Genomic DNA, 57,671 nt, shown 5'->3' on the forward strand with positions numbered 1-57,671 from the left:
GACAGGACGACCCTATGTTCGAGCTCCCTCCGTATGGACTCCTCTGAATATAACAAGGGCTTGTATTCGCCCCGTTGCCAATCGTGATTGAGGTCACGATAATGACTTGAGATCGGAACACCCGACTGACCTGGATTGTTAATAAAGAGACTGTCATCCCATGACCCAACGTCCATGATTATCCGCACTGACGGTCCTTCTGAAACAGAGAATTGGCCGCTTCGGTAACTCGAAAAATTGAGCGTTGAGCTACTTCCGCCGAGGGCTATGGCGCCCAACGACCATTGTTCAGACGTCAGTGCCTGCAGAGGGTGGCGCAAATCAAGCTTATGTATACTGCCCCATGCCCATGAGGCAGAATCGTCGCCAAATCGACATATGCATTCACTCCAGGCAGAAGTTAGGGATTCCATTATGGAATGCTTCAACTTTTCACTAGGCTCTGCCTGTTCGAGCCAAGAGGCTATGGCCGAAGGCTGTAAAGGCACGAGCAGTGCCAACACTTCATCGTCAGCGCTTTCTAAGCGAGCTACTGTCGGGCCAAGGTGTTTGCTAAGCCAAATCTCAAAGAACGCGGCGGCTGGCGAACTCGCATCCAAATGCCGGTCCCAGTTAGAAAATAAGTGCAACGCAGGCATGTTTGCAACCGAACCGAGAAGAGTGTCTAGTTTCGCAAGAATACGAACTGCTATCGGCGAATACACCGAACATTGCAGCGACATGCAGTCCCGCAACGAGATCTTCTCTGATCGTGAGAGAGTTGTATGAAGGGTATCATGTCTGCTGCTGTCAGACCACTCGTAGCCAAAAGCAGGATGCGATCTACTCCATTCCTCCGGAACATTCATTGCGTTGGCAGTGGCGACAAAACCTTTGGCGGGGTTCATCTCGAACGGCCCATCGTCCGGTGACAAATACCCTTCCCATTCGAACCGACCGTCTCCTGGAACCGGAAGCAGGCCGTCCCAATTTCTTCGGACCGGAGCCGCACCTGACGGTTTCCACGCAATTACATTCGACGTGTCCGCATAGATGTGATTAACTGAAGGACAACCCCAGTTTGCTAGACTGGAGGTGTATTCTGAAAATGTCTTAGAGCGCATTACGGCCAAGCTGGCCATGTAAGGTGCCATGCCGGGATCCATCCATACGGTTCTCAGTGCGAAGGCGCGGTCTTTTTCAGCATTTTGGTTTAAAATGGGTCCATGGCGTGTGAACTGAAGCTTTACCTCCTGGTCGGTGTGGGCGCGAACTGGAATTTTCTCGTGTATAGTCTTCACCTGCTCCCAGGCCCCTTTATATAAGTATTTATTTCCCTCACTCTTGGTTTCGTAAACATAAATATCTTCTTGGTCAGCGCCGAAAATAGTCAGACCAAAGGCGGCTGTCCCGTTGTGACCCATGGAGATTCCTGGGATCATAGGCTCTCCAGCGCCAATTACATCGAGCCCGGGCATACTCAGGTGTACAAGATACCTGATGGACGGAAGGACGTGCTTGCGATGCGGGTCTAGAGCAAGGATTGGTCGCTCCGTTGTGGTTTTTGTTGCGGATATGGCCCAGTTGTTTGAGCCCTCTTGGAACACCGTCTGCATGATCTCATCACTCGGTGTTACGCGGGTCCAACGGTCAGCTTCCTGAAGACTTGCTGCAAGTCTTTCCCTCGAGAATGAGACGGGACAGATTGCCAAGCGAAAATCCTGCAGTACTCGATCTGTCATAAAGGCGAGGTCAAGGCCCTCCGCTGGTCGTGGCGCTATCGGAGGTGACAATTCTTGTCTCAACCTGTCGAGGCGGGTACCTCGTTCCACACCTGCCAATGCCATCACCCTGCAGCGCAGAAGCTCCGAAATCGCATTTCGGGTTAGTGAGTGCGTTCGCACGCGAACGACGTCTTCGGGTTTCCAATAGTCGGGAGTGTGACCGAGGAGGCCAAACTCGGGTGGCAAGGCAATCAAACCGTCATGGCAACTGTCTACGTAGGAATTGATCCCCTCGGCAAACGCTGAGCATATCTCTTCGGAATCCGGGCCGTACGCCTGCCATTCTGCACTCATGGCTCCGCGAAATAAAAAGAGACGCGCCGCCCGATCCTGCTCCAAATATCCGGGGCCAAAGTCTCGTGACAGGAGACCGAGACCTCGTTTGCGCGCAATATCAATTTGCCAGAGGCGGTCTCGAGCTGCATTCCAACCCTGCGCGAAAAATAGGTCGTGCAAGTTCTGAGCCTTGATATGAGGAACCCCCCATTTATCAATGTCGATCGTGACCTCACTCTTAAGCTTGTCGGAGCTGTGGCGGTCGAAGGTTATGTTCTTTAACATGTGTTGATCCGTTTGGTTCACCCAAAGATGGTCGGGAATCTGCCAGAGGACGACGTCTGCAGATTGTGGTCGGTTGCGGGCAGAGGGTTGAGGCCGCACTCTTGCAACCTGATCATGTGTGGCGAGCCAATCCTCAGCGCGCCTGGACGCGAACTGGCACGGTGGGCTGCGCACAAGCTCAGCGGGATCCTACTCTCGCGCTTCCGGGAACGAGGCGCTTGCCGAGAACGCTCTGATGTATGTCAGCCAATACGTACGAATACAATATCCGCACATGTTGTCTCGCTGGCCTGAGGCAACGCATTCGATACACAGTAACTCGGTCGAACGGCCTCGTTGAAGGATGGCTCCCTCAATGCGACAAGATCTGGCTGAGAAACAATTTCGTTCTTTCGTGCTGCGGGTTTCTGAAGAAGTCGTGCGGTGTACCCTCTTCGACGATCTCACCTCGATCCATGAAGATTACTCGATCGGCCACGGCGCGCGCAAAGCCCATCTCGTGGGTGACGCATACCATGGTCATGCCGTCGCGTGCGAGTCCGGTCACAGTCTCGAGCACTTCAGCGACCATCTCTGGATCGAGCGAGGAGGTCGGCTCATCGAAGAGCATGACTGCAGGCTCCATACAGAGGGACCGGGCAATTGCGACGCGCTGCTGCTGTCCCCCGGAGAGCTGAGCCGGATATTTGTTCGCCTGTTCGGGAATGCGCACGCGCTCTAGGAATTTAAGCGCGATCTTTCTAGCCTCACCCTCTGGAACGCCCTTTATCCACATCGGCGCCGCCATACAGTTCATCAGCACGGTCATGTGCGGGAAAAGATTAAAGTGCTGAAAAACCATGCCGACGCTTTTGCGAACTTCAGCTACGTTGCGCATTTTGTTATGTAACCTAATCCCAGTGACGGTAATCTCGCCATCCTGGTGCGCTTCGAGCCGATTGACGCAACGGATCAGCGTCGACTTTCCCGAGCCTGAGGGCCCACAGATGACGATACGTTCGCCCTTGCGGACGGTTAGGTTGATGTCAGTTAGTGCTCTGAAGGCACCATACCATTTGGATACATTCTTAGCTTCGATGACTTCGTCGCTCAATATTGCATCTCTCTTGTTCATTGGCGCATCTGTAAGTGCCTTGAAAATGGCCGAACCAACTTAGACGTCTTTTTTAGCTTGACCAATGAATTCACGATCATCGCTTCTTACTTCTGGCAAAATGGTCCTCGATCCGGGATTGGACCAGTTCCAGGCAGGCGGATAAAATCCAATAAATCATTGCCGCTGTTACTAGCATCTCCATAGTATGGAAGGTTGGCTGGCCGAGTGAGTGAGCTAGATACGTCAGCTCCCAAACGCCAAGAACCGAAACGAGAGAGCTGTCTTTGAGCATTGAGATGAACGTGTTTCCCATCGGGGGAATGATAACCGGAAGCGCTTGCGGCAGAATGATTCTGCGCATTGTGAGCGCAAAGCCGAAACCTAATGACCGGGATGCCTCCCACTGGCCGCGATCGATGCTGGCTATGCCCGAACGGAAGATCTCCGTCATGTAGGCACCACTGCATAGCGAAAGCGCCAACACGCCTGCAGGCACGGCATTAATAACGTAACCTACCTGGGGCAAGCCCATGTAGATCAGATAAACCTGCATGAGAAGCGGCAGACCCCGGAAGCATGAAGTGTAGAAGCTGACTATCGCGTAAGCCATGCCGTTGCTTGACAGTTTCGCAATCGCGCCGATTATTGCGATAGCCGACGCAAATAGCAGTGACATCGCTGATACGTAAACTGTAGTAACTACCCCCTGCGTAATTAGAAATGGCAGGTTTGCCCAAATAAATGGCATGCTTAAGTCAAATGCCGCGAAGAGCGAAAGGAACAGTAGCACCAACTCAAACCATACGATCCCGATTTGGATTTTGAGCGGGACAAAACCAATCAGCACGAGGTTGAGGCAGAACATTGCGGCAATTACAAAAGCGATCGCAATGCGACTGTAAAACTTCACTTGTGCGTGATCGCCAATCACGGGCCGTAGGAGTTCGCCCATCGTGGTGCCCGCTACGTTGAAGATAAGAAAAACCGCGAGCACAATTGCAAATATGCAGCCGATAAACCATGGCTTGTGGACGAGCACCTCAGATTCAACTGTATCGTGGTAAAGCATAAGCATTTTCTTCCTAAGAAGAGGCGCCCCCGGGAAGGGGACGCCCACGATTGTGTCATGTTATTTATCGACGCTGAAATCCCCCCCGAACCACTTGACCGAGAGTTTAGCAAGAGTGCCGTCATCCTTCATCTTCTTGACCGCGGCAGCGACCTTGTCGATAAACTCCTTATCGCCACGCTCGATTGTGACAGCGCCCGGGGCGTAGAATAAGGGATCGCCAATAACCTTCAATGGATAGCCAGATTTGATTGCCGCAGCCGCCGTCGTTCCTTCAGTAATGACGCCATCGAGACGAACACCATCGCCGAGGCGCAGGTCGTCAAGCGTAAGAGAGTTAGCACTTGGATAAGCCTTCACTTGGCCCGCTGTAAATTGATATTGTATTGGCTTAGCGCCGATCCATGCCGGTGTGAGCTTGTGATTGGCATACAAATCGCCAAGAGTTCCCGCTCGGACGCCGACGATCTTGCCCTCCAGGTCGGAAGGCTTCGTCGCTTTGCTATCCTTGTGAACGACAGCGACTTCGCCTTCGTAGAAGTACATGGCCGGGAAGGCGAATTTTTTGGCGCGATCGTTGGTCGGCGTCATTTGACCCATGGCCATGTCCCAACGCCCCCCCCACTGGCCTGCCTGAATGATATCCCAGCCCGGGGTCACGAATTTGATCTTCACGCCCAAGTAGTCCGCAATGCCCTTCGCGACCTCTACATCATCACCGTCGAGTTCATGTTGGTCGTTCAAGTGAGACAAGGCTCCCCAGTCGGACCCGACCGCTACCGTCAATGTCTGTGCCGCGAGCACACGATCAAGGACTTCGCCGGCGCAAGCCTTGGCTGACAAAGACATCGACGCAACCGCCATGGAGACTGCAACTACGACCGTCGTTACATGATTGTTCATCTATAGTTCCCTTTTTTCTCGTTCTTATTTTCTTGAAAGCTACCTTCGTCGCCACCGAGAGGAGTGTCTTAGCGGTGCGCCATTGCTCCCTGCTGATTGGACCCATCCCGGTCCGTCATTTAACGAACGACACCTTATCGCTCTGCATTGTTGGCATTCAGCGAAATCGAGTTCGATGATGCAGGTTTCCTGCGAACTACCCTTGGCTTTCGCCGGATCGCTCTGGCGATTTCACAAAGCACGGATACCCTGGCCTCAGAGAGGTCGGCGAACTCGCCAACTCGCTGGACTCCGAAGGCTGCAGATTGCATCGCCACAAGACGTCTTGTTTGGAAGGATCTAAACTGGACTGGCGCGTTGAATTACACCTTGCAGGGCTGACTCTGGTCACGTGGGAACTGCGGTCCAAGCCCCTCTCTCTCCCTAATCTCGACCTCCCTAATCTCGACCTCCCTAATCTCGACGACCTCTTCGCCGGCCGTGTGCGCACCCGCTACTCAACCGTCGGGGCGCTCGAGGAAGAATGCTTCTCTGCCGACATCGTGGTCGGGGCCGTGCTGATCGCCGGTGCTGCCGCGCCAAAGCTCGTCACCCGCGAAATGATGTCCGGCATGAAGAAGGGCTCGGAGCTGGTCGACGTCGCTATTGACCAGGGCGGTTGCTTCGAGACGTCGCATGCGACGACTCAAGCCGAGCCCACCTACGAAGGCGACGGCGTTATCCACTATCGCGTCGCCAACATGCAGAGTCGCCCATGCCATTTCGCGATTTCTTGCCTTGCGAGTTCGCACGTATCCCTCTGGGTCAACATCGTTGATAGACCAGAGAATTTTTGACTCATCGTAGCTCGGACAGCGGAGACGCGTTACAATTGTCAACCCGTTCGGACCCGGTTTAATCGAGATGTACTCGGCATACTGCGCATGATGGCTCATGCCTCTTGTAGCTGGAAGCGTTCGGCAAGTTAGGTCCTACTTGCCACGCGAGAGCGGGGCCGCAAGTATGCGCCGGCCGCAATACAACGCTGATTTGCTGCGTTGTCGAGGACATTTCGCATAGAATGCGCGCCTGCCGCTGCTATGATCATAACATGTTGTGATTTAGTCCAGTCCGAACTCCCGAGGTTGGGTCGCAACTCTCGATAGCCAGCTGGCGCCGGGGGCGCCTAGGCATGAAATTGGATCCCATGTATGACAGAATTCAAACAACGGCAAACCGTCGGTAACGCGTCGGAGAGCGTACTCGAATTCGACGGACAGCAATACCTGGACGGCCGTGCATCGGATCCTCGCGAATTTGGCTGGATGCGCGGTGCGCCGCCGCCGCCAGACAAGCGTGTAACATTCGAGAATGAAACTGTTTGGACCTTTCCTCAGCTTCGCTGGTCGCTATCGCATATGCGTGAGCTGCGGCCCACAGTCCAAGTGTGGCGAGGGCGGGGCGGACCGTCGCAGCTTGAGTGCAGCAACAGGTCTACCGAAATCGATGGGCTCACGTTCGTCGACATGGACGACCGCACCAACCGGTTCGAGGAGGCGCTATTCGACACCTACACCGACGGCATTTTGGTCCTGCATCGGGGGCGGATCATATACGAACGATACTTCGGCGCACTCGCGCCGCACGTACAACATTCGTGTCAGTCAATCACCAAATCGTATGCGGGCACCCTAGCCGCGGCGTTGGTGCATGAGGGCATTCTCGACGACAGGAAGACAATATCGCAGTTTGTGCCGGAATTACGAGGTACAGGGTGGGAAGATGCAACGCTCCGCCAAGTCATGGACATGCAAACTAACGTTGCTTTTACTGAAGATTACACAAGTGTAGACAAGTCATATAGATGCGAATACCTGCGTACCATACGAAAGGAAGGGGCGCACGGCAAATTTGTCTACAAAGGCGTCGATACCAATGTTATGGCTTGGGTTATGTCGCGCGCAACGGGCCGGTCGTTCGCACAACTGTTGGAGGAGCGCTTATGGTTGCCACTGGGCTGCGAAGAAGACGCCTATGTCGAGATCGACCCGACAAACGGTATGCCGAGGGCGCATAGCGGACTCAATGTGACGTTGCGCGACTTGGCGCGTTTCGGCGAGCTGATGCGATGTGAAGGCTCGTGTAATGGCAAGCAACTGGTTCCCGCGAGTGTTGTCTACGACCTTCAAGATCTCGACCACCCCGCCAAGCCGGACCTCCCATTCGGCTATACATACCGAAGCCAATGGTGGGTATCACACGACGAGCTTGATGCTATTGAAGGTCGGGGCCTTTACGGCCAGAACCTGTACATAGCGCCAAAGGCGGAGATGGTGATTGCGCGCTTCGGGTCGCACCCCGCTTGCGACCACATTGATCGGATTAGAAGGCCGCAGATGCAGGCATTGGGGAGGATGCTCCGCGCGTAACTTGATGCACTAGACGGTCACCGCGCTTGTTTAGGAATTTCCTGCAAATTCGCGGTTGAAGAACTGGGGCGCCTACGCCGAATTCCTGCGTTCGGCTAGGGGGCAATTGGCGCAAAAGGCCTGTAGACGCTGCTACGCTTATGAAGTAAATACCAGAAGCCTCGCTTCCCATATGCATAATGCAGACCGATCTGGCTCGCTTTTGCTGAGGAAACAATGATCACCGAACATTGCATATTGATTGGGGCCGTCGCGACTTTGTATTGCGAGAATGGAACCGGTGGACCTATTGTATTCTTGCATGGTGCCGCTTTCGGGCTTATCCGTCAGCTTGACCTGAAACAAAACCCAACCCAAACATCAACGAGACCCAGGATCAGACCGAAAAATGGCCGCCTTCAAATCGGAATGCTGGCCGGAATGAAATCGGAATGACTGGCCGGCTTCAAATCGGAATCGGTGGCCGGCTTCATCGGAATACGCAGGCAATGGTATCGGCATCAGTGGCAGCGCTCTTGCGCTGCTTCTGGACGGTGAGATCGGCGGTTACCTGGGAAAGCCGGGCGACCAGCGCCTTGAGCCGCTGCTGGGCCGCGCTCGGCGGCAGCGTCGGCTGCAGCCGTTTGACCTCGCTATAGCGGGCGATGACGGCGGCGTCGATCCTGTCGGTCTTCTCCAGGAAGCCCATCGCCTCGGCGAATCAGCGTACGCTCCTCGCATTGGCCATGCCGCAGGCTACTCCCAACTCCCACGACAGCAGGAAGGGAAGCCGTTCGTAGCCGCCACTGGCCTCCATGACGACGAGCTCGACACCATTGACCTAACACCAGGCAGCAAGCTCGGCTATGCCTGCCGCATCGTTGCGAAAGCGGCCCGCCGCTCCGCTCGGCACGACATGGGTATCGAGCCAGTCTTTCGAAACATCCACTCCACAGATAGTCTTGTTCACGGTAACCTGCCTTGTGCGTGCGATTGGAGCCAAGCGACTATTCGGTCGTACGTGACGAAGGCGAAGATCCCAGGCTCACCCACGGTTGTGGCCGGAGGGGTGTCGGGCGACTTCGCCTTGCTTCGAACCGGATGGCCATCCGGTTCGAGGCTCAGTCGCTTCCATCGCACAAAGTCCTCTGCGTGCAGATACAAGGGGTTAACCTCGAAGAGTCAGTGTCGGAGAAAATAACGTGCTGATTCATCGGACTTTAGGGCCGAGCTTGTTGGTCGCTCGATAAAAAGCATGATTTTAGGCGGAAGCTGTCCTGCATGCAATTTCAGCACTTGTTTACCCAATTCCTTGTCTGCTTCCGTGAGACGATGGTTCAGGCGAAGGTAGTCGGTCCAGGTCGGCGTGCGGAATGTCTCTATCCATTGCATAGGCTCCTGAAGGTTGCGCTGGAGAGTCCAATGACGAGCGCCGACGCGACTGTGCACATGCCGGCGCGCCCGCATGAGTTCCAGGAATGCTTCGCGATTTTCCTCGGGCACTAGGTACTCGACTTTGACCACGATGGGACCGCTTCTTGGCTTGAGATTGAGGGCGACTGCCGGTGCGTCGAAGTCCTCCAAAGCATCTGGATCGGATTCGCGGCGCTCGCGAAGGGGAAACAGGAGGCCCGTGGCGGCGACCAGCAGAAGGGCTCCAGCGGAGCCCTCCAGTGCCAAGGTCAGTGAATGGTTCTGGGCCACCGTGCCCCACACCCAACTGCCCGCTGCGATGCCGCCATCGATCAATGCATAGTAAATCGAGATGGTGCGCCCCACGACCCAGCGCGGGCTTGCCAGTTGCACGGTCACGCCGACCCCGGACCAGGCGGTGACCCAGCCCGCGCCACCCATGGCGAGTGCAATTGCCGCCACTGCAATCGAAGAAGTCAGCGCAAGCGAAAGGGAGCATGCCGCGCAGGCGACGCATGCGAGCGTCATCAGCCGCTCTTGTGACAAGCTCCGTCTGAACACGCTGTTCGAGATGCCGGCGAAGACGGCGCCTGTCCCGAATCCGGCCATGAGCGTGCCATAGGCGAGCGGTCCGCCTCCCAGCTGGTCGCGGACAACCAGCGGCAGCAGCGCGAGAATGGCGATGCTCGCCAGACCAAAGAGGGTTCCGCGAGTGATCGCCGTCTTAATCTCCGACGACATCGCCGTGAAGCGTAGCCCGTCATAGATCGCCGTCCTCATCGACTCACGTGGGAGAGGTGATGAGCGAACCATCCACTTGCAGCGCCATATGGTTACCAAAGGGACCAGATAGGTAAGACTGGTTACGGCGAAAGCCGTCATCAGCCCAAAAGAGGCAACTACTATGCCACCGAGCGCCGGGCCTACGGTCCGAACAGTGTTGAAGCCAACGGAGAGGAGCGTGACGGCGGCGGGAACGTCGCGTCGGTTCACCATATCGCCAACCGAGGCCTGCCAGGCTGGATCGTGGAGAGCGCCGCCGCATGCGATCAAGAAGCTGAAGCCGAGGATCATCCACGGATCGACAAAGCCCAGCACCACAAAAGCCGTCAGCATCGCAGATGCCAATACCATAAGGCACCGGCCGGCGAACATGACCCGGCGCCGGCTGAAATTATCAGCCAAGGCCCCGGCGAAGACGGATAAGATGAACGCTGGCAGGTTTGAAGAAGCCTGAACCAGCGCGACCATCAGATCGGAAGTCGAAATCGTAGCCATCAGCCAGCTGATGGCAACAGTCTGCATCAACCAGCCGAGCGAGCTGACCTGCGTGGCGAACCAGATTGAACGAAAGCTCGGATTTCTGAGGGGCGCAAATGCTCCTGGCGAATTTGGATCGGCGACTTGGTCCGCAAGACTGCTCATCAATCTAACTCTTGCCTATGAGCCAGTTTTACATTGCTCCGACAGCCAGCAGCCGCCCAACCCGTTGAAGGTCCGAATCGGCCAATGTGCGCAAATAGTTACAACGCCCGGCAGGAGATTGAACTCGCTGCCGGGCCGATGCGCCTTGGGAGGAGGCGTAGTTGGAACCTTTGTGAAGACTTGGAACCAGCCGCATCAGGCCAGCCTACACTTACAATATGAGGATCAGACCACTCCAGGATTTTAGTGCATTGAATGGGTACTCTTCCAGCAATCCTCGCCAACAAATGCAGGAGATCGGCGTCGAGCTCCTAAATCTGCATAATATCGGTGATTCGCGGGCGAGCAGTGCAGTGGGCACATTCTCCAAGCTAAACGCTGAACGGGCTTTTTGCTTCTCAAATCGCCATAACAGGGAGAGATGGGCAAATACTACTTCAATATGCTCCCAAGGACGCTGAGTTGACTGCAGCCTCAGCAGAGCTCTCCGCGTGCCTTTTTGCGGCTCCCCGCGGTGCTCGCGCCCGCCGCGCCTGCAAAGGCTTTCCTCAACAGTCGTTCAGTTCGAGCAGCCTTTGCCAACTCTGACTCAAAAGCTGCCCGACTGGATTGACGGCCTCAGCTTCTTCGGCGGGTCACTGAGGCGATCCGTCTGCTACAACCTGGTGTGGCCAAGGCGCTGTGGTTCGCGCCGACGCTGAACGCGACCGTTGCGACAATGACCGAGCAGTACGACACTGCCATATTGATCGCTGGGAAGCGCGCGAAGGGTAAATTCAACTTGCCCACCACCGCGATCAAATGTGCGCCGGGTAATGGCGCCGCTAACAGGATCGACCACCGGAACCGGTTACCGGCAGAGTCGGTCTGCATCCGGGAATTGCAGGGCCATCCTGTGTATAGGCTTAAATTGCGCTATTCTTCTCTACTGTGACAGGCGGGAGCCGCCGTCGACGGGGATCACTGCGCCCGAGACGTAGAACGCGTCGTCCGAAGCAGGAAGGCGATCACCGCCGCCTGCTCCTCCGGCGAGGAGACGCGCTCGAGCGGATTGGCGCGACCATCAGGCGTTGGTAGCTGCGTACGTGCAGCGCTCGAGTCATGTCGGTGGGGACCACGCCGGGCGCCACCGCATTCACGGTTATACCCTACAGGCCCTGCTCGCCGGCCTGCTGGAGCGTGAGATACGCGATCCCGGCCTTGGCCACCGAATAGCCTACCGTTCCGGGATAGCCCGTAAGCCCGAGGATCGAGCTGACATTAATGATCCGCCCGCCCGGCTGGCGCATCCGCGGCCGCAACTCGCGGGTCAGGCTGATGACTGCACGCAAGTTGATATCGATCAGCGGGAACAAAAGGCATCGTCAGTATCGGCGAGCGACTTCGAACCGCCAATGCCGGCATTGTTCACGAGGACGTCGAGCGTCTCGATCCTTGCGGCATCCAAGGCGGCCAGAACCCGCCCTGCGGCGTCGGGCATGGCCAGATCGCAGACGAGCGCCGTCTGGCCAAGGCCCGCAGCTGTGTCGTGCACTTTATCCAGAACATCCACTAGCAACACCCACGCCTCTTCCGAGCCAAGCCACGCCGCTGTTGCGGCACCGATCCCGCGCGCCGCGCCGGTGACGACGACAGTGTTTCTGACCGGAGCTTAGGCAAGGCTGCCTCCGTCGACCGTAAGCGCGGCGCCGATGGTGAAGCCCGCCGCATCGTCCAGCAGATAGCCGACAGCTGTCGCCACCTCGGACGGCAACCCCATTCGGCCCATCGGATGCGCAGCGATGATCTTCGTCCGGCGCTCGACCTGTGCCGCTTCTCCCCGGGCGAAGGCGACGCCGGCCTCGGCCAACGGCTGGCGATGGTTCCGGGGCAGACACAGTTTGCGCGGATATTTCTGCCGCGTGGTTCAGCGCCAGCGTGCGAGTCATCATCACAACCGCCGCCTTGGTCACCGAATAGATCGGCACGTCCTTCGAGGCCTGCAGACCAGCAGTCGAGCTGAAGAGCACCACCGATCCGCGGCCAAGCTCGCGCATCTGCGGGATGCAGCTTGCAGATTCGCCAAATGGCCCCGACGTTGAAGCTGAACATGGCTTCGTACCCTTCACGTCTATCAGCCGCTTCATCGCACCGTAATGCCAGCGGCCGCGACCAAGCCCTCAACCGGCCGGCCAAAGCTCTCGCGGGCGAGGTCGACCAGCCCTTCCAGCATCGCCGGATCGGTCACGTCGCAGACAACTCAACGGGCACCAGGACAGGCGGCCAGAGTTTGGTCCAGAGCCTCTTGCGACAGGTCAGCCAACACCAAATCCGCTCCACCCGCCGCCAGCAGTTTGGCACTGGCCGGGCCAAGCGCGCCACCCGCCGGTAATCAGCACCGTTTTTCCGGCAAAGGTCGTGTCAATCAAGATTGTAGTCCTCCTCCAAGATAAGAACTCCCACTGTACCCGCTCTGAAAGCGAATACCGGACAGCGGATGATCCGCGTCATTCCAAATCCATTGGTGACCGCCGCAACGGTCGAGGCGCAGGACGGCTTGCGCCGCCCCAAGAACACCGCACTCTACCGGCGTTCCTGTCTGAGAGTTTTCAGAGACATGAGGACGCACGCTCGGCGACCTGATGATGTGTGGCGAACCAAACGTCACCCTTTGCTTTGGCGCGTCGAATTAATTCTTCTACGATCCAGATCCGTGAGCGATATCCAATGACGTGTGGATGCAGAGTCAGCTGAAATAAATCGGCATCTTGATAGGCCCCTTCGAACTCCCGAATAAATACAGAAAGCACGTCGTCGACTGATAAATCTGGCCGTGAAGACCCATCGGGACTCATCCAAAGATAAGTGGCATCGTCTCGAATCCATTCGACCGGTATTTCAATCACTCCCGTGGGTTCCTCGTCTTCCAGCAGCTCATAGCAACTATCATCGGCCATAAGGGATGAGTCGTATGTCAATCCGGTTTCACGTATGATCCGTAGAGTTGCGTCGGAAAAATCCCAGGAAGGCGTTCGAATTCCCGTCGGGCGTTTGGAAGTGATTTTTTCAAGAGTGTCGGCACTCCTCATCATTAAAGAGCGCTCGCTCTCTGCGCTCAGTTCCGAGTTTAGCTCGTGTATCCAGCCGTGCATGCCAATTTCATGGCCTTCATCGACAACTGCGCGTTGCTCGTCTGGATACAACTGAGCGATCACAGCGGGAACGAAAAAACTCGCCGGAACGTCGTACTTTCTCAAGAGTTCCAAAGCCCGAGGCATCCCTCGTCGGCTCCCGTACTGACCCCAGGATAATCTGCTTAGCGATCGCCCTCCCCTGCGCAATTCGTTCGACTCATGATCGACGTCGAACGAGATGGCGAAGGCACAGCGTTTACCGCCGGGCCACATTGGTCTTAGTGCCTTGCCCGCTCTGACTTTGTTGATGCGCCGCCGCCAATGGCTTTCAGGCCATTCCCAGGGATTGAGTGCGGTCGAATTGGCCACCAGTTCCTCCTGAGCAGTGTCTGCATTGAATTCCGCCGAAAACTCAATGAGCGGAACGCGGCACCAGCTCAGCTGGCAGCCCCGCAAGCCGATCAGGCCGTCGCTTGAGTTTGCGCCTTGATTACGACAAGATGGCCCAACTCATTCAGATTTTCTCACTCTCGCGAACAAGCTCATCCATAACCGAGCGCACGGCGCTTTCTGCGATTGCAACAATCTCCTCCGCCTCAGCTTTGGTTGTAACCAGCGGCGGAGCAAAGCCCAAAATGTCCCCGTGCGGCATGGCCCGAGCGATAAGACCACGGTCACGGGCGGCCTTCGAGATTCGCGCACCTACCTTGAGCGCCGGATCGAAACGCTTCCGATTGTCGCGATCGGCAACGAACTCGATTGCGCCCATAAGACCGACGCCCCGCACTTCGCCGACGATCGGCAACTGCGCGAACCTCTCCTGCAACTGCGCCTGGAAAAACGCGCCGACGTCACGCGCATTGCCGGGGAGGTCTTCTTTCTCGACAATATCGAGGACCGCGTTGGCCGCGGCGGCGCCGATCGGATGACCAGAGTAGGTGTAGCCGTGCGAGAATGCCCCGACCTTGTCGGCTCCATCCTCCAGGACTTTATACACCTTCTCACCGACGATTGCCGCTGAAAGCGGGAAGTAGGCCGACGTCAAACCTTTAGCGATCGTGATGAGGTCTGGCTCGATGCCATAGTGCTGTGAGCCGAACATGGAACCGGTGCGGCCGAACCCTGTGATCACTTCATCGGCAATCAGCAGCACATCATGTTTTTTGAGGACCGTCTGTACCGCTTCCCAATAGCCTTCCGGCGGAGGCGTGATACCACCTGTGCCGAGGACGGGCTCGCCAATGAAGGCGCCGACGTTGTCCGGGCCGAGCCGCTCGATCAACTGATCAAGCTCGGCGGCGCGGCGAGCGGAGAATTCGCGCTCGGTTTCGCCCGGGGTTGCGCCCCAGTAATGATGTGGAACACCCGTGTGAACAATCTGCGGAAGTGGCAGGTCCATGTGGTCGTGATAAAAGCTCATGCCCGTCATCGAGCCCGACACGACGCTGCAGCCGTGATAGCCGCGTTCACGGGAGATGATCTTCTTTTTGGTCGGCTTGCCACGCAGGTTGTTGTAGTACCAAACAAGCTTGGCCTGGGTCTCGTTCGCATCCGAGCCGGACATGCCATAGAACACCTTGCTCATCTTGCCCGGCGCCATCTTCACAAGGCGATCGGAGAGGATCGCAAGCTCGTCGGTCGTGTGCGCCGCATAGGAGTGGTAATACGCCAAGCGATAGGCCTGACGCGAGATCGCATCGGCGACTTCCGTGCGGCCATACCCGACATTGACGCAGTATAGGCCGGCAAAGCCATCGATAAATTGGTTGCCATGCGCGTCCTGGATGCGGATCCCCTTCCCTGTCACCACGATCGTTGGGTCGCCGAGCTTGCCAGTGGCGAAATCTTTAAGCTGAGTGAAAGGATGCAAGACCGAGTTGCGGTCCTTTTCGGTGATCTCTTTGATGTTGATGGTCATTGAATGCTTCCTTTCAGGCCGCGATGTTGCCGATGCAGAGGTATTTGGGTTCGAGATATTCGATAAGACCGTGCCTTGAGCCCTCGCGACCAAGGCCGGATTGTTTCCAGCCGCCGAACGGAATGCCCGGCCCCGTAAATTTTGGAGTATTCACGGCAACCATGCCATATTCGAGCCGGTCGGAGAGCCGCATGGCTCGGTTGAGATCTTGGGTATAGACGTAGGCCGCAAGTCCCATCTCGGAATTGTTGGCTCGCGCGACCACCTCCCGTTCGTCGTCGAAGGGCAGGATTGCAGCGACAGGTCCAAACGTTTCGTCCTTCGCAATCACCATGTCATCGGTCACATTAGCAAGCACGGCCGGCGTGACGAAGTTCCCGCCAAGCGAATTGTGCTGTGCGCCTGCTACCATTCGAGCCCCGGCTGCTAGAGCCTCAGAAACCTGGTGCCTGCATTTGTCAGCACCAGACGTCTTTGTCATCGGACCGATGTCGACACCTGGCTCCAATCCGTGCCCGACCTTTAGTTTACTGGTGGCCTCGGCAAATTTTTCCGTAAAATGCTCGTAAATCTCTCGCTGCACATAAATCCGGTTTGCCGCGAGACAGTCCTGACCGGATGTCGCGAACTTGGCTGCCATGCAACCGGCGACCGCAGCGTTGATCGGCGCATCGCCGAAAAGGATGAAAGGAGCATTGCCGCCAAGTTCGAGCGAGACTTTCTTCACTGTCTTCGCGGATTGCTCGAGAAGGATTCTGCCGACCTCGGTGGAGCCCGTAAAAGAGAACGCACGCACGTGGGTATGCAACAACAGCCGTTTGGCAAGTGGCGGAGCTTCGCCCGTGATCACCTGAAACACGCCGGGCGGAATGCCAGCATCCCCGGCAAGGCGGGCAAGCGCGAGGGCCGACAGTGGCGTTTCGGGTGCCGGCTTTACAATCATTGTGCAGCCAGCGGCCAGTGCAGCTCCAGCCTTTCTGGTGATCATTGCCGCTGGGAAGTTCCATGGCGTAATGGCGACAGTCACCCCGATCGGCTGCAAATGCACGGCCAGCCTGCTTGCGGGGAGATGGCTGGGAATCGTTTCGCCGTAAGCCCGCTCCCCTTCCCCTGCAAACCAATCTAAAAAGCCGGCAGCGTATGAAACTTCGCCGCGGGCTTCAGCAATCGGTTTTCCTTGCTCGGCCGTTATGATGACAGCCAGGTCTTCGGCGCTCTCCCGCATGCCTGCCGCCCATTTCCGCAGATATGCACCACGCTGTAACGGAAGCATGTCGCGCCACTTGAGGAACGCTGCTCTTGCGCAATGGACCGCGTCGTCAACGTCGGCGTCTGCGCAAGCCGCAACTTGAGCGATCTCGTCACCGCTGGCAGGATCAAACACGGCAAGAGTATCTGATTTGGAGAGCCAGGCGCCGTTCAGATACGCATCACCACGCAAAAGGTCTGGCCGTTTGAGCCTGCGTAATGCCGTGATTGACGTACCCCTCATCTAAGACTCCAATGGTATGCTGATGCCTTTAGGTTATTGCTGCCACAGCGCCGATCGGCAGCGCAGTTGATGCCCCTTTAGCTGCATTCCTGCAAACAGCAGCCAATTCGCGTAGAATTGGACACGGCTCACAACTTCACTTGCCAGGAGGCTTAGCGACCGCGAGCGAAGGTCGCGCTGGTCGCCGGCGGCGCGGAAAGTAGTTGGTTCCAGCGCCGATCTCCCGATCCCGAGTTCCCGATCTGGCCTCGTGGCATTAAGTTCTCGACCGACACCGATCAGGCGCACTGACGCAGGCGCAACCGCCTCGAATCTTAGACGGAACTCGCCGCAAGGCTACTTTCGTCCGGCACTGTGCAGGGTGACCGCGACCGCTTCAGACACGATGGCATCGCGGACGACTTCATTCGGAAGGAGGTCTTGGGGTCCCGAAATTGAGGTCCCCGCGATAACCCAGACATTCACTTGGTGAAGTGGTGAAGTCGCACGAAACAGCAGAAAAGGATGAAGCGAGCCCCGGGCAAAAGGCGAGCTTCGCTGCCGAGCCATCTATCGGGAACAACGTGTGCTGATGTCGCGACGTGTTGCACGGACGGGGCGGACCATACTCGCGTTCCCACCGGCGCGCAGGGTTGGCAAGAGCCCGCTTCAGGCGCGCGTAAACTCGTCCTCAATGCTCCTCAAAAGCTAAGTCCTCTTGCGTCATCCGCGCATTTGTAGAATGGGGCAACGTTCACGCCGCGCTCGCGTCACAGGTGGCTCATTTCGGCCTACGGATCTTAATCTCCGCTGATGCAGAGAACTCATGTGCTAGGCGAGATTCTCCTGTCCCAGAGGTTGGGCATGCCGCACCTCTCAGACAGCGCCGTCCTTAAGCTAGATCCGTTCATCCGCTCGCCGCAGAAACAAATTTCAACCGGCTTCGAACGGACCCAGTGAGATCGCAAAACGATTTGGGTCACATCCAAATCACCTAGTCCACGACGATCAAGCGGCGATCAACATCTGCCAATCGCTCACCGCCCCTTTCGGTTACAATAAATGATTCAGAGATGGCGGCGCCGAACCCTTCGAGCCTAACCCCCGACTGAAAATGGAAGCACATTCCTGGTTGTAGGATGGTCTTGTCGCCCGCGCGAATACTAACCGTGCGTTCGCCCCATTCCGGCGGGAAGTTGAGTCCGATTGAATAGCCGGAGCGGCCTATCTTGATATACCCGTTCCGCTTGAGGATATCTTGCCACACCGCATTAAGCTCCTCAACGACGGTACCAGGCTTTGCCATCTCGAGCACAGCATCCCCGCCTTCCACTATAACCTCAGCAAGACGCGAGACCTCTGCGGGTGGCTTTCCGATGTGGACGGTGCGGCACAGCGGCGCACAGTAGCGGCGTCGGGTGGCGCCGAACTCCATGAGAACCAGGCCAGAGGTCGGCAAGGGCTCCTCGGTCCAACTGAGGTGCGGAGCGTTCGTTTGTTCGCTAGTCTGGATAAGAGGAGGACCGCTAGAGTCGCCATATTTACCGTCCACCCCTCGTGTCTGGGCCCGGTACACCTCCGCGACGACCTCATGTTGCGGCACTCCAGGCCTTAGGTTAGCGATTGCCGTCTGCATCGTATGCGTTGCAAGGTGGCCCGCTTCTCTCATGTAGACTAGTTCAAGGTCAGATTTTATAAGCCGTGCCCAATTGACTAATTCGCGGCTATCAGAGAATTTTGCATTCGGAAGGCCTTTGACGAGATGTTGATGTGCTCGGGCAGTATAGAAGTGGGCGTTAAGCTCGACACCGATTCGATCAGATCCCCAGCCGCGCGAATTGATAAGCTCGCAAAGATCGTCAAATGGATGTAATTCTGGATGTTGAAGTCTATGATCGGAAAATGAGCTTATATTTTCTCTAGGCAGATCCGTCGTTATATAAGCGGAATTTACATCGACGAAACGTCCGAACCAGAGGGGCATGTCCGACTGGAGATGCACTAAGACCACCTGAGGCACGTAGAACGAATAGCCGTCAAAGCCGGTAAGCCAATACATATTCGCGGGATCCTGGCAGATCAGCAAGTCCAGCCCCGCTCGCTCCATCCGCTGCTTCACGTCATGAACACGACGCCGAAACTCCTCGGGCGGAAATGGCTTCTCATATTTCATCTCGTCGAGTCCTTCAAAACAGGCATTCCTCGAACGGATCAGGCATTCGTCCTGTCCGCATACTTTCTCTTCGTATCACGTCACAAGAGGCTGTTTTCCCCGAGGATTTCTTCTTGTCGCGGAAAATCTGCATTTCCTAGGCACTTGCCGTACGTTATCCGCATATGAGCGCCAAATTTTCGGTGGCTCTGCGTCTCCGGTGGAAGATCATGCCCTCCCTATGGTGAAGACGCACTCTGCCTGTCGCAACAGAATTTCAAGCACGGGCGGCAAGATCTACGTGGGAAGCGCCGACGAGACCAGCGAAGATCGGGACGTTGCGGCCGCCACGCTCATGCAGCATCCGGGGCGTCCGCGGCCCAATGGACGGGGTTTGAGCACCCCCATCAGGCCGGCCACTCCTAATATGTGAGCATGATTCTCTGGTACAAATCAGCAGCCTTGGTCAGTTGATCGATTTCAACGAACTCGTTGTTCGTATGGGCTTGGGCAGTACGCCCGGGTCCGATAATCACACACGGGATCCCAGCCAATGACAGCTGATTTGCATCCGAGCCGCCGGTGGCTCCCTTCTGCTCTCCGGTCCCCGCGACGTGGGCACAAGCCGCTCCTGCGACTGCTGCAATTTTGCTCGACCCGGAACTGATTGGAGGCGGGTCTTCCAATGCGGGAAGCAATGACCGAACATTGATCTTGTCTTCGCCCTGGCGAAGGCCTTCCAGTATGCTTTCTACCTCCGCCAACGCGTCCTGCGGCCGCTCCCCGGGTATGAGACGCCGATCGACCCAGATACGGCATACCGGCGGTACAGTGGTAAGTTCCAAACCTCCTTCGATGAGGCTCACGGTCAGCTGTGATGACCCTACCAATGGGTGCTGCGCCCGAGACACAAGGGATCGATGGTGCTCATCAAGTGCCAATACCACCTTGGCCATGCCCGTGATCGCGTTCACTCCGAGATGAGGCTTCGACGTATGAGCCGGTACACCCTGAACCTCGATTTGCCAGCGGACAGAACCCATGTGAGCTACAACGAGCTCTAATTCGGTGGGTTCACCGACTACCGCACCCTCATAAGCGACACCGGAATCGGCTATAGCGCGGGCGCCAAGTTTGCGGTACTCTTCGTCAATGCTGGCTGCCACAACAACCGTGGCCCGGGGCTGCCGTTCACCAAGTGAGCTAAGCGCAATCAACATAGCTGCAAGTGAGCCTTTTGTGTCGCAGCTACCTCGCCCATATATTCGCCCGTCCCGTTGCTCACCCGAGAATGGATCTGATTCCCACCTATCGATAGGAACGGTATCCATATGAGCAATGAATAGAATACGCCTATCGGGTTCTTTCCCAGGTACCCAGGTCAGGAAATTCGAGCGACCATCGGCCACCTCCTGTATCCCGTAAGCCAGCTTCCGCTCCTTGCAAAAACCCTCGAGGAACTTGGCTACACCTTGCTCTCCACTACCTTTTGGCGACAGCGATGGATTGATGCTCTCGATCTTTATAAGATCTTGGAGAAGTCCGATAGTCTCGGCGCTCTGGGTCGACATGTACTCTCCTGTGTGCATGAACTAGCCGTGTCGCTCTTACTTCGACCAGCTCTTGGCCAGATTGATTACGCGATCGACTTCATCGGCGGTGTTGTAAAGATGCAGGGAAAACCGGAGCATGCCTCTGCGTATTGAGACGATTACCCCGTTCTTCGTGAAATGCTCGTGAAGCGACCGAATGCGGGCGTCGACTGGGCGCCCTTCAACAAGATCGCTGGAATCGCCAACGGCTACGATACTTCCAGTGTGAGCGCCTGGTGGCCCGCCGCAGACCGGAAGCCCGATATCTAAGAGACCAGTGGCCATACGTTTTGCGAGTGAGGTAACGCTCTGGTCGATCGCCTCGGTTCCGATATCAAGTAGCTGGCCCATTGATGCATATGCAGCCAACATGCCAGGGAAGTTGTAATGCCCGATATCAAAGCGGGGCGCGCCAGAGCGCAACTTTACAAAACTAGGTACCGGAGCTGATTCTGGCGCGTTTCCGAAATCTACGCTGAAGCGCGCAAGATAGGCCGGGCTCAGCCGATCGGCCCATTCTTTACGGCAATATAAAAAACCCGATCCATAAAGACCCATCAAACCCTTCACAGTGGACACTGCTACACCGTCTACGCCAAGTCGATTGACGTCGGTGTGGAGTATCCCAACAGATTGCGTCGCGTCCGCCAAAAGAAATGCACCGTAGTGCCTACAGGCTTCGGATATCTGCTCCATGACGGTCCGAAACCCCGGAACCATCGTCACCGTCGCCAAGGCAACAACGCGGGTATGAGAATCAATCGCCTTTACGAATGCATCAGGGGGAATTGAGCCGTTATCCGGCTCTACGACTCGCAACTCGACATTGTAGCGGTCTCTGATCTGAATCCATGGCAAGATATTATTTGCGTGTTCCAATTTTGGGCATAGAACGACGTTGTCTCCATCTCTCCAATCGATCGCATTAGCGATGATGTTGATGCCTTCCGATGCATTCTTGGTAATTGCAATTTCATCGTGATCTGAATTGATAAATTGTGCGAACCTAGCGCGAGTACGCTCGACGTGTTCGAGCATTCTTTCTTCGTCGTTTAGGCCATGCAGCCGATTGTTCAAATGAGGCTCGATTGAAGCCAATGTTGTGCTTGATATGAGGCCCTGGTTCGCGACATCCATGTAGATGGCGTTTGCTGTGGCTGGAAACTCCTTTCGGAGGATGTCCAAGGGAAGCATATGGCTTTCTCTCCTGGGAGTGCGGACGGCGGTTGAGCTACCTTGTTCAGGCGATCGTTCCGGCAAGGGTAAGAATGCCGCCAGACTGGTCTGCGCTGACCTGCCCATTTTACACGGTGCTCGTGCCGACTTTGGTCTAACATTCGGTCTCCCACGCCGCATTCCTGCGCCAAACCGCGATTCACGCAGAGATCGCGAGCCATTCTCGCGGATCACTGAAGCGTCTCGACGGAATGCAGCTGCAACAACTGCCTCACGAGAGATCAATTTGGGTAATTCTCAGACCGCGGATAGGGCTTCTTACCAGTGCTTGGAGCGACGTTAGCCTGACTGAGCCGACGACCTTCTCCTCCAGCCCCACACCCATGCGGATCATAGTTCACTCGCGGCCGACGCGCGAGGGCCGTAAGGCATCCGAAAGCCGGGGCCGGTTCATAGCCTGACTCTCATGGTCTCCGATTTATGCTGCAACGCCGACACCCTTGGTGATGTCGCTCCCTAACACGCTTGCCTCGAACTGATGCGAGCGTGCTGCAACTCATGTTTTCTGCGCCTGAGCAACGAGATCGGTAGGATCTTTTCGACCGGGGATCGCCCCCACCCGATCGAATCTGCCGTTCTTGCGCTGGCCCGCAACTGCTCACCAGCAACGCCCATCGATTCAGCGGCACCCCTCAGATAGTTATACTATGCCGGTATTGTGCGCAGATGGCGAAAGAAACGCCGATTTTCTGCGACTTGGACCGACTTTAGCGCCGAGAGGGCGTTTGGCACTTGCTACATTTTGGACGTACGGACTGGCGGCCTTGGCATTGGCCGATATCATCATGAGCAGAGATTGTGAATGGATCTGGATCGAATTGACCGGAAGATTCTCAACGTCGTGCAGCGCAACAATCGCCTTACGACAGAGGAATTGGGCGAACTTGCCGGACTATCGGCTACCGCTTGTCAGCGGAGATTAAAGCGACTTCGAGACGCTGGCGTCATCGAAGCGGACGTTGCCATAGTTTCACCGGAAGCCGTCGGTCGGCCCCTGCTCCTGCTGGTATCCATCACTCTCGAGCGCGATCGCGCCGATATCATCGATCGTTTCAAGCAGGCAATTCGGCGGACGCCTGAGATCATGAACGCTTACTACGTTACGGGTGAAGCGGATTTTATTATTACGGTCTCTGCTCAGGACATGGCCGAGTACGAGGCGTTTACCCGTCGTTTTTTTTACGAACATCTTGAAGTAAAGGGGTTCAAGACAATCGTTGTAATGGATCGGATCAAGGCGTCGTTTGCTCTGCCAATTGCTGAAGAGTAGCCTTCAAAAGAGCCCGCCCAGGCAACCACCACGCGCCTTCCGCGGGTCGCAGTTGTCCCGCACTTCTGAATGTCGGCTGTCCTATTTTGAATGGTCCCGCATATATACCAGGGCACCTCCTCTCAGCCTGCAGGTGTTATGCGCCAATGACCAAAAAACGATGATATTCTGCGGGACCAAGGCGCCCTTCGCGCAACCAAGCTCTTTGGCACTTGCTACATTCTGGGCGGAGCGGAATTCAGGATTGTCGGTCCCCGGCTAATTGGAGCGGCTTCAGTCGGCGGAATAGCTGGGGTGCCTACGTCGCACAGAGGATGCTGTGCTCCCGGCAGCGCGGAAACGGGTCTCCCGGCTCTCGCAAGGACAAAGCGTGAAATTCGCCTGCAACCGGCAAGAAAGGAAAGTCCCCGTGGCAATTCTCAATAGCGTCGCAGAGTTTCTCCCCGAGATAGTGGCTTGGCGCCGGGACATCCATGCACATCCCGAACTGGGCTTCGACATCCCCCGTACTTCGGCATTTGTCGCCGAGCGCCTGCGCGAATTCGGCTGCGACGCCGTCGCGACCGGCATCGGCAAAACCGGCGTCGTTGGCGTCATCAAGGGCAACGGCGTCGTGAGCGACGGTAACCCAAAGGTTATCGGATTGCGCGCTGACATGGATGCGCTGCCGATCAACGAAGCGACCGATCTGCCCTATGCGTCCAAGAACAAGGGCTTGATGCATGCGTGTGGGCATGACGGCCACACCGCGATGCTGTTGGGTGCCGCGCGCTATCTTGCCGATACTCGGAATTTCGCTGGAACGGCGGTCATGATCTTCCAACCTGCCGAGGAGATCGGTACCGGCGCCGTTGCCATGCTAGATGACGGTTTGATGGAGCGGTTCGGCATCGAGCACATCTACGGAATGCACAATCGTCCGGGCTTGCCGGTAGGTGTCTTCGGAATCCGGCAAGGTCCAGTGATGGCGGCAACTGATAGCATAGAAATTAGCATTGAAGGGCGAGGGGGGCACCCTGGAAGGCCTCATGAATGCATCGATCCGATTCTGGTCGGCGCTCAGCTTGTGACGGCCCTGCAGCATATCCTGGCTCAGAACATTGACCCTGTCGACTCGGCAGGAATTTCGTTCCACCAGTTCCAGTCCGGGCAGAGACTAGTCCCCGTCGTTCCGCAAACAGCGGAGTTGGTGGGCACCATGCGGACGCTAAAGCCGGAGGTGCGCAAGTTCGTGAAGGAGCGGGTGGGCGAAGTGGTCGCCGGCATCGCCCAGATAACCGGCGCGAAGATAGATATTAAATTTCAGAGCTTCGACGCAATTCTCTTCAATGAGGTCCAGCAGACCGACCTTGCGAGAAGCGCGGCCAAGGGCGTGGCCGGTGAAAACAATGTGCTCGAGACGCCACCGGTAATGGGGGGGGAAGATTTCTCCTTCCTGGCGCAGGCGCGGCCGGGTGCTTTCGTCTGGTGCGGGAACGGTGACAGCGCCGGCCTGCATCACCCTGCCTACAATTTCAACGACGAGGCGATTCCTTATGGAACATCGTACTGGATCAAGCTCGTAGAGAACACGTTGGGATCCCGTCCGACGTCTTGATGATCGGTCTGACAAGGGCCGCAGAACGAATGAATAACTGCCGTCTTATGCCAGGCTTGAATGTAGCGGACCTCGTAAAATGAAAACTCGTTCATCCGTGCCAACATCTCTTGAGGGTCTGTCGGCGTGCGAATGCCTGGAACTCTACCGAAGGCGGCAGCTCTCGCCTGTTGAAGTCGTCGATGACTGTCTCAGCCGCATCGACGCCAACAACCCGGCGCTGAACGCATTTTGCCTCGTCGACCACGAAGGGGCCAGGTCTGCTGCCCGGGCCTCGGAGGGTCGATGGATGAAGGGGGAACCAGCCGGAGTACTAGATGGCATTCCGGCCACCATCAAAGACCTCACCTTGACACGAGGCTGGCCGACAAGACGTGGCTCATTGTCCGGCAGCACCGAGGGACCCTGGACTGAAGACGCCCCTGTTCCAGCCCGTATCCGTGAGACCGGTGGCGTTATCCTGGGCAAGACAACCACTCCAGAATTTGGCTGGAAAGGGGTAACAGACAGCCCGGTCTACGGGATCACCCGCAATCCCTGGAATCCTGACCTGACACCAGGCGGGTCGTCGGGAGGGGCGGCAGTTGCGGCTGCGCTCAACCTTGGCTTTCTTCATCAGGGTAGCGACGGCGGGGGATCAATCCGGATACCGGCGAGCTTCACGGGGACCTTCGGCTTCAAGCCAACCTTCGGCATCGTTCCGCAATGGCCAGCTAGCGCCATGACAACGCTGTCTCATTTGGGGCCGGTGACCCGCACCGTTGCGGATGCGATCCTGATGATGAATGTGATTGCACGAAAGGACGCTCGCGATGGCTATGCGGGTCCGGCGTACCTAGGTCTCGACCCCGATCCAGCAAAGACCACCATCAGGGGCCTGCGGATCGGCTACAGTCGGAACCTCGGCTATGTCAAGGTGGCGCGAGATATCCAAAACGTTACCGATAATGCGATCGACCAGCTTCGAGCTCTTGGGGCCGAGGTGGCCGAAGTCAATCCGGGATTTGCGGATCCGGTGGAGGTGTTTTCTACATTCTGGTTCGCTGGCGCCGCCCGTATTGTGTCACGAATGAACAAACAGCAAAGACAATTACTAGATCCTGGCTTTCTGGAAGGTGCCGAACGCGGGCTGAAGATCACCCTTACCGAATTTCAGGAAGCTGAGGCGATGCGGTTCGAGCTCTCCGCTCTGATGGCGAAGTTCCACGAAAATTACGATCTCTTGGTCACACCGACGATGCCTATCGCGCCGTTCCCCGTCGGGCGAAATGTGCCGGATGATAGTTACAAGGGGTGGGTGGACTGGACGCCCTTCACCTACCCTTTCAACTTGACCCAGCAACCAGCAGCATCGATTCCATCGGGCCTGGATGATCAAGGGCTGCCCGTCGGGCTACAACTGGTCGGCGCGCGCTATTCCGACACCTCCGTCCTAGCCGCGGCATATACGATCGAAAGTCGCCTGGGGCTTCCTTCTTTCGCGAGGAGCAGATTCCACGCTGCCACCCCTTAAAACTTGAGACTGCCGCGCTCAAGCACCTGACGGCCTCCAAGCGGTCAAGCCACGGACGCGAATGTCATTCGATAAAGGGGCGCGGCGTCATAGATGGGCAGTCCTGTCCTACGACGGATTGCTGACGTCACCATCGGGGACAATGTACATTCAAATAGGAGTGCGTCAATCTTGGGATGTGCGGCGCGAAGTCGCGACACAGACTGCAACCCGGGGACTCCATTTCGGTAACACTAGCCGGCCGCGTATTACCTTCGATGCCGCCGATGGCTACTCTTGCCCCTGCGGATGAATCCATGCCCAGCAGCTCTTCGCCGCAGTGTCTTGAGTCTGCGGCCAGACGGCGAGCTTTGCGCCGGCCGGAAGCTGCCGGAGGAGCGTGGGCGCCAGTAGCAGGCTCGACATGGCCACGGGAAGTTTGACAGACGTGGCCAGTGCAGCCTGGCACCAGATACTGAAGCCGCAGTCCCTGGTTATCGCGACGGCTCCGCGCTCAACCAACCGCCTGGCAGCTGCAATGTAGGCCGGCTCGAGAGAGGCATCGCCAGGACTGACCCTCTCCGCCAAAGCCCCGGCCGCGGTCTCTATTATAATTGGGAAGTCGAAGTTGCCGGGTTGAAGACCGACCCCGATGCGGTGGCGGAAATTCACCAGGGCGCAAGTCCGATCTCCAGCCTGTGATTTTTGCAACACTGGCCATCCAATGAGGATCCAACTGCCGTCTGATCGTGACAATTCAGCTGCGTCAAATGCCTTTGCCGCCAAGATGGCGCGTATCGTCAGGTTGTGCTGACCAAGCTGGGACGCTCTACGAGCGCAGGAATCCTGCATTCGCCTGACGCTTCCGGCTCGGTTGCAAGGCTCGGGAATAGTAATGACGAAACAGTGGATCAGCACGCCGTAAGCCCAGTGCAAAAAATGCGGGCTTCGTGCCGAACCTTTTTTTGGAACGGCGGGCGCGGATCTCATCATTGAGATTACCGGAAAGCCTGTCCGGACTTTTCCGAAGCCGCACTGTTATCCTGTTCGAGAGCGACGCATCGATGGTTCCTTTCCCCGCCTCATCGACAAGCTCACCCGTGTCCACTTGGCTCATCCACGACGACTTCGGCAACCATGCTCTCTCCGATCAGCAGCGCTTCCACCTCTTCGAAAATCGTCGAGGAGCGCTATCAGAGAAAATCCACCCTGATCACCGCCCAGGTCCCCGTGGCAAGCTGGCACGACCTTATTAACGACAGCACGGTCGCCGACGCTATACACGACCGCTCGTGCACAATGCACACCGCATCGCCCTTCAGGGCGAGAGCATCCGAAGAAAAAAGCCTCGGCCCTCTTGACCGACTCCGAGAACACCGAAATCAATCAGCCCTACAGCAACCAGGCTGCCGAGGACCAACCTCGACGAACTGTCGGACTTTTGTGAAAACGCTGTCCGGGAATTAGCGGAATCGCTGTCCAGCTTTTGAAGCGCGCAATAACACTATGGCCGTCATCGAAATGAGCAAGGCGAAGTGCTGATTGCCGCGTTTGTTCCGGGATTAAGCGCCAGCCTCTCAAGAAGATTTATGCCGACTCGCCATCATTGTTGAAACTGCTGCAGCGCTCGCACGTTGAAGCCGGCCAGGCCGGGCATACGATTATGCGGATCGCCTTCGCCCAACTTCAATTCTGGACGCCAGGGCTCGATGTAAGGGACCGGCGAGCGTCAAAAGACTGCGGATGGGTCGCCGCTCGTCCCCTGGGATACGATCTCTGTCGGATTTTGTCGCGCCTGCGACATAGTGGTTGTGCGGGCCAGTTTAGTACCTGATATGACCGTAAGTTTGATATCAAACTCAAAGCACTGGCCGACGTGCATTTTGCGAGGTTGGCACGGTTTTTGAAGCGATCATTTCGCGTCGGAGCGCTCTCATCCGCCGGTTATCATCTGTTTTGGCATAAACCCTGCATAAGGCTTTATTGATGGTACCGCAACCCAACTCGCCGTCTTTCGAGCTACTTGGGCAAAAAGAGCACCGCCAGCGGAAAGGGTCGGGAACCGGAGAGGGAACCGGGTGGTGGACCTATGTTTGTGGAGGGGGTTGTGAAAAGGGTCAGCCATGGTGCTTCGAGCCTCTTGTACTCGTGCAGGTCGTCAATGTTGATATAGCGGTTGGCCTCCATCCAGTTTTCATTGGTTTCGTGACAGCAGACAAACGTCAAAGGAGATAGCTCATGCGAGTAGCCATCGTAACGAACAGTGATTTCAACGGTGTGATTAACCGGTTCGGTCAGCCTTGTCCGCAGCCGCCGCAGCCTTGGCCGCATAGCGGCACGTTGGAAGATGTGGTGGCGGCACTTCAAGAGGGCGGCCACGAGACGGTAGTGTGTGAAGGCGATAAAGGACTGCTCGCCAGTCTCGAGCGGTTCATGCCACCTGATCCGCAAGGTCGCCCCTCGGGAATGGTCTTCAACTTGGCGGAGGGAATTCAGGGCGAAAAGCGTTACACTCATGTTCCTGCCATGCTTGAGATGGCCGGTGTTCCATACACTGGATGTAGCCCCTTCGGGATTGGGCTGACGGGAGACAAAGTCATTACCAAAATGCTCATCCGCGATCAGGGCGTGCCGACTCCGAACTTTCGCGTGATGCGTCGCGGCACCGAGAACACCGGCGACCTGAGATTCCCAGTGGTAGTGAAGCCGCGGGAGGAGGACTGCAGCTTCGGATTGCAGATCATACATGAACACTCTAAGTTGCGGCAGGCCGTCGAAGTGATCGTCACGCAGCATGCTCAGGATGCGCTAGTGGAGGAATACATCGAGGGGCGGGAAATCTGCGTTGCGTTGCTCGGAAACGGGGAGCCCGAAGTTTTGCCTCTAGTGGAGCAGGACTTCGGTGACCGCGAAACGCGTGTTATGAATTGGGATGCGAAGTACGTGGCGGCCGCAGCGGTGCCCAAGATTTGCCCGGCGAAAATCGAGAGCGGGCTTGAGACGATGTTACGGGATATTTCGGTTGCGACCTTCCGTGCCTGCCACTGCCGGGACTATGCCCGCGTCGATTTCCGGATCGATCGCTCAGGCCAACCGTTTGTCCTAGAGATGAACTCGGTGCCGGCCCTTGGTATACACTCCAGTTATGGCACAGCTGCAACGGCCGGCGGACACAGCTTCGTAAGCTTGATCAATCGCATCCTCAATGTCGCCCACACCCGCTATTTCGGAATCGGCGTCTCATAGTGGATTGATCGGATCAAAAGAGTCCGATTTCGGGATTCCGTTTTGCGGTTTGGCGTGCGAGTTAGATGCATGCGCAATAGCATCCCCCTTCACCGTTTTGGCCAGCGACCGTCAGCGCCTGCAAGCGCTCGTCGCGGCGCCAGGAAGCCCGCAAGCACGTTCGGGGGCCGCATCGTCGCGCTGTGCTTCGAACCACGAAGCCAAAGCATACTTGGACCACCGGCTAGGTCGAGCGAATGAACCGCACCATCAAGGACGCGACGGGCAAGCGTTTCCACTACGACGATCATGACCAACTGCGTCGGCATCTTGCCGACTTTGTTGCGGCCTACAAATTTCGGCCGCAGGCTGAAGGCCCTCAAAGGTCTCACCCTACGAGTTCATCTGCAAGGCATGGGCTTCCCAGCCCGAGCGCTTCACTCTCAATCCGCTCCACCAAATGCCTGGACTTGTCTATTCGGCGTGTTGAAGTCAATCCCATTCAAGCTTCCTAGGCTGACCTGCCGACGCGATTATCCTAGCCTGATTGATGTAACCGCGGCGTCAAACCGAGATACGGCCCCACGTCCTTCGAATTCCTGAAGGGGGCAGGAATATCGACCGTGGCGTTGAAACCCAGTGCAACGATAGGGCCGACGCCCAGCACGGTCATCAACCGCCTGCAAACCGTGTCACCCCTCACGATCGACAACAGTCTTTCGTGTAGCACCGTGAACTGCTCGCAAAGTTTCCGACGGGCGGTGAGCAACGTCTCCATGATGTCTCGAGTTCCGGAATGTCACCGGAAGGGTCCCGGATGCGATCCGCGAATTTGCCGGCCGTCGACAATGCCAACTTTGAGACCGAAGTTACGAAACAGGCCACGGATGTCGTTCTCGATGGCGATGGCCTTTTCCTGAAGCGACTTGAGGGCCGTCAGCAGCGCCCGGCGATTCTGGGTCGTCAGCGTCTTGACAGTAAGACCGTATGTCCGCCTCTGCCGATGAGGTGGCTCGCCCTACACTGCGCGTCCGAGGGTTGCTCGGACGGGCCGAGCCGATCCTCACCACAGGAGGACGAGCCGTGGCGGATTATAGAGAAGCATTTGTCGGAATCGATGTTGCGAAGCTTAAGAACGCTATTGCGATTGCGGAGGCAGGCCGGGAAGGAGAGGTTCGGTTCTTCGGTGAGGTCGACGCGTCGGCGACCAGCATGCGGCGGGTCATAGGCCGGATCGCCAGCCGCTTTGATTACGTGCATTTCTGCTATGAGGCTGGGCCGACCGGGTACGGCCTTTATCGCCTGATCCGGTCGCTCGGGCACGAGTGCACCGTGGTTGCACCATCATTGATACCAAGGAAGCCCGGCGATCGGGTGAAGACGAACCGTCGAGACGCCATTTCCCTTGCCCGACTATTGCGCGCCGGCGAGCTGACCGCGGTGTGGGTTCCCGATGAAGGGCACGAGTCCATACGGGATCTTGTTCGCGCGCGGGCGGGCGCGGTCGAGACGCTGCGGGTCCATCGCCAGCAGGTGAGCGCATTCATGCTCAAGCACGGCCGTAGCTATCCGCGAAAGAAGAGCTGGACGATGCGCTATCTACGCTGGCTTCAGGAACAAGGTTCGATCATCCCGCGCATCAGATCGCACTCCAGGAGATGGTCGAGGCGGTGCGCGTCTCGAAAGAGCGGGTCGAGCGGCTGGAGCGTGTGATCGAAGAGTTCGTCCCGGCCTGGTCGCTGGCACCGATCGTGTGGGCGCTTCAGACATTGCGTGGGGTAGACCTAATTGTCGCCGTGACGTTCGTCACCGAAGTCGGCGACGCCAGCCGGTTCGAAAGCCCACGCCAGCTCATGGGATATCTCGGTCGGGTCCCCGGCGAGCGCTCAACCGGGGAGACAGTCCGGCGCGGCGGCATCACAAAGGCAGGCAACGGTCGGGTTCGCCACATGTTGGTCGAGAGCGCCTGGACCTATCGACATCCGCCCAAGGTCGGGAAGGCGAAGCTATACCGGTTGGAGCAGGCGTCACCGAAGGTGCGTGAGATCGCCTGGAAGGCGCAGTCCCGCCTGACAGCCCGCTACCGCATGCTGAGCGCTCGGGGCAAACGGACAACGGTCGTCTGCACCGCGATCGCCCGTGAACTGGTCGGCTTTATGTGGGCAGTCGCAAGGGAGGCGCGCGTCACCTGATCGCTCGCCGCGATGGCGCACATATCGCGCATGGGCGGAGGCGGGACCACGGCAGGGGAATGCCCGTCAGACGCTTTGTGGCCGGCAAATCGACCGACGCCCGCAGTAAGATAGGAACAGCCCCGGACGCACAATCGGGAATGCGGTAGCCAACCCGCGCATCAGAGCTTGATCACCGACGTCCTTCAGTTCCGCCTCCCCACCCATGCGCGATCATCAGAATGAGCAGCCGTTCCTCGGATCGGGCGACCTCATGCGTTCCAAACCTTGACAGCGGACATCAGAGCGGTGTTTCCGGACCACCTTTCGGGAGTGGTCGCGATCTGTGAGGTTGCCGATCCTGTATTGGGATCGGAGATCGGCTTGTGTCTGGACTTGACCTTACGCTTGACCCGGAGCGGCAGCTTCGGCGTTTCGAGGTGATCAACGGTGCCGGCGGTCGGCGTCACTGGTCGGTGGATGACAAGGCGCGGATCATCGCAGAGACGCTGGAGCCGAATGCGATCATTTCCGAGGTCGCCCGCCGTTATGGTCTCAGGCCGCAGCAGGTCTTCGCCTGGCGCCGCGAAGCGCGCAAACAGGCCGCTTCGGTGCAGCAAGATTCTCCTGCCTTTGTGCCGGCGGTTGTGGCGGCGGCGGAACCTGCAGCCAGCCGTTCACCGAAGCAGCGGAAACGGCAAGCCACCCGAGATGCCGGCATGATCGAGCTTGAGATCGACGGCATCGCGATGCGCGTCGGCCGGGGCGCCGATACCAAGACGGTGGCCGCAGTGATCCGCGCGCTGAAGGCGACGTCGTGATCGGGCCGACGGGTGCGGTCAAGGTCATGGTGGCGACGAAGCCCGTCGACTTCCGCAAGGGTGCGGAGGGATTGGCGGCGCTGGTGCGAGAGACAATGGGGGCCGATCCGTTCAGCGGGGCCGTCTACGTCTTCCGGGCGAAGCGGACTGACCGGATCAAGCTGATCTTCTGGGATGGCACCGGGGTTTGCCTGCTAAGCGTTTGGAGGATGGGGAGTTCCGCTGGCCGAAAGTGCATGACGGCATGATGCGGCTGACGGCCGCGCAGCTCTCGGCGCTACTCGAAGGTCTCGACTGGCGGCGAGTCCATGAGGCGCGCCGGACCCGCGTGCCAGCCCAGGCGGGCTGACCCGCGACGAAGTGAATCAGCCTAGATTCCGCTGTCGCGGGCTGTCGGCGAATATGGTCTGATCCGTTCATGGCGATGACGGCTGACCAGCTTCCCGACGATCCGGACGCGCTGAAGGCGATGGTCCTGGCGCACGACGTCGAGAATGCCCGTCTGATTCAGATCATCAAGGAATTGCAGCGTCACCGCTTCGGCCGGCGTGCCGAGACGCTCCCCGAGGATCAATTGCTGCTGGGGCTCGAAGAGGCGGAGCAGATCGAGGCCGCCGGTGAGGAAGAGAAGGAGCAATCTGCTCCCGCCGAGCGGCAAGCAAAGGCCACGAGGCGCCGGGCCAACCGGGGCGCGCTGCCACCCCATCTGCCGCGCGTGGAGATGGTCGTCGACATCGAGGACCATGCCTGCCCATGCTGCCGCAATGGCTTGCATCGGATCGGCGAGGACGTGAGCGAGCGGCTCGACATCGTTCCGGCGCAGCTGCGTGTAATCGTCGTGCGCCGGCCCAAATATGCCTGCCGCGCCTGCGAGGACGTCGTGGTTCAGGCTTCCGGCGCCGGCCCGGCTGATCGAGGGTGGTCTTCCGACCGAGGCAACGGTCGCCCAGGTGCTGGTCTCAAAATATGCCGATCACCTTCCGCTCTATCGTCAGGCGCAAATCTACGCCCGGCAGGGTATCAATCTCGATCGCTCTACGCTCGCCGACTGGGTCGGCCGCGCCGCCTGGCACCTGCGTCCGGTGCATGAGCGGCTGCTTGGCAAGCTGAAGTCCTCGGCAAAACTCTTCGCCGACGAGACGACCGCGCCGGTGCTCGATCCCGGCCGCGGCAAGACTAAGACAGGTCAACTCTGGGCCTATGCCCGCGATGACCGACGATGGGAGGGGAGCGACCCGCCGGGCGTCGCCTATGTCTATGCGCCGGACCGAAAGGCCGAGCGTCCGATCGCTCATCTCGCAGGCTTCACCGGAATCTTGCAGGTCGACGGCTATGGCGGCTATCGCGTGCTGGCCGACAAAAGCGGCGTCACGCTCGCCTTCTGCTGGGCGCATGTCCGTCGGCGCTTTTATGAACTGGCAGCAGCCGGTCCCGCGCCGATCGCCAGTGACGCGCTGAGACGGATCGCCGAACTCTACAAGATCGAGGATGACATCCGTGGCCGATCGGCCAACGAGCGCCGCGCGATGCGTCAGGACAAAAGCCGCGCCATCGTCGCCGATCTCGAACCCTGGCTGCGTGAGAAGCTCGGCCTGATCAGTCAGAAGACCAAGCTCGCAGAGGCAATCCGCTACACGCTCTCACGCTGGGAAGGCCTCTCGCACTTCCTTGACGACGGCCGCATCGAGATCGACAGCAACACCGTCGAACGCTCGATCCGTCCGATCGCAATCTCGGGGTCATTCTGCCCATGTTGGGCAGGAGGTCGAAGTCCCGTGCGCAGCAATGGATCTGGGCTCCCCGCGCGCGTCGCTTGCTGCACTGCTTGAACTGAACAAGCTCTTGATCCAGCGCCGTTTCCGGCGAGGCTCTCCGGATGGTTTCATCATCGGGGAGACTCAAAATGAGAACCTTGCCGCCACCGACACGATCTCTCGTGATCGTTCGCCAGCTCAGCATGCGCTCGACTCGCACAAGCTAGTCGGGCTGAGCGCAGCGCAACGAACGATCGTGATCGCCCGGCTCGCCAATGTGCTGATGGCCGCCGCCGGTATCGTGACGGAGGAGAGCCGCGATGACGAGCCGTAATCTGATTCCGGCCACCATCCTCAAGCGCAAGGCCGTTGTCTATGTACGTCAGTCCACGCAGGCGCAAGTGCAGCTCAATCTTGAGAGCCAGCGTCGGCAATATGAGCTGGTCGACGTCGCGCGGCGCTGGGGATTCCGCAAGGTTGAGGTGATCGACGAGGACTTGGGACGCACCGCAAGTGGAGCTGTGGAACGTCCCGGTTTCGAACGCCTGGTCGACGATCTGTGCACCGGTCATGTGGGCGCTGTGCTTTGCCTGGAGGCGTCCCGCCTGTCTCGCAACGGACCGGACTGGCATCGGCTGCTCGAGTTGTGCGGCGAAGTCGATGCACGGGTGATCGATCTGGACGGAGTCTACGATCCGGGACTGCCGAACGATCGCCTGCTGCTCGGCATGAAGGGGAGCATAAGCGAGTTCGAACTCGGGGTGCTGCGTGCTCGCATGTACGAAGCTGACCGCGCCAAGGCACAGCGCGGCGAACTGCGCATCTCTGTGCCCTTCGGCTACGTCTGGCACCGGGATTACGGTCTCGGGTTCGATCCCGATATACGCCTGCAGGAGACCATTCGCCTGATATTCGCGCGTTTCCGCGAACTCGGCAGTGCCCGCCAGGTCCTGATCTCGATGATCGACGATGGCGTGCATTTCCCCAGACCCTCCGACGGCAAGAAGATGGTGTCCTTCGCCTGGGTTCCGGTCCGCTACCGCAACGTGATCTCCGTCCTGAAGAACCCGTTCTACGCCGGCGCTTATGTCTATGGTAAGAGCGAGAAGCGCACCGAGATCGTGGATGGCCGCGTCCGCAAGAGCTATGGTCATTACAAGCCGGCCAGCGATTGGGCGGTGGTGCTCAAGGAGCATCACGAAGGCTATATCGGATGGAGCGAGTACGAACGGAACCAGGAACTTCTCGCCGCCAACGCCTATGGCAAAGCCGGCGGCGTCAAGTCGGGCCGCGGCGGTCGCGCGTTGCTCCCGGGTCTTCTCTCCTGTGGTCGATGCGGGCGAAGACTGGTTGTCACGTATGCCGGACGTGGCCAAGGTTACCCGGTCTATCGTTGCGAGAACACCATGATGGCGCAGGCGCGATGCATGTCGTTCAACGGCTTTCGCACCGATGCGGCGGTGGCCCGCGAAGCCTTGGAGGCGGTTGCGCCGATGGCGATCGAGGCGGCGTTGGAGGCTGAACAGATGCAGCTGGAGAGCGAAGCCAGGCGGCGGCAGATGATCGAGATGGACCTGCAGCAGGCACGCTATGAGGCATCGCTCGCCGAGCGCCGCTACGCCGCCTGCGACCCGGAGAACCGGCTTATAGCGGCCCAGCTCGAGAGGAACTGGGAAGCTAGGCTCAGGCGCGTGGAGACCTGCGAGGCCCGGCTCAGTGAAGTCCAGCGTATGGAGCCTGTCGACGCGATCCCTGACTTCACCGGCCTCGCCCAGGATCTCGAAGCCGCCTGGAATGCGCCGGGTGTCGATATGCGGTTCCGTCAGCAACTGCTGCGCGCGCTCATCAAGGACATTGTGGCGGACGTCGATGACGACGCGCGCGATGTGATCCTGACCATCCATTGGCATGGGGGCCAGCATTCCCAGGTAAGGGTTCGCAAGTCCAAATCCGGAGAGCATGGCCAGAGTACGCCTGAGGAGGCTCTGGCGGTCATGCGATCCATGGCAACGCGATGGTCGGATGCCGAAATCGCCGCCACACTCAACCGCATGGGCATGAAGACGGGTCAGGGAAAGACCTGGACGGCGCGACGCGTCCAATCCCTGCGCACGGTGCACAAGATCAGCGGCTATCGGTCTTCCGACAAGAACGGCGAGTGGCTTACCATGTCGGACGCGGCCGCGAAGCTTGGCGTGTCGCACGTCAAAATCCGCCGGTTCGTCAGGGACGGCATATTACCAGCCGAGCAGGTCATGCGCGGCGCGCCCTACCAGATCCGCGCCAGCGACCTTGAAGATGAACGGATCAAGGCCGATTTGGCGCGCAAATCTCCGCGTATCATCAACGACGATAATCAGAAATCGCTGTTTCCCGCCATTTGAAGAGGGGGTGCATAATGAATCAGTCTTCGCGCTCAACCGCAAGAACGCGCTCTTCGCAGGCTCTGACGGCGGCGCCGAACACTGGGCAGTCATCGCCTCGCTGATCGAAACCTGCAAGCTCAATGGTGTCGAACCGCTCGGCTTATCTCGCCGATGTCCTCACCAGGATCGTCAACGGCCACCCCAACAGCCAGATCGACGATCTCCTGCCTTGGGTCTACATCAACAAGCTCGAGCTCAAGGCCGTGGCCCGAGAATACCGCTTACTCTTGACATGCACGGGCCGGAACAGGTTAACCCGCATATCTGCGCGATGCCGCGAGCATGGTTGCGGTCGGTCTTGTTGACCTGTGCCTTGAGAACGCCTTGGAATGACGGGGCTCGATACAGGTCACGTAGTCCGGCTGCCGCCAGACCAACCATTGGGATAAGGGGCCGGCTTCAAGCCTGATCCGGGCGAGATTCCATGCGGGGTTCTTCAATGCGTCAGCAAGATCGTCCGGATGACTAGCAACCTTCATCTCTCGGCAAATTCGGCGCCCTTCTCACGATGCAAACGGTGGTCTCTTTCACGGAGACGTCCAGTCCGGCATAATTTTTCATGCTGCGCTTCCTTTCCTGATGCTTGTGGCTGTTCACACAGACCACGTTTTGTCATCATCTCGAAGCGCAGCACTTCAAAACAACCCGTTCAAGGCGGGGGGCAAAGCCGAATACCACAATCTAAACACCTAGCGATGCTGTTCAAATTCGCCTTGCCGGCATGGGACCCCATCGCTGTCATCACAGGAAGCAGTACGTGGGAGGGGAACTGCTCGCAGTGATGAATCGTGTTCCGAGCCACTACCCATTCAGTTTCGTCCCAGTTGTTACCTCCCGTATTCAGGTTGCGGTCGAACCGCGGGAAGGCCGAACTAGTGATTTCCAGGCGAATTTGATGGCCGGCCGGAAACCAATTACTTGTGGCGTCGAGATCAATCTCGATTTTGCATATAACGCTCGGTTCCATGAAAACAGCCCGATCAAAGCCCTCGCGATAGCGGACGCGCAGTATCCCGTCCACCACGTCAATCGCACGGCCATCGGGATGTACGTCCAACAGTCTGGCCACGAAGTCCGTGTCCGGGGCCGAAGAAGAGACGAAGAGGACCGCCCGGACAAATCCGGTAACCTCCATGCCCTCTGTGAGGGGCGGTGAAGTGAAGCAGAGGACGTCTGGACGAAGCTGGACGTCCTGGTAATCGCGGGGTCCTATAGTAGTTCCACTTGACTTCCCGCCGTCCATCCCCAAGAACGGCGCCGGATCCCCAGGGTCGTAGGTAAACGTGTCAGCCGGCTCGTCGGCACTCGGAGGCTCTACATCAAGAGTCCCGTCGCCTAGACGGGTCGCGGCATTCCCGCCGCTGCGGAGGAACCAGTGCTGCAGTTCCACACCAAGAGGGGGCCATTCTGACGCGGCACGCCACTCGTTGCGACCCATCACGTAGTACTGGACGCGGGGCATTCCCTCGATCCGGTCGGGCTTGTCGTTCAGCCAGCAGTCGAACCAGTCCAGGTAGATCTGCCAGCAATCCAGGCGCGCGTCGCCCAGCTCGCGCTCGCCGATAACCGTCGGGGCTTTGAGACTCTCGGTGCCACAATGCGTGGCTGGCGACAGAATGATATGTTGGTGATCGCGTGCCGCCGGGCTCAATCCGCGAGCACTAAAAACGCGCTGCTGGTGAAGCGCGTCGGCAGCCCCCACGTCGTACCACGAGTTCACGAACAGGGCTGGGACGTCGATGGTCGAGTCCTCGCTAAGCATCCCATTCCGATCCCCCCAGGGATCGCCTGGGTCACGCGAGACCCAGTCCTCCCAGTCAGTCGGCGGTCCCCCAAGGCTCTTAAGCATGTTGACGAGCGGCAGCGACGCGAAAGCCCGCTGATACTCCTCATCGCTTTTCGGTTGCACTCGGGACCGGTCCTTCGCTGCGGTTTGGTGGAACCAGGGGACAAACGCGGCAACCTCCACCGCACCGCCGAGACGGAGATCCCCGTTGCGATATCGCCCTCCGGCAGAGCCGTTCGCGCCGCCCGATCCCTGCGCAATTGCGCATCGGTGGGCTGGATGGCACAACTGCGCCAGCAAAACCTGCGCGATACCAAGCGCCGAGCACCCATATGTGCCCACGCGTCCATTCGACCATGGCTGCTGCGAAATCCAGGACAGCGTGTCATAACCGTCGTCCCCTATATGTTCCCTAGCGTATACGCCGCCGGAATCGAAGACGCCACGACGCTCCTGCACAAGTACAGCGAACCCTTGTCCAGCAAACATTCTTGCCACTTTGTGGCGAGGCTCAACCGGACAGCGATAGGGCGTCTTACCGTATGGAGTTCGGATAAGGATTGACCCGAGTTCCCCAGTGTAACCAATAGGCCGATACAGGTCCGTGGCGAGCTCAACGCCGTCCCGCATTGGAACGCGCAAGCCGGTCTGCAAAACCACTTCGTATCGCGGCGTTGGCGGTTTAATCGGGCCTAGTTCATTACACACTTCAGAGTGCCTCCCAGACATTGAGACTGATTCAAGATGGAGTGGCCAATTTCGACGGGTCTCAGCATTCTATCTGCACGGTGGTGTGTTCGTCGCATTCACAGTACAACGATGAACTCTGTGCCGTTGCTAAGTTGTTTGAAAAGAAACTCAACCGTGCTTCTCTAGCAGGTCCGGCACTCAATGATGGCGCGTTGCCACCCCAATTTCCCTATTGCTTAAATCAATGTGACAGCGCGCCTACGCCGCTGTGCAAAACATCAATTGTGAGTCTCACCGCCATTATGTGCCGATCCATGGACCCCCATTCCATGCTGATTGACGCGGGCCGATGGGGCAAGCTGCTTGATGTGAGAAGCGACGGGCTCCCCGACCGATCGCAGCTTGTTATCACCGTTTGTTTGAAATAGTGGAGGTAGGCTAGCCAGGCGGCAAGCTGTTCAAATTCGCCTTGCCGGCATGGGACCCCATCGCTGTCATCACAGGAAGCAGTACGTGGGAGGGGAACTGCTCGCAGTGATGAATCGTGTTCCGAGCCACTACCCATTCAGTTTCGTCCCAGTTGTTACCTCCCGTATTCAGGTTGCGGTCGAACCGCGGGAAGGCCGAACTAGTGATTTCCAGGCGAATTTGATGGCCGGCCGGAAACCAATTACTTGTGGCGTCGAGATCAATCTCGATTTTGCATATAACGCTCGGTTCCATGAAAACAGCCCGATCAAAGCCCTCGCGATAGCGGACGCGCAGTATCCCGTCCACCACGTCAATCGCACGGCCATCGGGATGTACGTCCAACAGTCTGGCCACGAAGTCCGTGTCCGGGGCCGAAGAAGAGACGAAGAGGACCGCCCGGACAAATCCGGTAACCTCCATGCCCTCTGTGAGGGGCGGTGAAGTGAAGCAGAGGACGTCTGGACGAAGCTGGACGTCCTGGTAATCGCGGGGTCCTATAGTAGTTCCACTTGACTTCCCGCCGTCCATCCCCAAGAACGGCGCCGGATCCCCAGGGTCGTAGGTAAACGTGTCAGCCGGCTCGTCGGCACTCGGAGGCTCTACATCAAGAGTCCCGTCGCCTAGACGGGTCGCGGCATTCCCGCCGCTGCGGAGGAACCAGTGCTGCAGTTCCACACCAAGAGGGGGCCATTCTGACGCGGCACGCCACTCGTTGCGACCCATCACGTAGTACTGGACGCGGGGCATTCCCTCGATCCGGTCGGGCTTGTCGTTCAGCCAGCAGTCGAACCAGTCCAGGTAGATCTGCCAGCAATCCAGGCGCGCGTCGCCCAGCTCGCGCTCGCCGATAACCGTCGGGGCTTTGAGACTCTCGGTGCCACAATGCGTGGCTGGCGACAGAATGATATGTTGGTGATCGCGTGCCGCCGGGCTCAATCCGCGAGCACTAAAAACGCGCTGCTGGTGAAGCGCGTCGGCAGCCCCCACGTCGTACCACGAGTTCACGAACAGGGCTGGGACGTCGATGGTCGAGTCCTCGCTAAGCATCCCATTCCGATCCCCCCAGGGATCGCCTGGGTCACGCGAGACCCAGTCCTCCCAGTCAGTCGGCGGTCCCCCAAGGCTCTTAAGCATGTTGACGAGCGGCAGCGACGCGAAAGCCCGCTGATACTCCTCATCGCTTTTCGGTTGCACTCGGGACCGGTCCTTCGCTGCGGTTTGGTGGAACCAGGGGACAAACGCGGCAACCTCCACCGCACCGCCGAGACGGAGATCCCCGTTGCGATATCGCCCTCCGGCAGAGCCGTTCGCGCCGCCCGATCCCTGCGCAATTGCGCATCGGTGGGCTGGATGGCACAACTGCGCCAGCAAAACCTGCGCGATACCAAGCGCCGAGCACCCATATGTGCCCACGCGTCCATTCGACCATGGCTGCTGCGAAATCCAGGACAGCGTGTCATAACCGTCGTCCCCTATATGTTCCCTAGCGTATACGCCGCCGGAATCGAAGACGCCACGACGCTCCTGCACAAGTACAGCGAACCCTTGTCCAGCAAACATTCTTGCCACTTTGTGGCGAGGCTCAACCGGACAGCGATAGGGCGTCTTACCGTATGGAGTTCGGATAAGGATTGACCCGAGTTCCCCAGTGTAACCAATAGGCCGATACAGGTCCGTGGCGAGCTCAACGCCGTCCCGCATTGGAACGCGCAAGCCGGTCTGCAAAACCACTTCGTATCGCGGCGTTGGCGGTTTAATCGGGCCTAGTTCATTACACACTTCAGAGTGCCTCCCAGACATTGAGACTGATTCAAGATGGAGTGGCCAATTTCGACGGGTCTCAGCATTCTATCTGCATGGTGGTGTTCCAGCCCACCTGCCTGTGCAATACCAGATGGAATACGCTCATTGGGGTGGCGCTGATTGCATGCCTTTCACTTAGCGAGCCAGCAGGCTGACAGGTGCTGTGGTCCAACTTCGATCGCCGGCGGCTCCTCAGCTTTGCAACGGTCGAAGGCAAGCGGGCAACGAGGATGGAAACGGCAGCCCTTCGGCACGCGCGCGGCACTTGGAACCTCGCCCTGCAGGGCCGGCAACTCGGCGCGACCTGCGTTGCCGCCAATCTGCGGTGTGGCGTTGCGCAAGGCGACGGTATACGGATGGCGAGGGTTGAATGTGATCTCGTCGGCGCTACCAATCTCGACCAATTTTCCAAGATACAAGACCGCAATCCGGTCGGCGATCAGCCAGGCAAGGGGCAAATCGTGGGTGATGAACAGCAGCGCCATGTTGTGCCTGTCGCGCAAGTCAACCAGGACCTGAAGAATCTGAGCGCGTATCGAGACATCGAGCATCGATACAGGTTCATCAGCAACGATGAGTTCCGGCCGGACGGCAAGCGCTCCTGCAATCACGACGCGCTGGCGCTGCCCGCCGGATAGCTCGTGCGGGAAGCGGGCGAAGAAATCGCCGGGAGGATTGAGCCCAGCGGCCGCAAGCGCTTCACTCACCCGGTCGGCGAGTTGAGTGGCGTTACCGACCAGCCGCAGGGACTGCAACGGCTCCGCCACGATGTCGAACACGGTGTGTCGCGGATTGAGGGCCTGATAAGCGTCCTGGAAGATCATTTGCACGCGACGCCGGTACGGACGTAGAGCCGAGAAGCCCTCTACCGACCTCATGTCGCGGCCTTCGAACAGCATTCTGCCGCCAGTCGGCTTGGCAAGCTTGGTGATGACGCGGCCCACAGTGGTCTTGCCGCTTCCCGATTCGCCGACCAGGGCGACGATCTCGCCCCGCCCGACGTTGAGGTCGATCCCGTCTACCGCGCGCATGGCGCCGACAGATCGGCCCAGGACACGGTCGAACAGACCGCCCTGGATAGGAAAATGAACTTGCAGGCTCTCGAGACGCAGGATGCCGGCAGTGTCAGGCATGAACAGCGACCTTGTCTTCTTGCGTCAAGGACCGGTGAAGGTGACAGGCGACACGTCCCCGCCCGAACTTATTGAGGCTGGGGACTTCGGTCGCGCACCCCCCCATGACCGACGGGCAACGCGGATGGAAAGCGCAGCCCGAGGGTCGATTCACCAAGTTGGGAGGATCACCCGGTATTGGCCGGATCATCTTTTTGCCGCTCGCTGGGTTCGGGATCGATTCGATCAGCTGTCGGGTGTAGGGATGTTTGGGCTGGGCGAAAATCTCGGCGACAGTGCCATCCTCGACGATGCGGCCCGCGTACATGATCATTACGCGATCACAACACTTAGCCACCACAGAAAGGTCGTGGGTGATCAAAATCAGGGCGAGGCTCAACTGCGATCGCAAGTCGCCTAGCAGGTTAAGGATCTGAGCCTGAGTGATGACGTCGAGCGCTGTGGTGGGCTCGTCACCAATGATAATCGAAGGTCGACACGCGAGCGCCATGGCAATCATCACCCTTTGTCGCATTCCGCCCGACAACTCGTGAGGGTAGGCGGAACCACGATCCGCCGGGATGCCGACCAGTTGAAGCAACTCACTTCCCCGCTTGGTCGCCTCGCCCCGCGACATGCCGAGCTTCAGCATGCATGGCTCGGCGATCTGCTTGATAATGCGGTGAACAGGATTAAGTGCGTTCATCGCGCCCTGGAAGACAACGGACGTTTCGCTCCAGCGATGTGGCCGCATCGCCGCATCATCGTCGATCGGCAGTCGGTTGCCACGATAGCGCACTTGGCCGCCGCTGACCCGCGCGTTGGGTGATAGTAGACCAGCGATCGCCATCGCGGTCGTGGTCTTGCCACTGCCCGATTCTCCGACGAGGCCCACGGCCTCTCCGGCTCGGAGCGCGAAGCTTACGCCGTCGATTGCTCGCAATGAAACGCCCTTGAGCCCATAATCGACAGAGAGCCGGTCTATTTCCAGAAGCGGTGTTTTGTCCTGGGAGGAGCTGGTCATGGGATCACCCTCCGCCGTGGATTGAACGTGTCGTCAAGGGCACTGCCAATCAGGACGAAGCTAAGCGAAACCGTGAGTACGCACAGTCCTGGGGCGCCGAGGTACCACCAGGCTCCAGCACTGGCCGCGCCGGCGCGCTGAGCGAGCGAAAGCAAAGTGCCCCATGAAGGCTGCAACGGGTCCCCGAGTCCAAGGAATGAGAGCGATGTCTCGACATAGATTGCGCTGGCGACCACCAGCGCACCATTGGCTGCGATTTGCGGCACGAGATTGGGGAGGATGTGCCGCACCATGATGCCGAAATTACTGCTACCCGCAACGCGCGCACGATCAATGAATGGTCGCTCCTTAAGCGACAGTGTCTGACTCCGGACGATACGTGCAACAAAGGACCAGCTTGTCATGCCTATAACGACAATGATCACGAAAAGAGAAGGACGGAAGCCCAGGATTTCTCCACCGCGCCCCATCACCTCGAGAACCACGGGTGTAATGACCAGCGCCAGCACGAAGGACGGCATGACAAAAAAGAAGTCTGTCAAGCGCATCAGCCAGACGTCGACCCTGCCACCATAGTAGCCAGCGGTCGTACCGATTGTAGTCCCAACGACGAGGCTGATCACAGTCGCGAGTAGCGCAATCGTAAGCGAGATCCGGGCACCATGGAGGACCAGATTGAGCACGTCCCGCCCGATTTCGTCCGTGCCGAGCAGATGCTCGCCTGATGGGGGTGCGAGGAAATCGCCAGTTGCATTGATCGCAGTCTGGAGCGGTCCCGCCAGAATATTGGGGACCGCTCCCACAACAAGAAAGAATACCAGACATACGAGGCCCACCTGAGCACCGCCATAGCTGAGAAATTGACGCAGAAAGCCTTTTATTGCGCGCGCCCGGCCTCGCGGGCAATATCGAACAATATTGTCGCTCATTGTCGGACCCTCGGATCTAGAAGGCTGTAGGCAAGATCGGCTACGAGGTTTGCGAGAACAATTGAAACGCCAAGCAACAGGAATATGCCTTGAAGGACTGGGTAGTCCCGTGCGTTGAGTGCTTCCACCGTCAGCCCGCCGATACCCGGCCAGGCGAAAACGGCTTCGACAGTGATGGCCCCGGCGACCACATAGCCAATATTGAGGGTGATCAAGGTCACGACCGGTAGCATTGCATTGCGAAATGCATGACGCATCAGCATTTGACCGTTGGTCAGCCCTTTCGCCCGTGCGGTTACCATGTAATCCTCGGTGAGTACGTCACTCATTGCGGCACGAGCGACGACGACGTACTGGCCGATTAGCCCAAGCGCCACCGCAGTGGCGGGAAGCGTGAGATGTTGCAGGTAGTCGAGGAACGAACCAAGAGAGCCCGTGATCAGGCCGGGCGAGTATGCACCATAGCCCGGGAGCCAACCCAATGCCGTGCTGAAGATTACCACCAGGATCATGCCGAGCCAGAAAGCCGGCGTAGAATAGAGCGCCAGAGAGGCTCCGGTTGCGATACGGTCGCCGGCTCCTCCCCGGCGCCAGCCTGCGTAGATCCCAAGCATCACCCCAATAACGATTGCCATTATCTGAGCAACCCCGACTAGGACTATGGTGTCCGGCAGGCGTTCCGCTATCAGGTCTGCGACATGCCTGCCCCTGAACTTGAAGCTGTAGCCGAAATCGCCGCGGAGTGTTGCCGACAGGTAGTCGACCGCCTGGTCCGGGAACAGCGGCCGGTCAAGGCCCCAACGTTGGTTCTGCGCCTCAATCTGCTCGGCGGTGACGCTGACGCGCGCCCCGCCAAGCAAAAGAGATGCAGGGTCACCTGGAATAACTCGGAATAGGATGAAGTTCAGGACTGCCACCATCAGGAGGGTTATAGAGGCCCTGACGATGATGCGCAGGATGTGACGGCTCCCTCCCCCTCCGTTCACGGCGCGGGCACCGGCTTCAAGCGATCGAATGGGAAGTAGCTGTCCATCGACATGATGCCTTGCTTTCCCCAACCCTCGAAGCAATCCCTCCGGTGGGCTTCGAGCAGGGTGGGGTAACATAGTACGATGTAAGGCGCTTCAGTATAAATTAGTCGCGCTGCCTGGTCGACCAGCTTTTGGTTTTTCTTGAGGTCAACGGTGACCTGCACCTCCGCGAACAGTTTGTCGAACTCCGCATTCGTCCAGTACGCCTTGTTCTTGATGCCGATGGAATTGCTGCTGCCGAAGATGAGCAGGTCTTTAGGTGTTGGGCCTTGCCAGGTATCGGAAATGAGCAGATCCCACCCTCCGCCGCCTTTCGCCGGAGCTGCGGCGCGGGCGCTCAGCGCACCGGAGTCGAGCCGAGTCACCGATACAGGGATACCGATTTGCTCCAACCAGCCAGCGATAAACTGCACTGCCGCGACCGGCATCTCTATATTTGCTGAAGGTCCAGACACCAGCTCTAGCTGGAAACTCTTCCCGTCCTTGTCCTCCCGAATGCCATCGCCGTTCGTGTCCCGGTACCCTGCGGCGTCAAGCCGGCGGTTGGCTTCGGCGAGATCGAAGTGGCGCCTGATGTCGTTCAGATCTGAATAGTAATCGGCCGCCACCGGCATTGCGAGTCCGACACCAGGGTCGGCGTGTCCGCGCATGGCTCGATCGACGATGGCCTTCTGATCGATCGCGTAGCCGAGCGCATCGCGAAACGCCGGATCCTGCAGAGCCTTGGTGCTACCTGCGCCATCTCCCGAAGCGGTGTTGAAGGCGAGATAGGTTTTCTGAGCTATGCGGGATTCACCGACTACAATGTCGGGATCCTTCGAGAGATCAGCCCACTGGGCGGACGTCAGGTAGTTGCCATAATCGAGTTCCCCGCTCTTAAGACCTTGCGCAATCGGATCGGCGGCATCGAAGGACCGCAGGATCACCCCCGCGATTTGGGGCTTCCCCGTACGGAAATAGGGGTTCGGCGTCAGGCGTGTAAACTGGCCCTGGTGAAACTCCGAAACGATCATAGGTCCCGTACCCACCAAAGGCGGATCGTTGCGGAAGGTTACGCGTGCGTCAGCATAGCTGATGTCCTTCCAAATGTGCTCGGGAACGATCATTATGATATTGTCTATTGGCCAGGTCGCGGGGAACTTGGTCACGATCTGCAAAGTCTCGTCGTCGAACGCTTTGATGGACTCGACGTTCTCAAGACCGCTGGTGCTGTTCCACCCGACGTTTAGCTCGTCGGGCTTGCCTATGGAATCGTGCAAATAACTATAAGTGAACGCCGCGTCCCTAGCGGTAGCAGGCTGGCCGTCCGACCACTTCATGCCGGGCCAGATCTTGAAGGTCCAAGTGAGGTTGTCGTCGGCGACGGACCAAGATTGGGCAAAGCCCTTTCGATCGTCGTATCGCTGGGCGTCTATGCAGACCAAGAAATCATAGCAAATAGCCAAGGGCCAAAAGGAGCCCCAAGTGGCGAAGGGGTTCATCGAATCAGGGCCTCCACCCAGTCCGCCGATTCGCAGGATGCGATCGTCGCACGACGAGGCGAACGCCCTCGAGTTAATCCCCCAAGGGGTCGCCGAAATCGCCAGCATTGCCTTCATAAGCGCACGACGATTATATGAGTATTGGCTCATTTTATCCTCCCTGTTTGCCGGCTTTATCATCACTTCATGTTCACACGACCACGATGATCTACGGCCTCAACCCGGAACATCTGGCTTCCTTTTGACGGAAGCTCCACAGTCCCCTCATTCCAGATAAGTAGCAGTGCCCAGGGGGGTGGTTCCTGCAAATTGGCCGCTGTGCCTGCATGAATCCGGCGTTTTTCTCGATTCTGGGCACAGCTAGCCAGAATTAAAGTCGATTGGCCGGTTCCAGCTCCTGGCGGCGCCCACGGACAATTCGCATATAGCAAACGAGGCAGTCATTCAGGTTCTGTTCGCGACCTCGGGTTGGAGGGTCCCGTCGAGCCGCAAACGCCTTTATCACGGATGTGTGATGTCGGAATGTCGATGCCGAAATTCCAGAGGATATCCTCTTCCGGCACACGACGGTCTAAGAGGCGTTCGACAAGCTGCGCGCCGCGCAACAACACGGAGCTTGAGCCGCCCGTTGAAAAACGATGTAAACGCTGATGGATCTCCAGCCTGATGCGTGGCCGCCAGCTCGTCGACCGTGAACTATCCGCAAGCCATTGATCTGGCCTTTTGATTGAGGCGGATAGCGTCTTTTGAATTGCAGGATTAGCGGTATTTGGACGCTGTTTTCCTGCAATTCGGTTTTGCGATTCCCTTGTGCTGCGGAGCGTGATTCACTCGGTTCGGCGGCGGCGAATCGAGGGGACGGCGAATGTCCAAGCCACGCGAGACGGGAGAGCAGGACCTGTTCCGCTCCAGGCTCGATCAGATCATCAACATGAAGCAGGCGATCGACCGGCCGGTGCTGGAGGAGCGTTTCGGCGCCGTCTATTCGGACGGCCCCGGCATGCCGCCGCTGCCGACCCGGCTGATGGCGGGGCTGGCGATCCTCAAGCACACCTTCAACCTGTCGGATGAGGTGCTGTGCGAGCGCTGGGTGGAGAACCCTTACTTCCAGTATCTCACCGGCGAGACGTTCTTTTGCCATACGCTGCCGTTCGACCTCTCGTCGATGACGCGCTGGCGCAGCCGCATGGGCGAGGAGCGGATCGTGGCGCTGTTGCAGGAGAGCCTCAGCCTTGCGGTCAAGACCGGGGCGATGAAGCCGGCCGACACGCGCCAGGTGATCGTCGACACAACCGTGCAGCCGAAGAACGTCATGTTCCCGACCGACGCCAAGCTCATCAACCGGGCGCGCGAACGGCTGGTGCGGCTGGCCAAGAGGGAAGGAGCTCCATTTGCGCCAGAGCTATCAGCTGGCGCTGATCAGCCACCAGCGCTATGCCCACGCCAAGCAGTTCAAGCGGGCCAACAAGGCGCTGCGCAGGCTCAAGACCTATCTCGGCCGGACCATTCGCGACATTTCTCGCCAGATCGCCGGCGATGCGGGGCTGGACGCGCTCTTCAAATGGCCGTTCTACCAGGCCGCCACCGTTCTCTAGCAACGCCAGCGCCAGCGCGGCCGCAAGATCTACAGCCTGCACGCGCACGAGGTGGAATGCATTGGCAAGGGCAAGGCGCATATGCCCTACGAGTTCGGTGTGAAGGTGTCGGTGGCCACCACGCTGAAGCGCTCCAAGGGCGGCCAGTTCGCCCTGCATGCAAAAGCGCTGCCCGGCAATCCCTATGACGGCCACACGCTGGCAAGCGTCATATCGGCCACATCAAGAACGAACACCGCATGGGCCGCAACTACCTCGCCGGCCAGCAGGGCGACGCCCTCAACGCCGTCCTGGCCGCCGCCGGATACAACTTCTCCCTCCTGCTCAGGTGGCTGAAGTGATTTTTGTGGCCCTTGATCGCCCTGCTTCAACTCCGGCCGAAGTCGGTCGCCGCTTAGCGTCTGGATCACGGTCGACCAGCACGAGTTCCAAAAATCCAACCTGCATCTCAGGCACCGCGTCCTGACCTCGGAAATCGAGGATCCAGTCTCGACAGAGTATTCGACAAGATGCGGACGTGTGTTACAATAACGAGCCGCAACTCATACCAGACATGAGCTCATATTTTGGGATAGTGGCCTCCAAGCGGTCAAGCCACGGACGCGAATGTCATCCGATAAAGGGTCGCGGCGTCATAGATGGGCAGTCCTGTCCTACGACGGATTGCTGACGTCACCATCGGGAACAATGTACATTCAAATAGGAGGGCGGCAATCCCCGGATGTGCGGCGCCAAGTCGCGCGACACAGGCTGCAACCTCCGACTCCATTTCAACAACACCAGCCGGCCACGCGTCACCTTCAATGCCGCCGATGACTACTCTTGCCTCTGCGGATGAATCTATGCCCAGCAGCTCTTTGCCGCAGTGTCTTGAGTCTGCGGCCACAACGGCGAGCTTTGCGTCAGCTGGAAGCTGCCGGAGTAGCGTGGGCGCCAGTAGCAGGCTCGACATGGCCACCGGGACTTCGACAGACGCGGCCACTGCAGCCTGGTACCGGATACTGAACCCGCAGTCCCCGGTTATCGCGACTGCTCCGCGCTCGACCAACCGCCTGGCAGCTGCAATGTAGGCCGGCTCGAGAGAAGCATCACCGGGAATGACCCTCTCCTCCAAAGCCCCGGCCGCGGTCTCTATTATAATTGGGAAGTCGAAAGTTGCCGGGTTGAAGACCGACTCCGGTTGCGGTGGCGGAAATTCACGAGGCGGAAGTCCGATCTCCAGCCCAATAATTCCGAGGGCCCTTTGTTGAGTTGTCACGGAAGCATCCTTCTTCTGGAAGCAGCTAAGATGGTGATTTCGGCAGCAAATGCCCATCACCTGCGCGATACAGGTTCTCTCTGAATGCACGAATTTAACAGCGTCGAAACGGCTGTTTCAGAGAAACATGCCTTTCCAGGCGCAGTAAGTCGGCATTGTTTTGGTGCATTCGCATGAAAGCCGTAAAAACTGGGAAACCGCAGAACGCTTGTGCGACCCTCCCCGGGCCTGTAGGATACCGGGTTTGCGTCCGCCGTCAGACAATCGTGTTAGGGCACTTTCCAGAGCCCAGATGCCCTGAATGGCAGATTGAACGCACATCAGATCTTCAAGCTCGCAACTGCCGAACGGGCAGCGCTATTTACCTAACTCGACCAATCTGGGGCTTGGACCGGACGATCCTAGTTATGCAGTCCTGAATGAACTGGGGCAGTAACCTCGACATCAACCCGGCCCTGAAAAACCGCGCGTAGGTTCGTCGCAGGGCAGCCTGCTCCGAACGGACCAGTTCCTGCCCGGAAGCCACCCACGGGATAACTCAACTAGCGGCACAACCCGCAACTCACCTCGTCTCCAGCACCGCATTGAGAAACTGCTGCGTTCGCTCGTTTTGCGGATTGCCTAAAAGCTGGCTGGGCGGGCCTTGCTCGACAATCTTACCGCCAGAAAAGAAGCACACGCGATCGGAGAACTCCTTGGCAAAGCCCATCTGGTGCGTGACCATCAGCATTGTGAGGTCATGTTCGGCGCTGAGCTTGCGGATGACGTTGAGCACCTCTCCAACCAGTTCCGGGTCAAGCGCTGATGTCACCTCGTCAAACAGCATCACCTTGGGCCGCATGGCCAACGCCCGAGCGATCGCCACGCGTTGCTTCTGGCCCCCGGAAAGCTGGATCGGGAAATGGTTCTTCTTGTCGCCGAGGCCCACCAAGTCGAGCAGCTCTGCCGCTCGGGCCTCCGCCTCCTTCTTCGAGAGCCCAAGGACGGAGATCGGCGCCTCCATGCAGTTCTGCAGAGCAGTCATATGCGGGAACAGGTTAAAGTGCTGGAACACCATACCGATCTTGGCACGCACGCGACGGAGATGACGCTCGCTCGCCGGCACTATTTGGCCGTTCTTCTGCGTATGCGTCAACGGTTCACCGTCGACCCATATCACCCCCCCGTTGATGTGCTCAAGCGTCATCAGCATGCGCAGAACGGTGGTCTTGCCCGAGCCGGACGGACCAATGATGGACACCTTCTCGTTGCGTGCGATCTCGAGATTGAGTTCGTCCAGCACCGTCAACGCGCCGTAGCGCTTTGTGACGTTCTCGAAGCGAACTATGGGTTCGTTCATGACTTTTTCGCTGCGCCTGATATCGAGGTCAAGCTCGTCCCGCCTGGCTGATGCCCTAGGGCGCTTCGTGAGATCGTCCTCGAAGCGAAGCACAAATTCGCTCATAGTATAAGGCCTCCCTATTGCAGATGGTAGCGGCGGTTGAGCCAGACGCGGACCGACTGCACGATAGCGGAAGCAACCAAGCTGAACACGTAGTAGAAGAAGCCGCACATAGTGATCGCTTCTATGTATCGATAGTTATTGCCCCCGAAATTTTTCGCCTGCTGCAGCATCTCGAAGATCGAGATTGCCGCCAGGACCGGCGTGTCCTTGAACATGCCGATGAAGTAATTGCCCAGAGCTGGCACCATGGGCGGGATCGCCTGCGGCAGAATGATTGTTCGCCAGGTCCGCGTTCGCGAAAGGTTTAGTGCCGTACAGGCCTCCCACTGGCCGCCATCCACATTCTCGATGCCGCCGCGGAAGACTTCGGAACAATAGGCTGCATAGTGGATCCCCAGCACGCCAACTCCCGCCGTCCAGGCAGGAATGAAGATTCCGATCTGCGGACCAACGAAATAGACAAAGAACAACTGCAGCAGCAAGGGCGTTGAACGGATAAACTCCACGATCTCCGCCATGGTGGTCGAGACGTAGCGGTTTGGCGACTGGCGAATCATCGCGAAGACAAGACCCAATATCAGCGCGATCGCAAACCCGAGCAGCGTAGCCTCAATGGTGACGATCGCTCCCTGATAGAGATATGGGAAAGCCTCCCATACGTAAGACCAATCCCAGATCTTCAAGCCACCTGCTCCCGAACGAAACCGCGCGAGACGCGGCGTTCCAGCCAGCGCACGAAAGGAGTGATGAGGGCGCGCGCGATGATGTAATAACCGAATAGTGCAACCGCAAAGAACAGCATATAATCGCCAGTTGCGTCGGCCGCCTGCTTGGCGGCGCTAGTAAATTCGGGAATGGTGATGAAGAAGACGAGCGAGCTACCCTTAAGCACATCGATGAGCATGTTACCCCAGGTCGGCAGCATGGCGCGCATTGCCTGTGGGAGGATAATACGCCGCATCATGGTGAGCCGCGAAAAATTGAGCGCTGTAGATGCCTCATACTGGCCCCTATCAACGGCCTGAATGGCGGCGCGGACATACTCGGCTGCGTAGCCAGAGGCATTCATTCCGATCCCCAAAATTCCGACAGTCCACGGCGACAGGAAAATACCGAAAATCGGCAATACAAAGAACCACCAGTAGAGCTGAACCAGCATGGACGTCCCGCGGAAGAATTCGATGTAGGCGATACTGAACCAGCGCAACTGCCGACGGGGAGAGACTCGGGTCAGGCCCACGAAAAGCCCAAGGACGATCGCTACGACGCAGGCGCCAAGAGTGACGATGACCGTAGTCATGACGCCCTTGGTGAGCACGGCAAAGATAAAGCTGAGATCGACCTTACTCATATGCCCTCCCCACTGACCGCCTACCGGCCAAGGGCCGGGGAGCGGTCAGACGCATAGCTTCAGCCCTTGCAAAGATCAGCGGTCTTGCTGCCATCCGGGAGATCGCGTTTGGTGTAACCATATTTGCCGACCGCGGCCATCATTTCGTCAGAGCCAATATAGTCTTTCAACACAGCATTGAACGCGTCTACCGCAGCCTGTTCGCTGAGCGGGAAGGCTATGGCGGGATGTTCATTCGGTCCCGGCGGGGTATACGGGTCAGCCACCTCAATGCTGGGATCCTGCTCGGCAAGAGTCGTCGCGTTCAGACTATAGAGCGAGCCGGCAGCGGCGCGGCCGGCCTTTACAGCCTGTACGACCTCGGGCGGTCCGGCGACCTGCATAACCTTGTCGTCAGGGAAACCTAATTTCTTCGCCTGCTCGACTGCGGTGGTACCCGTCATGATGGCCAGGGTAAGCCCCTTCTTCTGAGCGTCATGGAGGGAATGCAGCGCTTCCGGATTGCCCTTCGGCACGATCATCGAATCATTGCTCGATGCGATCGGTTCGCTGAACAGGACGTTGCGGCACCGCTCCGGCTTAATCCACATGCCGCCCGTGATGATGTCAAAGCGACCAGCCTGGAGGCCCGGGACAAGGGAACCCCAATCGGTTACGACCGGCTCGATTTTGGTCGTTCCCATCTTTCTCAGAACGTCCAGTGTCATCACATTGACCAGGCCAAGCGGCTCGTTGTTCGCACCAGGATAGGCACTGGGAGGCTCATTGGTGAAGCCAAGACGGATCGTTTCTCCGTTCTTAATCTTATCGAGCAGCGACTCCGCCGAGGCCGAACCGGCAAAGGACGAGATTGTCATCGCCGCCAGGCCGAGCGCGGCAATCCTCTTCAAGATTGCAGCCTTAAAGCATTCGTCGAGTTTCCACTTGACCACTGGTTAGTCCTCCGTTTTCGCATCGCCGATGGTCTCCCGATATGCCTCGGGAAAAGACCATTGCATCATTTGTTGAGCTTGTAGTCCGGCGGTTCCCATCATCGTGTGAGCTGCAGGGTCCCCACTTAGGTATAGATTCCTCCAGTCGATCCTTTGCTACGCCACTTGTGCATGCTTCGTGAGCGTAGCAGCGCAGCTGTGGTGCTTTGTGCGAGAAATGCAAGTTATTCGCAGAAATTCGGTGATTTTTGGGTGCATACGCACATTTCCGTCATCCCCGTGGTTCGTTGGAAGTGAACAATCGCGAGCTGTGGTATGGCCAACTGAGGCACACCACGTCTTGCATGACTCCTGCCCTGCCCGGTTGGATGGGCGCCACCGCCTGGGCTATGCCCTTGTTGCCATGGCAGGGCACAAGTTCGTCGTATGCGACACGCCGCTGAGAGATTCGCCTCGGAGACGCTGGCCCGAGCATTGTTCCCGTCACAGTTGATCATTCGTGCCATTGACGGATGAGTCTGTTCACGGCTTCGCTCCGGATCAACCTGGACGGAATCGCCGGCATTATTGAGCAGATGGAAATCTGAATTCCTGATCAGCTTCGCCAGGTTGATCCCTTGCTCCGGCGTCGCGGTAGGGTCGTTCTTGGACCAGATGATCAACGTCTGGGCCTGAAGCTGATCAAGGTAGGGGAAGATATACTTCTGCTGCAGCAGTGGATAACGATGCAGGTTTGTCTCGTCTTCCGGCAATCTCTGCCAGATCTCCCATTGTCCCCGAGCCGCGGCCCGCCGATAGGCTTCTCGCTCGGCGCATTCCACATCCTGCCCGTGGGCGCGGCAGCTTTTCCGCCGTGCGGTGATGTATTCCTCTTCGCTCGGCATCGGGCCGGAACAGCCGTAAGCCTGCCGGCAGGCCTCCAGCCAAGCTTCGTCACGGTCATCTCCGAACGCCGGCGACACGGAGTTAGCGGTCAGCAGGACAAGCTTAGAAACAAGATCGGGACGCACGATCGCGACCCGCGCGTCGACGAATGATCCTTCTGAATGGCCGACTAGCGTGATCTGCTTCAAACCCAGTTGTTGGAGGAAGCTAATTACATGATTCACACGACCGAGCCGGTTAATGTATTTGCAGTCAGCAGGATAATCCGTTCCCCCAAAATGGAGTTGATCAATCGCTACTACCGTAAATTGATCGGATAGCCCGTTCAGCTGCCGAACAAAGGAACTCTTAGCCTCTGCACGGAAGCCCGCCCCCTGCAGGAAAACAATCGGCCTACCAGCTCCGTTCTCGCAGTACGATGTCTCGACACCATCAACCGATACGCGATGCTTGGTGATCATCGGTTCCTCGGCAAAAGGAGGGGCATCAGGTCGGCATTGCGACATGCGAGATGGACTGCCATTGCTCACTCCTGAGCGTAGCAGCCTCACATGCCACGTTGCCGAACTATCTCGTCTGAATACCGGAAATCGGCACCCCGGAGCCTCGCGTCTTGTCACTTTGCTCTGTCGTCGCCCAGCCACTGCGGCCGGGAGCCTTTTAGGTGCATGGGTGGCATTCCCCGCAAGATTTCAACCCTTGCACAGGTCGCCGGTCTTGGTGCCGTCCGGCAGATTGATTTTGGTGTAGCCGTATTTTGACCGACTGCATCATTTGGTCGGAGCCGATATAAGTATTCAATACCTCGTTGAAGGCATCGACCGCCTGCTGATTGGGCAGGAAGGCGAGACTTGGGTAGCCGGCCTTCCCAGCCGGCGGGGTGAACGGATCTGCCATTTCAACGCTGTCGACCTTGTCAGCGAGCTCCTTACCGTGAAGTAGTTTAGCGACCCCGCCGCCGCGCGGCCGACCTTCACTGCCTGCAAGAATTCGGCCTGGCCGGCGACCTGCATGACACGATCCTCCGGAATGCCCGCGTCTTTGGCGGTCGTGACCGTGTCGGAACCGGCGGTGGTGACCAGCGTTAGGCCCTTATCACGAATATCGTCAAAGGAGTGCTGGTCTTTTGGGATTGCCATTCGGCATGAGCAGGGCTTCGGTGAACTTAGCAAGCGGCTCGGTGAACACCACATTGCGGCAGCGCTCCGGCAGAATGTACATGCCGCCTGGCCTAGCTCCGTCTGCCGTCTCTCAAGGTTGTGTCGGCCAATTTCTCAGCCACCATAATCGTCGGAATGTTTGTGTTCGCCCGAGGGCAAAATGGCATGACGGAAGCGTCGGCGATCCTCAAACCCAAAATACCATGAACGCGTCCCGACGGATCGGTCACAGCGCCAGGATCCGCGGCTGCCCCCATCCTGCAGGTCGACGTCGGATGCCAACTTGGGATGACGTTCTGGCGAATATACCGATCCAGATGTTTCTCGTCGTTGACGAGATCGGAAATGCTATCCCCATCCGTTATGACGCGCCTAATCAGCCCACGGCGCAGCCGCGGCGACGCGTCCATGAGCAGCGCCAGAAATGACGTGAGTGCATAGTTTGTGCTTGTGACCTTGCTCACCAGCTTCGCTCGCGCATTCAACGCTGACGGAAACGGGTCCAGCGCCACAGAGGACAGCGAATCTTGCTGCAGCAGGCGGACTATGAAGCGAAAGCCCTGCTTGAGGCGCTCGGCGTCCCGCTTGTCGCTCAACCAGTTGAAATCGACCTCCGGCTCTATTTTATGCGAACTACCCTTGAGCGCCACAGTTCCCGTCGAGTAGCTGCGATTGACCCACACGGCGAGAGTGCCGAGGCGCCTCCCCAGCGGGTGCCAGGATGATTTGGCAACAGTCGATATTGCCATATCGGTCGACGGGCAGCCTTCGTAACCCGACGAGTAGCGGGCGTGCATCTGAATATATTCGCTCACGCCGGGTGACAAGCGATCGGCCGGCTTCAAATAGGCCGAAACGCAAATCGTGGGGTGTTCCTGAAGATTCTGGCCCACACCTTTCAAATCTGCAACGATAGGGATTCCGAATTGTACTAATTCCTTCGCGGGGCCGATCCCGGAGCGCATCAATATGGCGGGTGAATGGAGTGCTCCTGCGCACAGGATAACGCAAGAAGCGCTATACGATTGCACGCCCGATTTGTTCTCCGTCTCGACCCCCGTTACCGTTGTTCCCAAAAAGGTCAGCCGCGCAACTGTCGTTTCGGATAAAATCGTTAGATTGCGGCGAGAGCGGACGGTTTCGGGTAAGTACGCCATCGCGGAGGAGACCCGATGACCATTGCGGTTGGTCAATGGGACAACTGAATAGCCATCACCGAATGCACCATTGAAGTCTGGCCTGAAATGAAGCCCCAAAGCATCGTAAGCATCGGAGATTGCCCGGATGAAGCCCGACCAGTCTGATTGGCGCACACGTTTGATTGGCAAGGGGCCGTTCGTGCCATGAAATTCCCCGCCGAAATCCAAATCGCATTCTAGACGACGGAAGTAGGGCAGCACGTCTTCCCAACCCCAGCCCGTTGCACCGCTTGAGGCCCACTCATCGTAATCTCCGGGCCCGCCGCGGTTGGCGACTTGGGCATTGATGCTGGAGCCGCCACCCATGACGCGCGCCTGTTCGTAATGGACAGGCTTGCGGCCACCTCGCACCGTTGTCGCGTGGAGTGACTGCCATCGATAACCGGGATTAAGGTAAGCACGCGTTGGGTCGCCATCCTGGATGTCGTCAGGAATGGCATTCGGCGGCGTATCAGGGCCAGCTTCAATGAGCAGCACGCGAGCGCCATAGGCGGAGAGCCTGCTCGCCATCACGCATCCAGAGGAGCCACCACCCACGACGATATAATCGAAAACCACGCAAACTCGCAAATGTCTGAGTCGGGCAAAAATCTAGCAGACGGCGAGCAAGCAAAAACGCGCAATTATCTTGCAGGACGCAGGAAATCAGCGCATTCTTAAGAGAT

Annotated in this window: 38 protein-coding genes and 12 pseudogenes (1 of these 50 only partly in view); 17 read left to right on the forward strand and 33 right to left on the reverse strand. The window is 58.2% G+C overall.

Annotated features, from left to right (window positions below; all coding sequences use genetic code 11):
* The 4 genes from P9273_RS22955 to P9273_RS22970 all read right to left on the reverse strand — a co-directional run.
* Window positions 1–2,324, reverse strand: the 5' portion of a protein-coding gene (locus P9273_RS22955; protein ID WP_063170375.1) for a penicillin acylase family protein. 16 nt of this gene lie to the left of the window's left edge; the window shows 2,324 of its 2,340 coding nt (coding positions 1–2,324); its start codon is at window positions 2,322–2,324; its stop codon lies off the left edge, out of view.
* A gap of 352 nt (window positions 2,325–2,676) precedes the next feature.
* On the reverse strand, window positions 2,677–3,438 hold the full coding sequence (locus P9273_RS22960; protein WP_164548528.1) for an amino acid ABC transporter ATP-binding protein: 762 nt from the start codon (window positions 3,436–3,438) through the stop codon (window positions 2,677–2,679).
* 76 nt (window positions 3,439–3,514) lie between these two features.
* Window positions 3,515–4,489 (reverse strand): amino acid ABC transporter permease, encoded by a 975-nt coding sequence (locus tag P9273_RS22965; protein WP_063170377.1) that lies wholly within the window; start codon window positions 4,487–4,489, stop codon window positions 3,515–3,517.
* Between the two features lie 60 nt (window positions 4,490–4,549).
* Entirely contained in the window at window positions 4,550–5,392 is an 843-nt protein-coding gene (locus tag P9273_RS22970; RefSeq protein WP_063169318.1) for a transporter substrate-binding domain-containing protein, read from the reverse strand.
* 449 nt (window positions 5,393–5,841) lie between these two features.
* Between P9273_RS22970 and P9273_RS22975 the strand changes: the two are divergent.
* Together P9273_RS22975 and P9273_RS22980 are read left to right on the forward strand one after the other, a co-directional pair.
* Window positions 5,842–6,135, forward strand: a pseudogene (locus P9273_RS22975) (alanine dehydrogenase); the annotation flags it as partial.
* A 447-nt stretch (window positions 6,136–6,582) separates the two neighbouring features.
* Window positions 6,583–7,800, forward strand: coding sequence for a serine hydrolase domain-containing protein (locus P9273_RS22980; protein ID WP_063169320.1), 1,218 nt, complete (start codon window positions 6,583–6,585; stop codon window positions 7,798–7,800).
* A gap of 484 nt (window positions 7,801–8,284) precedes the next feature.
* Here P9273_RS22980 and P9273_RS22985 read toward each other — a convergent pair.
* Both P9273_RS22985 and P9273_RS22990 read right to left on the reverse strand, forming a co-directional pair.
* Window positions 8,285–8,749 (reverse strand): annotated as a pseudogene (locus P9273_RS22985) (IS110 family transposase); the annotation flags it as partial.
* 212 nt (window positions 8,750–8,961) lie between these two features.
* Entirely contained in the window at window positions 8,962–10,617 is a 1,656-nt protein-coding gene (locus P9273_RS22990; RefSeq protein WP_063169321.1) for an MFS transporter, read from the reverse strand.
* Between the two features lie 667 nt (window positions 10,618–11,284).
* On the opposite strand from P9273_RS22990, the gene P9273_RS32425 reads away from it, so the two are divergent.
* On the forward strand, window positions 11,285–11,551 hold the full coding sequence (locus P9273_RS32425) for a hypothetical protein (RefSeq protein WP_063169322.1): 267 nt from the start codon (window positions 11,285–11,287) through the stop codon (window positions 11,549–11,551).
* 214 nt (window positions 11,552–11,765) lie between these two features.
* Here the strand turns inward: P9273_RS32425 and P9273_RS23000 are convergent, their stop codons facing one another.
* From P9273_RS23000 to P9273_RS23040, 10 genes and pseudogenes are all read right to left on the reverse strand, one after another.
* Window positions 11,766–11,972 (reverse strand): SDR family oxidoreductase, encoded by a 207-nt coding sequence (locus tag P9273_RS23000; protein WP_199489648.1) that lies wholly within the window; start codon window positions 11,970–11,972, stop codon window positions 11,766–11,768.
* Window positions 11,960–12,241 (reverse strand): annotated as a pseudogene (locus tag P9273_RS23005) (SDR family NAD(P)-dependent oxidoreductase); the annotation flags it as partial. The gene P9273_RS23000 and the pseudogene P9273_RS23005, both read right to left, overlap by 13 nt.
* A 27-nt stretch (window positions 12,242–12,268) precedes the next feature.
* On the reverse strand, window positions 12,269–12,466 hold the full coding sequence (locus tag P9273_RS23010; protein WP_063169323.1) for an SDR family oxidoreductase: 198 nt from the start codon (window positions 12,464–12,466) through the stop codon (window positions 12,269–12,271).
* Between the two features lie 31 nt (window positions 12,467–12,497).
* Window positions 12,498–12,743 (reverse strand): annotated as a pseudogene (locus P9273_RS32430) (SDR family NAD(P)-dependent oxidoreductase); the annotation flags it as partial.
* Between the two features lie 462 nt (window positions 12,744–13,205).
* Complete coding sequence (locus P9273_RS23015; RefSeq protein WP_224570030.1) at window positions 13,206–14,099, reverse strand: polysaccharide deacetylase family protein; 894 nt, start codon at window positions 14,097–14,099, stop codon at window positions 13,206–13,208.
* 145 nt (window positions 14,100–14,244) lie between these two features.
* Window positions 14,245–15,648 (reverse strand): aspartate aminotransferase family protein, encoded by a 1,404-nt coding sequence (locus tag P9273_RS23020; RefSeq protein ID WP_063169325.1) that lies wholly within the window; start codon window positions 15,646–15,648, stop codon window positions 14,245–14,247.
* Between the two features lie 13 nt (window positions 15,649–15,661).
* Window positions 15,662–17,140, reverse strand: a complete 1,479-nt coding sequence (locus P9273_RS23025; RefSeq protein ID WP_063169326.1) for an NAD-dependent succinate-semialdehyde dehydrogenase — start codon at window positions 17,138–17,140, stop codon at window positions 15,662–15,664.
* 973 nt (window positions 17,141–18,113) lie between these two features.
* Window positions 18,114–19,292, reverse strand: a complete 1,179-nt coding sequence (locus P9273_RS23030; RefSeq protein ID WP_063169327.1) for a M24 family metallopeptidase — start codon at window positions 19,290–19,292, stop codon at window positions 18,114–18,116.
* 401 nt (window positions 19,293–19,693) lie between these two features.
* Window positions 19,694–20,842 carry a M20 family metallopeptidase gene (locus P9273_RS23035; RefSeq protein ID WP_063169328.1) on the reverse strand — a complete coding sequence of 383 codons (1,149 nt, stop codon included), beginning with the start codon at window positions 20,840–20,842 and terminating at the stop codon, window positions 19,694–19,696.
* 36 nt (window positions 20,843–20,878) lie between these two features.
* Window positions 20,879–22,057, reverse strand: a complete 1,179-nt coding sequence (locus P9273_RS23040) for an aminotransferase class V-fold PLP-dependent enzyme (RefSeq protein ID WP_063169329.1) — start codon at window positions 22,055–22,057, stop codon at window positions 20,879–20,881.
* Between the two features lie 844 nt (window positions 22,058–22,901).
* Here P9273_RS23040 and P9273_RS23045 point away from each other — a divergent pair.
* From P9273_RS23045 to P9273_RS23055, 3 genes are all read left to right on the forward strand, one after another.
* The gene (locus P9273_RS23045) at window positions 22,902–23,369 is read left to right on the forward strand and encodes an Lrp/AsnC family transcriptional regulator (RefSeq protein ID WP_063169330.1); all 468 of its coding nucleotides are present in this window, start codon (window positions 22,902–22,904) and stop codon (window positions 23,367–23,369) included.
* A 409-nt stretch (window positions 23,370–23,778) separates the two neighbouring features.
* Window positions 23,779–24,966, forward strand: coding sequence for a M20 aminoacylase family protein (locus P9273_RS23050; protein WP_063169331.1), 1,188 nt, complete (start codon window positions 23,779–23,781; stop codon window positions 24,964–24,966).
* A 79-nt stretch (window positions 24,967–25,045) separates the two neighbouring features.
* On the forward strand, window positions 25,046–26,479 hold the full coding sequence (locus P9273_RS23055) for an amidase (RefSeq protein ID WP_063169332.1): 1,434 nt from the start codon (window positions 25,046–25,048) through the stop codon (window positions 26,477–26,479).
* Window positions 26,480–27,287: 808 nt separating this feature from the next.
* Here the strand turns inward: P9273_RS23055 and P9273_RS23060 are convergent.
* Complete coding sequence (locus P9273_RS23060; protein WP_164548505.1) at window positions 27,288–27,593, reverse strand: hypothetical protein; 306 nt, start codon at window positions 27,591–27,593, stop codon at window positions 27,288–27,290.
* Between the two features lie 2 nt (window positions 27,594–27,595).
* On the opposite strand from P9273_RS23060, the gene P9273_RS23065 reads away from it, so the two are divergent.
* The 3 genes and pseudogenes from P9273_RS23065 to P9273_RS23075 form a co-directional block, all read left to right on the forward strand.
* Window positions 27,596–27,925: an ATP-binding protein gene (locus tag P9273_RS23065; RefSeq protein WP_272482847.1), complete on the forward strand. Its 330-nt coding sequence runs from the start codon at window positions 27,596–27,598 to the stop codon at window positions 27,923–27,925.
* 771 nt (window positions 27,926–28,696) lie between these two features.
* Window positions 28,697–29,704, forward strand: coding sequence for a D-alanine--D-alanine ligase family protein (locus P9273_RS23070; RefSeq protein ID WP_063169333.1), 1,008 nt, complete (start codon window positions 28,697–28,699; stop codon window positions 29,702–29,704).
* A gap of 188 nt (window positions 29,705–29,892) precedes the next feature.
* Window positions 29,893–30,173: pseudogene (locus P9273_RS23075) on the forward strand (integrase core domain-containing protein); the annotation flags it as partial.
* Window positions 30,174–30,224: 51 nt separating this feature from the next.
* On the opposite strand, the pseudogene P9273_RS32435 reads toward P9273_RS23075, so the two are convergent.
* Window positions 30,225–30,659, reverse strand: a pseudogene (locus P9273_RS32435) (transposase); the annotation flags it as partial.
* A gap of 107 nt (window positions 30,660–30,766) precedes the next feature.
* Here P9273_RS32435 and P9273_RS23085 point away from each other — a divergent pair.
* The 7 genes and pseudogenes from P9273_RS23085 to P9273_RS23115 form a co-directional block, all read left to right on the forward strand.
* Window positions 30,767–31,875, forward strand: a pseudogene (locus tag P9273_RS23085) (IS110 family transposase).
* A 419-nt stretch (window positions 31,876–32,294) separates the two neighbouring features.
* The gene (tnpA, locus tag P9273_RS23090; protein WP_199489649.1) at window positions 32,295–32,675 is read left to right on the forward strand and encodes an IS66-like element accessory protein TnpA; all 381 of its coding nucleotides are present in this window, start codon (window positions 32,295–32,297) and stop codon (window positions 32,673–32,675) included.
* Window positions 32,672–33,024: pseudogene (gene tnpB / locus P9273_RS23095) on the forward strand (IS66 family insertion sequence element accessory protein TnpB). The gene tnpA and the pseudogene tnpB overlap by 4 nt, the downstream one beginning before the upstream one ends.
* Window positions 33,025–33,093: 69 nt before the next feature.
* Window positions 33,094–34,411: pseudogene (gene tnpC, locus P9273_RS23100) on the forward strand (IS66 family transposase); the annotation flags it as partial.
* 49 nt (window positions 34,412–34,460) lie between these two features.
* On the forward strand, window positions 34,461–34,763 hold the full coding sequence (locus P9273_RS23105; RefSeq protein WP_063169337.1) for a hypothetical protein: 303 nt from the start codon (window positions 34,461–34,463) through the stop codon (window positions 34,761–34,763).
* Window positions 34,750–36,813: a recombinase family protein gene (locus P9273_RS23110; RefSeq protein WP_063169338.1), complete on the forward strand. Its 2,064-nt coding sequence runs from the start codon at window positions 34,750–34,752 to the stop codon at window positions 36,811–36,813. Before P9273_RS23105 ends, P9273_RS23110 begins: the two co-directional genes overlap by 14 nt.
* Before the next feature lie 28 nt (window positions 36,814–36,841).
* Window positions 36,842–37,064 (forward strand): annotated as a pseudogene (locus P9273_RS23115) (transposase domain-containing protein); the annotation flags it as partial.
* Here P9273_RS23115 and P9273_RS23120 read toward each other — a convergent pair.
* The 8 genes and pseudogenes from P9273_RS23120 to P9273_RS23155 all read right to left on the reverse strand — a co-directional run.
* A pseudogene (locus tag P9273_RS23120) lies at window positions 37,052–37,416 on the reverse strand (IS110 family transposase); the annotation flags it as partial. The pseudogenes P9273_RS23115 and P9273_RS23120 sit on opposite strands and share 13 nt — an antisense overlap.
* Before the next feature lie 88 nt (window positions 37,417–37,504).
* Window positions 37,505–39,370 carry a CocE/NonD family hydrolase gene (locus P9273_RS23125; protein WP_127365890.1) on the reverse strand — a complete coding sequence of 622 codons (1,866 nt, stop codon included), beginning with the start codon at window positions 39,368–39,370 and terminating at the stop codon, window positions 37,505–37,507.
* A 399-nt stretch (window positions 39,371–39,769) separates the two neighbouring features.
* Window positions 39,770–41,602: a CocE/NonD family hydrolase gene (locus P9273_RS23130; RefSeq protein ID WP_082826581.1), complete on the reverse strand. Its 1,833-nt coding sequence runs from the start codon at window positions 41,600–41,602 to the stop codon at window positions 39,770–39,772.
* 134 nt (window positions 41,603–41,736) lie between these two features.
* The gene (locus tag P9273_RS23135) at window positions 41,737–42,738 is read right to left on the reverse strand and encodes an ABC transporter ATP-binding protein (RefSeq protein WP_063169341.1); all 1,002 of its coding nucleotides are present in this window, start codon (window positions 42,736–42,738) and stop codon (window positions 41,737–41,739) included.
* Complete coding sequence (locus tag P9273_RS23140; protein WP_063169342.1) at window positions 42,731–43,741, reverse strand: ABC transporter ATP-binding protein; 1,011 nt, start codon at window positions 43,739–43,741, stop codon at window positions 42,731–42,733. The genes P9273_RS23135 and P9273_RS23140 overlap by 8 nt, the downstream gene beginning before the upstream one ends.
* Window positions 43,738–44,670 (reverse strand): ABC transporter permease, encoded by a 933-nt coding sequence (locus P9273_RS23145; RefSeq protein ID WP_063169343.1) that lies wholly within the window; start codon window positions 44,668–44,670, stop codon window positions 43,738–43,740. Before P9273_RS23145 ends, P9273_RS23140 begins: the two co-directional genes overlap by 4 nt.
* Window positions 44,667–45,656, reverse strand: coding sequence for an ABC transporter permease (locus P9273_RS23150; RefSeq protein WP_063169344.1), 990 nt, complete (start codon window positions 45,654–45,656; stop codon window positions 44,667–44,669). The genes P9273_RS23145 and P9273_RS23150 overlap by 4 nt, the downstream gene beginning before the upstream one ends.
* Entirely contained in the window at window positions 45,653–47,332 is a 1,680-nt protein-coding gene (locus P9273_RS23155) for an ABC transporter substrate-binding protein (RefSeq protein ID WP_063170379.1), read from the reverse strand. The genes P9273_RS23150 and P9273_RS23155 overlap by 4 nt, the downstream gene beginning before the upstream one ends.
* Window positions 47,333–48,047: 715 nt before the next feature.
* On the opposite strand from P9273_RS23155, the pseudogene P9273_RS23160 reads away from it, so the two are divergent.
* Window positions 48,048–49,118: pseudogene (locus P9273_RS23160) on the forward strand (IS5 family transposase).
* A 248-nt stretch (window positions 49,119–49,366) separates the two neighbouring features.
* Here P9273_RS23160 and P9273_RS23165 read toward each other — a convergent pair.
* The 7 genes from P9273_RS23165 to P9273_RS23195 all read right to left on the reverse strand — a co-directional run bounded on the left by P9273_RS23165 (window position 49,367) and on the right by P9273_RS23195 (window position 57,564).
* Entirely contained in the window at window positions 49,367–50,035 is a 669-nt protein-coding gene (locus tag P9273_RS23165; protein WP_176477193.1) for a hypothetical protein, read from the reverse strand.
* Window positions 50,036–50,597: 562 nt separating this feature from the next.
* Window positions 50,598–51,374, reverse strand: a complete 777-nt coding sequence (gene ehuA / locus P9273_RS23170; protein ID WP_063170381.1) for an ectoine/hydroxyectoine ABC transporter ATP-binding protein EhuA — start codon at window positions 51,372–51,374, stop codon at window positions 50,598–50,600.
* 119 nt (window positions 51,375–51,493) lie between these two features.
* Window positions 51,494–52,162, reverse strand: a complete 669-nt coding sequence (gene ehuD / locus P9273_RS23175; protein ID WP_063169345.1) for an ectoine/hydroxyectoine ABC transporter permease subunit EhuD — start codon at window positions 52,160–52,162, stop codon at window positions 51,494–51,496.
* Window positions 52,159–52,830, reverse strand: a complete 672-nt coding sequence (gene ehuC / locus P9273_RS23180) for an ectoine/hydroxyectoine ABC transporter permease subunit EhuC (protein ID WP_063169346.1) — start codon at window positions 52,828–52,830, stop codon at window positions 52,159–52,161. The genes ehuD and ehuC overlap by 4 nt, the downstream gene beginning before the upstream one ends.
* A gap of 59 nt (window positions 52,831–52,889) precedes the next feature.
* On the reverse strand, window positions 52,890–53,762 hold the full coding sequence (gene ehuB, locus P9273_RS23185; protein ID WP_082826582.1) for an ectoine/hydroxyectoine ABC transporter substrate-binding protein EhuB: 873 nt from the start codon (window positions 53,760–53,762) through the stop codon (window positions 52,890–52,892).
* Window positions 53,763–53,986: 224 nt separating this feature from the next.
* On the reverse strand, window positions 53,987–55,108 hold the full coding sequence (locus P9273_RS23190) for an alpha/beta fold hydrolase (RefSeq protein ID WP_063169347.1): 1,122 nt from the start codon (window positions 55,106–55,108) through the stop codon (window positions 53,987–53,989).
* Between the two features lie 770 nt (window positions 55,109–55,878).
* Entirely contained in the window at window positions 55,879–57,564 is a 1,686-nt protein-coding gene (locus tag P9273_RS23195) for a GMC family oxidoreductase (RefSeq protein WP_063169348.1), read from the reverse strand.
* Window positions 57,565–57,671: the final 107 nt, after the last annotated feature.

Source organism: Mesorhizobium sp. WSM4935 (assembly GCF_029625735.1).
In the GTDB taxonomy this organism is placed as follows: Bacteria; Pseudomonadota; Alphaproteobacteria; order Rhizobiales; family Rhizobiaceae; genus Mesorhizobium.

Coding starts and splice junctions, on each gene's coding strand:
- P9273_RS22960 (WP_164548528.1), bottom strand. CDS start 3,438: ATGAACAAGAGAGATGCAATATTGAGCGACGAAGTCATCGAAGCTAAG.
- P9273_RS22965 (WP_063170377.1), bottom strand. CDS start 4,489: ATGCTTTACCACGATACAGTTGAATCTGAGGTGCTCGTCCACAAGCCA.
- P9273_RS22970 (WP_063169318.1), bottom strand. CDS start 5,392: ATGAACAATCATGTAACGACGGTCGTAGTTGCAGTCTCCATGGCGGTT.
- P9273_RS22980 (WP_063169320.1), top strand. CDS start 6,583: ATGACAGAATTCAAACAACGGCAAACCGTCGGTAACGCGTCGGAGAGC.
- P9273_RS22990 (WP_063169321.1), bottom strand. CDS start 10,617: ATGAGCAGTCTTGCGGACCAAGTCGCCGATCCAAATTCGCCAGGAGCA.
- P9273_RS23020 (WP_063169325.1), bottom strand. CDS start 15,648: ATGACCATCAACATCAAAGAGATCACCGAAAAGGACCGCAACTCGGTC.
- P9273_RS23025 (WP_063169326.1), bottom strand. CDS start 17,140: ATGAGGGGTACGTCAATCACGGCATTACGCAGGCTCAAACGGCCAGAC.
- P9273_RS23030 (WP_063169327.1), bottom strand. CDS start 19,292: ATGAAATATGAGAAGCCATTTCCGCCCGAGGAGTTTCGGCGTCGTGTT.
- P9273_RS23035 (WP_063169328.1), bottom strand. CDS start 20,842: ATGTCGACCCAGAGCGCCGAGACTATCGGACTTCTCCAAGATCTTATA.
- P9273_RS23040 (WP_063169329.1), bottom strand. CDS start 22,057: ATGCTTCCCTTGGACATCCTCCGAAAGGAGTTTCCAGCCACAGCAAAC.
- P9273_RS23045 (WP_063169330.1), top strand. CDS start 22,902: ATGGATCTGGATCGAATTGACCGGAAGATTCTCAACGTCGTGCAGCGC.
- P9273_RS23055 (WP_063169332.1), top strand. CDS start 25,046: ATGAAAACTCGTTCATCCGTGCCAACATCTCTTGAGGGTCTGTCGGCG.
- P9273_RS23065 (WP_272482847.1), top strand. CDS start 27,596: ATGCTCTCTCCGATCAGCAGCGCTTCCACCTCTTCGAAAATCGTCGAG.
- P9273_RS23070 (WP_063169333.1), top strand. CDS start 28,697: ATGCGAGTAGCCATCGTAACGAACAGTGATTTCAACGGTGTGATTAAC.
- P9273_RS23105 (WP_063169337.1), top strand. CDS start 34,461: ATGGATCTGGGCTCCCCGCGCGCGTCGCTTGCTGCACTGCTTGAACTG.
- P9273_RS23110 (WP_063169338.1), top strand. CDS start 34,750: ATGACGAGCCGTAATCTGATTCCGGCCACCATCCTCAAGCGCAAGGCC.
- P9273_RS23125 (WP_127365890.1), bottom strand. CDS start 39,370: ATGTCTGGGAGGCACTCTGAAGTGTGTAATGAACTAGGCCCGATTAAA.
- P9273_RS23130 (WP_082826581.1), bottom strand. CDS start 41,602: ATGTCTGGGAGGCACTCTGAAGTGTGTAATGAACTAGGCCCGATTAAA.
- P9273_RS23135 (WP_063169341.1), bottom strand. CDS start 42,738: ATGCCTGACACTGCCGGCATCCTGCGTCTCGAGAGCCTGCAAGTTCAT.
- P9273_RS23140 (WP_063169342.1), bottom strand. CDS start 43,741: ATGACCAGCTCCTCCCAGGACAAAACACCGCTTCTGGAAATAGACCGG.
- P9273_RS23145 (WP_063169343.1), bottom strand. CDS start 44,670: ATGAGCGACAATATTGTTCGATATTGCCCGCGAGGCCGGGCGCGCGCA.
- P9273_RS23155 (WP_063170379.1), bottom strand. CDS start 47,332: ATGAGCCAATACTCATATAATCGTCGTGCGCTTATGAAGGCAATGCTG.
- ehuA (WP_063170381.1), bottom strand. CDS start 51,374: ATGAACGAACCCATAGTTCGCTTCGAGAACGTCACAAAGCGCTACGGC.
- ehuC (WP_063169346.1), bottom strand. CDS start 52,830: ATGAGTAAGGTCGATCTCAGCTTTATCTTTGCCGTGCTCACCAAGGGC.
- P9273_RS23190 (WP_063169347.1), bottom strand. CDS start 55,108: ATGATCACCAAGCATCGCGTATCGGTTGATGGTGTCGAGACATCGTAC.